This window comes from Paenibacillus sp. P4_A9 (genome assembly GCF_056402415.1).
This window is the reverse complement of the sequence record NZ_JBFUHL010000025.1, coordinates 1-57,671: the sequence shown is the minus strand read 5'-3', so window position 1 is coordinate 57,671 and position 57,671 is coordinate 1. Positions and strand designations below refer to the sequence as shown.

The following is a 57,671-nucleotide window of genomic DNA, read 5'->3' as shown; positions in this document are numbered from 1 at the left end:
GAGTTATGCTGCTACTTACAATCAATAACAATAATCAATGATGAATGGCCATGCCATAACTAACCTAAATTAATCAACTAACTAACATCTAAAAGCAAAAAATGTGAAAATTTACAAAAGTAAACTTTCACTAACGAACTCTATCTTCCATTAACGAACTTTATTTTCCACTAACGAACTTTATTTTCCTTGATCACCTAGAAATAAAAAAGTGAATGTTCACAAAAGTAAACACTCACTAACGAATTCTATTTTCCACTAACGGACTTTATTTTCCACTAACGATCTTTATTTTCCTTGATCATGTTGATGATTTAGAAGTCATGCAAGCATGAACCCAGTAACCTTGTTCTTCCCACTCGTTTTACTGTGATACATGGCTTCATCTGCACGTTTCAGGAGTTCTTCTGCAGAAAGCCCTTTTGAATACTGAGCGAAGCCAATACTTGCGGTTGTAACGCATTCTTTTTCAATACGTTTTCGCACCCGCTCCGAGAATTCTTCTATAAGCAAAACCGCCTCATTCGACGTTACGAGCACAACCATCTCTTCTCCGCCGAACCGCCCAGCAATCCCACGTCCTTCTATCTCTTCCTTTAGAATGGATGCCACTATCTTGAGAGCATCATCTCCAGCCTTATGTCCTTGTGTATCGTTAACCATTTTGAAATTGTCGAGATCAAAAAAGATGATCGCTACATCTGAGGCCCGCTCCACATATTTTTGCACTGCACTCATAAAGTACTTTCTGTTAAATAGCCCTGTAAGGCCGTCGGTAATGGATGACTTGTAGGAGTTTTCCAAAACATCTGAAATCCGCGTCGTTACGAGAACAAGGACCATACTGCAGCCTAAAATAAAAAATGAATCATGTACAAGATCTGCGTAATGCAAGCTCATGCTTTTGGGAAGCAAATGCTCGATACCACCGTACAACTCAGAGATCGCAAATAAGATAAGCAGCAAGCGGAATCCTGAATTAGCCTCTGGTAACCATTTAGAAATTTGGAAAGCTACAAAAATCGCTGCGAAACCGCAAATGAACATAGTGATATATGAGGGTATGAAACTAATAATCAAGATCACAGGAAGAATACAAAGGAGAACTATCCTACCTCGTTTGACCAAATTTCGATTAAGCATAAACAGCGCGATTCCGCTCACATACCAGCCTATATTAAACAGGGCTTGAACTAGATGATGAAGTATATCAAGCAGTTTAGATGGCTGGAGCTCTGTTATCGAAATGGATATTTCCAGTAATACAGATATCAGTAATATCGCTGACCCAACTGTAAGAAACCTATAACCTCGCTTTTTTCGTAAGCGATCAAACAACTTGGTAATATAAAGCAGCACCGCAAGTAAAGGAACAACACAAATACTTAAATAAGGAATCATATCTTACTCTCCAGTCATAATGTGGTATGTTATGCTGACCGTTGAAACCAACTCTTAGGATCCGTTTTGTATGTATGACTATCACGATTATCAAGTTTGCCTATCCATATCCTGTTATTCTTTTCATCGATCTGGTAAAAGACGCGAATCCTACCAACCTTAATTTTTTTAATTTCAGCGCAGCACCAAAGTTGTTCGTACTTTCTACTTATTGGCCGTGGATTTAAACCTAACTCAACAATGGCCTCCTCTATAGCCCCTTGCTCTTGTTTAGAAAACTCGCTAAATTCCTTTTTTACTCGTTTAGAAATAAACTCTACTTTATACATATCGTTTTTTCTTCCTCTCATCATTAGATTATTTGACATTTAAAATATTCCTTACTTCTTGTCCACTTACTGTCGTTACGAAAAACTCGCAACCGTTATTGTAAATACCGTCGACTCCACGTTCTTTACGTATCTGGTAACACATGGGGTGTTCACCTAAGAACTGATACCCTGGCTCTACATAATCAATAAATCCTCCGTAACGCTCCACTTGCATCATCAGAACGATATACCAACCGGGTACTCTTCCCGGTTCAATTTCACCATACAGAATTCCACCCTGTGCCGCACCATTTTGAGTCAGCCACTTTTTGATCTGAAGTGATTCGTGGGAAAGCCGATTCCGGCTCTTACGATGTAAATAATAAGTTGCACAACTCGCAGAAATAAGCGTGCACCCTTGTTTCCTCAACAACTTCGAAAATTTCGAATTCGGACCAGTCAGGAATCCCGTTTCTTTCGGTTCGACCGTTTCCGATCGATCTCCGATTTTTATTTTAACTATATACTGGCTGCCAATCATGGAGTCTCTGACTTCGATTCGTTGGCCGGCAAAAATAAATACTTCTTCAAGGTTTTGAAACATTTTTTCTACCCCCAGGGATTTATGAATGGAAAAATGAACTTAAGACAACTGATCTGCACAACTGATAAGCAGAATCCAACGAACAATAAGCTAACCCAAGGTTGTTCTAGACTTGGCTTCTTTTTTCCGAAAAAAGCTTCAACATAAAATAAGATTAGCCCCAGAATACCTGCATTGAGTACTGAGAGCATTGTAGCCACGATGCCGGATGCAAGTCCTAAATAAGCAACCATCAGAATGTCCCCGCCGCCTACTTTATTCGTAATTAGTGCAAGAATGTAATACAAAAGCGCAGGCACTAAAGCAGCTAGATAGAACAACCACCCTTGTGGGTGAACATATATACGAGTGATAATCATCGCCAATATCGCCGGCATAGAGACAATGTTAAATACCTTTCTATATTTCCAGTCTGTAACAGCAGTTGAAGCCATTATGGGTACCATCTGCCCATATACCAGTAATTGTTGCCAATCCAAAGATCCCGCTCCTCCCTTATTGTCTCTCCATTATTTTCCAATGTAATTGTGTAACACCATAGTATCATTAGTATCCCAATAGTGCAATAATGTTTTATAACATTGTGCAATGTCATTTGGTTTTAAAAAGACAAAAGCCCCCTATGGTTGCGCTAAGGTATAAAACCTGTAGCTGCTTCCCATAGGGAGCTCAACTTGCCGCATTCGCGGAATAATAAAAGACTGAAGTGGTTCTGAATCACATTTTACCAGAGATAAAAATGAAAGTCTATGAACTGATGCAGAGCTACGACTCATAGTAATGATCTTTTAACGGTACCTGGGAGGTAATACTGGCGTCACGTAATACCTGCTCAATCTGATAGCTCTACAGGATCCCTTTCCGAGTCGTTCAAATTCCATAGTCTATTGATGCTGAATTGTTCATCATAGTCTATCCAGCGCTTTCTCAGCGCAATCAAATTTTTAATTTTTGGACCGCTCTTGGGTTCACTAGATGATAATTCCTTTTTCAAATGCCGAACCCACTCTTCAACATCGGATTCATTAAATACAAAGCGGTTTCCAAACGTTTTATGCGGTAACTTAAAGACATGAATTCCCCGATGTATATACTCTTTAGTCACGCCGAGGTAATACTTAAGTATCGTAGATGATATTTCGTCCTTTTGGAACCTGGCAGAATATGCGATATCTCGTTTTCGCTGGCCGTAAATTGTAGCGCCTTCATAAACCCACTCTCGAATTCTCAAAGCGTCGGTTTTGTTATACGTAATTTTGGCGATGTTCGGCAACCTTGATTTTTTATCGTACTCGATGGCATAGTGAATCGATTGCGGTTTGACGCCTAGATGCTCAAAAATACGCTTGTACACGCCCCATAGAAATTGATCATTACCTGTTATATTGAGTTCTAACTTCAAAGATTTTCGTTTGTTTTCGCTTGTTACCCAACTCCCATCTCCATCGATAATACCCCGGATGAGATGACGCTCAAACTCCGGACGAACAAGTGGATAATAGATCCGACCTGTTTTCGCCGGCATACAACCAAGGGCGCCCAAATCATTGACCAAGCACTGACTAGCTGCTTCTAAGGTTCGGTGCGGTTGATGCTTCGGGTTCTTAGGAACGACATGCATAATCTTATTTTTGTACTGGATGAGGTCTGCGATTTTCTCAATAATATCAAGGTCAGTTAGGCGCAGGCGCATACTGGCATAGCCAATCTCAGGCTGAAATCGAATATTACCGTCAGTGGCCATGACACCATAGACGTAAGCTGTCTTCTCATTACAAATGCCATTCATGAAGAAATAGTGATTGACACGATTACGTGCAATTTGCGTCATGTGCCGAGTGCGAAGATTTAGATGCCCGTATAGCCCTAACTCCTCTTTAGGAGCAATTATTAAGAGATCACTTGAGCGAAAATCTGAATCAGAAATATGTAAGGTGCTTGTAGCTTCTGCTACGCAAGACCTACTGCAATATCTGGCGTCATGGCCCCATCTGGGTCGTGTAAATGTTTTTTGGCAGTTTTCATTTTCACATCTATGCGTCACTGGAGGAATTGCTTCGGGGCGATAAACCTTTACCCCGACTTTTTTGAACGTACCCCATACACCCGTTGGACCGACGCCGCGCCTGCGGGCTATTTCAGCAACAGTAATTTGATTTTGCTGAAGATATTGCGACATTTGATCTGGCGTCATCTCGTAAGTCTTAATAAAGAAATTTAGGTTTCTCTGGTAGCGTTTCTCGCATGCCTCACCGCAAAATTTCTCTTCTTCGGTAACCAGCTTTTTTTCGCAATGTAAGCATTCCACGATAATCACCTTTTTTATCAGAGAATATACAGAGGTAGTTCTGATAGAATCGTATTTTGAAGATGCCTATTCAAACGAGCTGATCATATTATCTTGCATATCATACAATTCTGCTGGATCATCTTCATTATTGTTGTGAACGTTTGCCGTGGTCCATTTTAAGAAACCATCAGCCTCCTTAGCCTTTGTTCCACTGGTTATCGATACTGTAGATCCCTTTTTTAACAAATAACCATCAGGAAAATTAAAGACTTGATTTCCTTTGACACTGACAAGTTTCCATCCTGTCATGTTAATATCTTTAGAGTCATCGTTTCGAATTGTAACGATCTCAGCCGTATAATCCAACGACGTAATCGTAACTTTACCGTTCGTGCCGGTAACAATAGATCCGCTTTCATTATCGTAAGCCCATAATCCGATGTCTGCGCTGCGAGCGTTCGCTGCTAATGCCCCAAATAGATTTACCCAGCGTACATTGGGTTGATAGGTAAGTTGCGTCGCATGACCTTCAGCAGCGAGCAGGGCATTATACATCATCCCTGAATCCAGATATACGTATGCAAGCAGTCTGCCGTATTGATCACGTTCACCTATATCGGTTTCAATATAAACAGTTTTATTTTCAAGCTGCGCTTTCGAAAATGCAGAAGCGATTTTTCCATATTCAGTGTACTTAGTCGCGTCCGGATGCACACTTTCAGGTGAATCCACCCCAATAAGCCTGACCTTTTCTGGAGTACCTTCACGATCGATCGTCAGAGTATCGCCGTCAGATATGCCTATCACCTTAGCTGCGAACTTTTTTGCTGCACTGATAATAATAGTCTTTGAGTGAGATTCCCAGCCAACCGTGTTACCGAGGGCCTCAGATACAAAACGAAGTGGCACTAACGTGGATCCACTAACGATTTGACCTGGTACTGATAGTTTTAGTTGCTCCTGATTCCTCTTTGCGGTTAATGAGCCAATCTGATACACAATGGTTATGTCACCCTTTACAGCTGTAACCGTTCGAGTATCAGCATTCCATGCAACTTGGGCACCTTGTTCCTCGAATATTTTTCGAAGAGGAACTAATGTAGTTCCATCAACAATTGTGGGTGGAACTTCAAACTCAAGCTTACCGCCGTCCAAAAATACAGTTGGTGGTGTTTCCGCTGCATATGATTGTCCAGTAGAAATGGTAGAGAATAGTAGTAGGATTAAACCGAGCTTTTTCAACATTAAAAACACTCCTGCCCCGTAATAGAAAATTAAGAGATATTTGATAAAGATTATACCCAATTTCATATTACCATGTATTAGAAACCCCAGTGCTGTAAAATTACGGTAATCCAATCAATTTAGTACTATGCTGACCCAAAATATGAGAGCATCCATTGAATCATTATCTATTTCAACCTCAAATAATATGCCTGGTCGATAAATGGTTTTATTTGATCCAAATTCTTAACCCATTCTAATCGTATGTATACTTCACCAGGTGTTGGTGATTTAGTTATAAATCGTCTTTGGAGCATTTGATCGATCTGCTCCTGCATTTGTACAGCATCCTGTTTGTGTTTTCTCCCACCGAGATGAAGGGCTACACATACATCCCTTGATTTAGTCGTTGAAAGGAATTTAAACGAACATCCCTTATTTATATAAGCTATACAGTCTGTTCTCTCTGTTCCCTCTAGCTCATGAGCATCCGCTACCTCGTCTTTGTAATGAGATTCATAAAATAGATAGTGATGTAATTGTTTAGCTAAGCTACGCGCATCCATCGTTTTAAAGTGACTAAAGATGTGTTCGTTTGACTTATCAGGGAATCCTACGGAATTATAATCACAAAATCGAATAAATTGATCAATTAAAAATGCAGTCAGCTTGTCTTCCTTAAAGGCAATATATTGTTCCGCAAAAAAATTACGAATGTCGATCCATTTAATTATGACCGGTTCGCTCTCGAACAATTGGCCTGTAGCAAATGTATCCTTATGTCCCTCCAGTTGATTTCTATCCAATTGATCGATGCCAGTCTTTGTTTCAATTAAAATACTTAGTGCCGTCGACAGAATTGCTCCATCTGGCCGTGTTTTTGTTTTTTTAATGGAATTTGTATTTGAAATCTCATCAGTCTCAGCGATTCCGATAATAAATCCTTTAGACGTACAAGTATCTAACTGGCTCCCTACTTCATAAAGATAATCGTATTCCTCCACATTACATTCACCGTCGATAAACTGTGAAACAAAACGATAAGTTAATAAAGGGCTTGCATGCTCCAAAACATTTATTAAAGCCTTCCTTACATTATTTTCGACCTGCTTAGAAGGCAAGTTTTCAGTTGAATCTCGTTTACTTCTATAATAGTGAAAGATGTTATTATACATTTCAGTTGATACACTCCTCTTGCCAACATATTTAACTTACTAGCAGCCTACTCTTTTAGAATGTATTTTGTTCGAAAGAAATTAACATGCCATTCAAAGTAAGCCTTCGTCTTATCACGCCATGCTGTGCACTCTCTACCTTGTAACTTCAACAATCTACTTTGCATAGCTTCTAACCTTGCTGGACGAAGTAGAACTACCTCTCCTTGTTTAACTCCGATATATCCTTTTTCAAATAGATCGTCGCATCCCATCTTACACATTAATGCAGCAATGTTATCTTTATCAGCCCTTTCCTCTGGAAAACATTCGGATCTTTTTTTTATATGTGCAGCCCACAACATATCCTCTGGGTAAACTTCCCCACATATCACACATGGAGCTTCAGTACGGCCATTCAGAAGATCTCTTCTAAGGTTTATCTGCTCCTTACGATAGTTAGCCAAATGCTGACCATCAAAATCCCAATCTGCCGGCTCCTCAATTGGAGGCGGCGGCAAAAATTCCTGCTCTTCGAAATCGCCCAATCCTTCGAACCATCCCGCTTCAATCACTCTGATAAGAAGTAACTGTGACGGACGTTCTTGGTCATTATTTGTTATTGATATTTCAAGTGATGTCCAGAGTGCCGGTGCTTCCGATCTGACTCCATCCTTATTTACAGATACAGGTTTGATGATATTTTTATTCGCTTTTTTAGTCACCGTGTACCAAACACCACACCGAGAGTAAGCCAGGCTACCAGCTTTACCTACACCAATATAATGTTCTTCTCCTTCTATAAGACATTGAGATCTCAGTGAAAACCACTGGGGCTTTTGAAAACCGAATAGCTGTAGGATGGCCCATTCCTTTGGTCCGAAGTTCATCTTCCAGTTAAGATGTCCGCCATTATATTCTTTGTTGTGAAACATGCTCTGATCGATGTTCCAAACCTTACCGGACATTGGATGATACTCTATCCCTTCGGACATCCAAACACGCATCTGATTTTTAGAGGTACCAATATTTATGGTCGTTTGAGGACGTGAGTATACTCTATCTACGGTGCCTTTGGGCACCATGATATAAAAACACTTGCCTGCTGTATATCTCAATCCAGAGCGCACGCCGTATGCAATAAGTACAAAGTTACTGTCTGAATTATGGGATCTAAAAAATCTCTCAATCGAAGTGTAGTCTTCTTTTTTCTTAATCGTTGCGCTCTGATCATCCTTTACAAAGTCACGCGGAATAACGTAGATTGCCGTCATATGACCGCCTAAGGTTGAAACTATTGTTCTTTCAGTTCGATCAAGTATAGTTGCTCCTTGCTCCCTAATGAGCTTGTCAATATACAGCATTCCCTTATGTATCAAAAATGGACTAAACTCCTCCAATGCATCCCACCGCCTTCAACTGAATAGCTCGCTGCCTTACTGGAAGTATAACACGATTCTGGGTCTACGCTTTCGAAGATATGGAGTCACCGTGTTTCTCGAGCCAGGTCCTGTATTTTGTCCAATGGGCATCAATCCAGTGATTGCATATGATGTATCGCTGTCCATATAGGGTGACAACAGGTTTCACCAAGAAACGTCCTCGCCCGTTGTGGTCCGCTGCTTGTTCTGAAATTGATTGGTGGTCATTTAAAGGCTTTAAGAACGGGTAGTTGATTCCAAATGTATTCTTGCAGTATTTTTTATCTGTTAATTTCTCGGCCATTTCCGGAACAATGATATTATTTTCAATCAGGTTCACAAAACTCGTTCTTACAAATTCGCAAATGCCCATGTCTCTAGTCTTCATTCAAATCATCTCCCAATAGGTTTATTTCCTACCAGTATACAATAAAAAAATGTAATTCGCTTTAGCATTTTAAAGCGCTAAATACTTGTGTTTTACATATAGCGATTAAACACTTGCTGCAACCATAATTCAGGGTAGACACATTAAGTGTATCCTCAATGCGCTATTGAACCAATAGCATCCTGGTCGTTGATTCGTTTTGATTACATCTATAAGGTCAGGGTAAGCAGGGGGGATTCAGCTACCCCTACATGGAGTTAATCCTAGCACCTATAGAAATAACAAAGCCCTCCGAAGAGGGCAATATGGCGTTGTAATATTCTATGCTTCTTTAATCAACGCTTCATAATCTGTATCTGATAGCCTTTCAAAATGTCCATCCAAGAAACTCGCCAGATCATTCGTGCGATCATAAAACTCATCAATATACGTGATAGTTTTTACATTCTTCAAACCAATGCCAAACTCCAAACACTCATTGCTACGCTGTGCACTGCGCTCGCCGCAAACTACTGCCAATAAGTCACCAACAGTAAAGGCATCTACGTTTTTCTTAACCCGATCCACGCAAACGACCTCGGCTAAATCATGACTTTTGTCTTTCTTGTTGTATTGCCGAAGCTCAGATTTCAAGCACTCTATACTTTTAAATTGGACTAATGATTCTTGATACCCCATTCCTAACACGCTCCTTTGTCGTCATAATAAAAATGAAAGTGGCTTCCTGGAAAATTCCCAGCCGCCACTTTCTCTTCGTTATAATTCTTCAGCCATATCTTTCACAATCTCTACAAACGGCAACGGCATCTCGTCGTACTCACCAGTCTTCTCATCCTTCAACGATGCTGATTCAAAGACATAAGTGATCGCAGTCTCCGCAGTAAGCACACCTTCTACAATGAATCCCAAATACAAAAACTTGTAGGGCTTACCTATTTTCATCGTATGGATACTCATAGGGATATTCATCACCTCCAAGTGCCATCATATGGGGTTTTAACTCCATTCTTAAGAGTTCATCTAATCCGTTCGCAGCTCCATTCTGCTGAACAGGATTCCAGGATGCATAGTAGAGCTCTATTCCTTTCGGAAGAAAGATCTCCTTTGCCTCCTCAATACATTGGATAACTGTTTTACCAACGTCCGCTACTTTTACCTGAGCATCTGCATCAAAAGCGATGATAACCCGCTTCGGATTAAGTTGAAGAGTCGGTTCAAACAGTTGTCGATAACTCCGAACACCAGCAGCCTGAAGATGAATACCATTCGTTAAATCTGAGGCAATGTCACCTTTAAGCGGTCCTTCTCCCCACCAAACCTCCTTAACATCACATACGTTACTCACTAAATCCCCGGATTCCCATTTCTCAAGCACAGCAGAGGGAACAGCAACATGATACGGAGCGGGTCTCGGATGACCGATACTGGCTCCTTGTAAAATTCCCCTCTCAGCATCTTTACTGGTGGAAAGCCAGACATACTTGGCTCCAGGTTCGAGTACAGCGGTTCCACGATCCAGCGAGACTGGAAAGCTGTCCCTCACACCTTTCCAGACAACGGCTTCACTTACTTTGTCGATGATATCCACTTCCCCGTTATTAAGACGCGCCGTATAGCCAGGAGGTAGCTTAATCATCCTTGGGTCATCAACTCTAAGTTGAAAGCCGCATATCTGGTTCCATAGGTTACGGAAAGGGATAAGGAATCCATTCCTCGCCACAAGTGTCCAATACCGCATATGGTCTTTTTGCATAAGGACAAAGCCGGGAATTCCGTCAGGGTCCTCCTTCAAAGAATTAATGAGTTCCTTTGTTAGCATATACCGACTACGAAAATTATCGGTTACCGTCCGATATCCGCGAACTTGAATTTCCTTTGGAGTAAAGCCACGCTCCTGCAGTAGGTGCTCTCTATGCTTATCCCCTAAATCCAAAAACTCTAGCATCCGCCGATAATAAACATTAAGCCATTCATCTTCGCGTTTCGCGTCTTCTTGTTCGTCTTTCACAACAATTCGTGCTTGCGATACTCGCCGATCTCCATCAGATTCAAGGAAAGTCCCATCCTGAAACTTCAATGTAATCCCGGCAATACCACAGACTCGTATACAGGATTCCACGAATTTCTCTCGGTCTTTTAGCGAAATCTCATCATACATACGATATGCGTAATAAGAAAGCACATCGTTTCCGCCGACACCCTGACGAGTAAAATCCATCCATCTGCTCTGAGAAGGATTAATTCCGACAGAAGGTGTACGTTCCCCACCATTTCTGTAAGTCATGTACCATTTCCCTACACGTCTAATATCGTCTCCCATAGCAGTGGCGAATTCCCGCAGATCGAGTGCTCGAATTTCATTTACCGTTTCTTCCGAGATTCTCTTTTTAAGTAAACTCGGTAGATCAATGAGTTGTTCGGTCATACCCTTTTCCTCCTTCTTTCATAATTGAAAACGCAAAAAAAAAGACCCGATGAGCAGATTCATGCGCAAGAACTTAGCACATAAATTCAACCCATAGGGTCTTCGACTTCACACAAACGCCCATCACTAAAGGGGCAAAAAATTCTTACTGTTATTGTATCACGAAATATCGGTCGATGACAACGGACTTTATACCGTCAGCAGCAGTTGCTCACTTATTTGTTCTTGAGTCGCTATATACGCCCGATCGTAGAAGAAAACTACCTCAGAGGCACCAAAAATAGGCTCCTTCGTCAATTCATTTACGAAGGTCTCAGTCAAATATGGCTGATAATAAATAGGTGTTTTGCCGTTCCGATCCAGCTCGAAATCGTAGGCATCAAGCGTACCCACGACATACGCATGAACCGAGCGGACCCGCTTCTCCAATACTTTTCTTCTTCCACTCTCTGAGACAAAAAATCGAGCATCAGTCAGACGAACAGTATCGCAGTACCCTGCCACCAATCCAGTCTTCTCACAACGAATGACGATAGAATCCTTATGCAGATTCCGATATACGTGAACCTTGCTTCCGATCTCTATTTTCCGATCCTTGTACCACTCCATAGAAATAATCCCTCCCTTTTACGCCATCTGGTTTGAGCGACAATGGGGGTAGCCCCAAACGCTCAAGTGCCATATCTCGTCCATAAAAATGCCAAAAGTTCAAATAAACAGCCCCAACAATCTGAGTATCTAACCGTTTCTCATCTTTGGCCTTTTGGAAGCCTTCACGTGACCACCATTGTCCTTCGCGATCTGCCTGAAATTTTTCCCCATATAATTTTTTCACTCTAAATTCAGACTTGTCCTTATCTTTGAGGTCCCATAGATGGGACTGGTACCAGCGACCTTCATGAATATAGACCGCTGTGAAATAGTGACAATAGTCTTTCTCATAAGTCTCCGAGTAAACAAGGAGTGCATCTACAGGGACTTTTAATCCCACGTTCACCTTTGTCCTCAAGTCCCGAGCATATCTCGGTCGGTAAACAACAGGCTTTTGAGGAACGTAGTAAATATCCTTAAACACGACCCCATTAATGGGAAGGCTGTACGTCTCCACAAGAAGCTCAAGTATTTGCGTAATAAACTCATCGTGTGGAATAAGGCCCTTTTTCCGGGCATCGTACACCTCTGAACCAGTCGCGTAGAGTCTACGAACGGCTGCTTCCCCTCGAATATCGCCTCCATAGCCAGCCTCGCTTCTTCGCGTTGTTGTTAGCGACTGCAGCTCGTTATAATATTCATACGCTTCATTGTCTAAGTCAGACTGATACGTCAGCAGGTTCATTTGAATAAACATACGGAGATTCCCCTTTCTTTGTAAAAAAAATATGAGGATGTACAGAGTACACCCTCATATTCTTACGTCATATTTAAGCCGGTTCCACGAGCAACTCCGCTACAGGGCATGAAGCAAATCCTGATCGGATATTAACTCCTGTCCGTTTTACAATCCCTGCTGCCTCTAGTGCATCTAGAATACCTTCATTTTCTGCGTAGTTTTTGATCACTACATGGCGCTCAGAAGGAAGCACTACACCGGGCACGCAAATGGTTGCAGTTGCAAAGGGTGTGTTGTCCGCCGCATCAAAGAGTTTGATTTCAACTCCTCCTTTTACGTTGCGTGAGATCACAACCTTGCACTCAAACCCAAGAAATTGGACATTTTTCATATGTCCTGCGCTGACATAAGACATAATCTTATCTTTTACCGCATTAAAATGCGCTACTATTTCACTTGCACCCCTTTGAAGCAATTCTGATTCAGTCTTTACCCCGTATAATTGGCAAAGGAATTGAATAGCCTCTTGAGCATGGCTTAAAGTAGGTTTTTCTCCGGATTCAACCAGAAAAAAGTAACGATTTAATGAGAAAAATGAGTCAGCTTCAGATAATCCGTTCTTTACCATTTCACCGGTAGCAGCCTTATTGTTATTCATATAAGTAATCTCCTTATACAGCCCCATTAAGTGGTGGGCTGTGCATAATAGCTCCCACTCTGAGCTGGAATATAATAACCTCTTACATATGTCCCATCTCTTTGAGACTCGTGTGGCCAGTAGATCCGATAATGACGTGATCAAGCAGCTCGATTCCAATTACGTTGCCCGCTTCTACCAATCGACTCGTTAACTGGATGTCCTCCGGTGAAGGCGAACTATCACCGCTGGGATGGTTATGAGAAGCGATTATTGAAGCTGCTCCTCTTCGAATTGCTGCCTTAAAGACCTCGCGCGGATGTACAATCGCAGCGTTCAAAGAACCTACAGAGATTGTCTCGCGACCAATCACCCTATTTTTGGTGTTTAGGTAAAGTACAACAAAGTGTTCTTTATCTAAATTTCTGAGATCTTCTATAACGAGGGTAACATCCTTTGGCGAACGAATAACAACAGCGTCCTCTTGTCGAACCCGAGTTAATCGCTTAGATAACTCAAAGACCGACATAAGGTAGAACGATTGTTTTTCATCCAGGTCAAATAGGACAGACAATTCAAATTCAGATAGCGTCGAAAGATACGGAAGACCTTTTTCCAGGATCTGATCGATTACCAACGACACGCAGCGATCACGCACCAATGGTTCTAAAACCACCGTCAATAGGTCCTTATCAGATAGACATTTGGAATCGCATGTGCGATAGAATACGTCACGGACTTCTCTTACTGCGCTTTTATTTAATGTAATAAACGACATAGTTATGCACCCATACCAATTGCAAGAGGGGGAATCCCCTCGCTGCACAAATGGCAGAGGGGCTCCCTCCCTACATATAATTGATAATAGTCGACTACTTTTCCTATGCTGGCTATTAGCTCATTTAAAATCGCAATATTGATAATATGCGATAACGCGTTACGCCTTTGTAATATCCGAACAGATTACCCGTAAAATGAGGAATTTTCCCTGTTCTAAAGCATCAGGGCAAACTTCGTAAATTCCCACTCCCATACTGATAACCATGATCCACTTGCCTCCTTAGTTTCCATAGACTAAAACTCGGTGGCCATGCTGCGCGCTTCATTCCGATCGAAAGTCTCAAATAGACAAACCGCAGTATCGGGTTCAATTAGAAATCTCCCGGCCCGGATATCTTTTATAAGACTCGCTTGTCGAACATTGCTGCAGCAGAACTTTATCATCGTTGCCTCGCCTGTCAGCCGAGCTTCAAATACCCTATAGATGGGACGTCCCTCCACTTGCTCGAAAGAAGCAAACGGAAGAAGAGATTCTTCCGTTTGTCCGCAACTAGGGCAATGAATTTTGGCAATCACCTTTACATCCACATATTTAGATTGAGCACGTCCGCAGCGCATACAAGATAACTTAATGTTATCAATGATCCCCATCATGTCATCACACATCACGTGAGCGAAGTGGAACAACGACAGCCCGCCTACTGGAGGTTTCGCCATCTTTTAAAGCTGGGGCCAAAATGTAGGGCTTCAGTGGATCCAACCATCTAAAGTGGATTTGTTCATATGCGTCCATCGATTTGAGCGTATCCTTCATTACTTCAGCATCGACGCATCCCTTCATATCACCGGTTCCATCAGTAACGAATATGGATTCTTGTCCGTTACCGAGCTCACCTTTAGCTGTAATATGAAACTCGCCGTCTACGAGTTTGAAGTTGACACCTCTTTGTTCCTTGCCTGTCACGGACATTGCTCGTTTGAATGCATCTTCGAGCTCCTTGCGGTTAACCGTGCATTCCGAGGCAAACGACCTGGGCAGTTGCGCTTCGAGATCGATAACGGCGCCTGAGATCAGTTTGCTCACAATCATGACTCCGATGCCGGCTACCGTAATTAGACTCGGTCCAACAGAAACACGAACAGGCCCATCTGTCTTATCGAAAATATCCAAGATCAGCTTCGCAGTCTTTTGAGAGACTATCCCTTCGAAAGGGGGCACTTCAACCGCTAGTAGCTGTAGCGAAGCTAGTTTCAAATTGGTGGTCTGTAGCAGGACACCACTGTCAGTACCTTTTAACTGCACACCGCAGATTTGAGGTCTCGAATCATCCTTAGAAACCGCATAGAGGGTTTCTTTGATGACTGAGCAGAATTCTGTGGAGCGGGTACTGAACGAAACCGCATCTGTTTCTGTCTGGATATTCGGATACATACTGACATCTTGCGTTGCCAACTGATACTTTGCTTTGCCTGCTTTAATGGTCATTCGCTCTTCTTCAAGCTCTAACCTAAAATCACCGGCGGGAAGATTACTGCAGATTTTAGAAAATGTTTCAGCGGGTATCAACACACTGATATCTCTATCTGCCTCAATTACGCTATTATCTACACCTTCTAGAGATGCAGTAGCTTTCACAATGCTTATTGTTCCGTCGCCGCCGACTAGCGTCAAAGCATTACCTGGGACGTTTTCCATTCCCCCGCTGCCATCAGTCTTTCTTCTGGGTACAGACTTCTTGATTTCCATCTTGATCATCTGTAGCACCGCAATAGCATCTGAAGAGGCAGTTGCTTTGGCGACGTCGTCGATCATGGACAAGAATTGCTTCCTATCTTTGATTTTGACGATAACCGCATTTTGTTCAGTACGGGTTTGCACTGATCCTTCTTCCTCTTGTTGTAACAAAAGATCCGTCATATTACTCATCTCATCGCCCCTAATTGCTAATGCGATAGGGGCTTCACCTCCTGAAAATAAAATACACACCCAAGCATCGATCGAGATTCGAAAGGAATCCAGAATGAAAACGATGCAAATAGGTGTGAGCCTTTTAATTGATACGGGTCGCTACATCCGCCAATAGAGTAGAAACAAAAAAGCCCTATGTGGGGTAGGAATCATTAGAAAGGGCATATTACTACCTTTTCTCATAAATTCCGCCACATAGGGCATTAAACTTGCGACAAGGAAAAACTACTACTCTGATGAAAATATTACCACATGAATCCTATAAGAACAAGATTCAAATTAATCCTTGTATATTACTATAACCTTTATATTAATACATCCTTTATAAAGAACTAAATAATAAAGACCTATATGGGAGACTGAAACGCCAATCCCAGCAAGGGGTTTCAGTCTTTCATGTTGCTTAAAGCATAGTATTTATTATCATTTTTCACATTTAAAATGTTTTATCCATAGTCAAAAAATAGGCATATTTGCTTTTTTCATATAAAGTTAGGCAGCTTGCTAAACTGTGGATGAATAGAAAGCACTGGGCCTACTTATCAAAATCGACTTTTCAATATATCCCTATTATCCTCACTATCAAGTAAATTCACAAAAAGCTATTCGAAAAAAACATTTAAAGATGCATAGCACAATATGGAAATATGAAAGATTATCCACTCTATCACCTTTCATAACATAATCCACATTATTTTAATCGAAAAAAGCAATTATTAAGAACAATGGGCCGCGCCTCTTTTGTTCAAAAATTGTCTGAGTTCCTTGGTTTTCAATATGCTGAAGGTATATAGAGACTGTTGATCTAGAGGATTCCTTGAATGAAATGACTCGAAATCCTTAGGCAGGCAGCGCAAATACCCCTATCCTTTTACAGGTCAGGGGTTAAGCAGATTGAGCAGCAGCCAAGGCTAATATTTCGTTTTCAAGGCGGAAGTTAACGTCTACAGCTGGCGCAAGAGTAAGCGTAGGCAGTTTTTCAACATCCTCGAGGAAATCATCAACTAAATGCCTCACTGCTTTTTGATAAGTGAGAGACTCCGATTGATAATTACTCCGTATTAATGTGTATCGAAGGCCGTATTCCTGCTCCATTCGGAAGTAATCTTCCGGATCCTTGTACGATCGTTTAGCTTGTTTGCGAATGACTTCAATTCCAGGTAGCCATGTCAACCGATCATCATAGAGATAGCGGTGTTGTTTGGATGATGGTGGTGCCATGAATCGCTCTCTCAATTTTGGAGCAAGTCGTTCGAATAAGAACTTTGCTTGCTCTTCAGAGAGATGGCCAAGGGCGGTCGTAAATTCGTTATGCCGGCTTTCCTTCTCGGCTTCTTCCCAGCTCGGCGAAATGAGCCTATACAGGCCGTGCTGGTTTGCTAGCGCTAAAAGGCGAGCTTTAGTGCGATCACGAACAGCATCGTAAACTAGAGGCACTAATTGGTGTGGATAGGCCTCCTTCATGATAAAGCGCTCGTGAATTGATTTCACAACGAACTTAACAACGCCAACGCTAACTTTACGTAATACTCTGACAACCTTATTAAATTCAGACCCCTGTTTGTATGCGACAAGATCGCCGAGACCAACTTTTTCAAGTTCTCTTTGCAGGAGATTTGCTTTTCGTTTGTATGCTGTCCGTGGTTGTATGGGATCATGGCAATCTTCATCAAGGGGATGCACGTGAAGAGATGGATTCACCAAAATGAATACCTTACTGAAATTCTTACCTTCTTTGAGATAAAAAGCTTTACTGAACAACGGCGCCTTATCAAATAGCTTCTCCTCTGCCAGGCGAGTAATTGCATGTCTGACATAGGAAGTATTTGTGTGAAGGAACCGCTGCAGGTCTTGGTATTGGACATGCTCACTCTTCGTTGGTACGAAGCAGCGGAATGTGGACTCTATCTTATCTGGATTTACGCCTTGCTGAATGTATAAGGACAAGAATAGCTTTTGTTCTCTGAGTGATAGTCTTGTAAATGCTTTTGAGAAGATAAACGGATGAGCCTTCATGTGATTACCAATGCGATCCGTTTCTTCATTGCGGTAATAGTTTAGTTCCATGCTATAAGTTTGAAAGCTTTGATCGTGATCAACACGAAGAAGCCCCAGTGTTCTAAACTTGGCCATAGATGCGTAGAATTGAGATAAGCATACTGGTTCTTCAAAATACTCGTTAATCTTATCATAAACATTGGAGAGTGCTGTCAGATCATGAAAACGTCCAGCTGTGTTGCAGCACTTCTGCAGGATGATAGCTAATTGTACATCGGATTGAGTAAGGTGATGAAGGTGATATTCACGGGTATTTTCTCCGCCAACACGGTAAGTGAGCCCTGAATCATATTGGAGTTCAATATCAAATAGACTCTGCATAAAGGTTACTGAGAGCCGTACTGGAGTTGTTTGAATTCCTTGTTCAAGACTGCGCTTATTCGCAAGAAAAAAACTCATGAAAATACACCTCCTTCCCCTTAAATCTATTGAATAGTAAGGCTTTTCCTTGGTATAATAAAAACAAGCAATAAGAAAGCAGACCCTCGAATTTTTCAAATTTTTGAAAAATGAGAGTAAAGCTGTTTTGTTATACAGACCCAAGGTCAGCCAACCAGGTCTAGAAAATCGAATTCTATCGAGGCCGTTCGCCAAAACGACTCGAACACACAAAGCTTCCAATTGCCATTGGGAGCTTTTTTCATTCCTCATTATCCGAAGAATGATTCATAAGATAATTGGTGAGATCTACCAACATTCTTATATTTTCGACATTAACAGACTGATTTGTTTTTGACAATGGGAGTAGAGTGTCCGTTAAATCACGGAGTAAAGTGACTGGTAACGGAGTATAGTGTCTGTTTCACGGAGTATAGTGTCTGTTTCACGGAGTATAGTGTCTGTTTCACGGAGTAAAGTGACTGTTTCACGGAGTAAAGTGTCCGGTATTTAGCTCACTCCTAGTAAAAATATATTAAAAATATTTTTCAGAATGATAGAAAAATGAAATCTAAAAACGTCAAAGTGGCCACGATCTATCATAACGGAGTTAAGTGTCTGGTAATGTACGGAGTAAAGTGTCTGGTAATAGACGGAGTAAAGTGTCTGGCAATACATTACTGTAAGGATGTATCCAACTAGAACTTACTTTATCCCCCCAATAATCCCGACAAAGTAAAGAACATAAACATCGTCCTTATTAAAGACGTTGTTTATGTTCTTTGCCGACATTTTTAAATTCTCTTGAAATAGGTGCCAAAAACCTGCTGACCAGCATTTCACTGCGAATCTTGGCCAGACGGTTTTATTTGTATGTTCTTTCTTCTTATTACGGCACTGAAACGAATAACTGGCCGTCCTCATTTCTCGGATAAATGCCTAACTGGCCCCACAACTTGATGACGATATTGGCAAGATCCTCGAATACATGGATATCACTCCAACTGCTATAGGAATCATGGAGGTGATGAAGTACCGGCGAAAGCTCCTCCCATACGCCATCCAAGTAGTGGTACTCTGTGATGATATTAAGGAACTCTTGTGGTGGCTCATAATTTAAACCATGACAATACCCAATAAAATAGGCAGAGACTTTAAGGAACAAGGAAGTTGTCAATTGGATTTCCCCAAATAGCTTACCCACATCATCTTCTATCCGATATAGGAATATCGCTTCTTTACACTCCTCCTCAGTTTTCGGGAGAAGCTGAAATACGCTGTCAATGTACATATCATGATCAGATGGTTTAGAGCCGGCAGATAGCCTAGTTGCGATATACTCGCTCCAAATCATGTCAGCATGTGCATAGGCCACTTGGCGTGTTCGGTCTGGAGTACCGAAGAAGATCTCCTCTGGATTGGTAACTCCGAAAGCTACATATTTCTTGTAATCATCATGAACGTGACAAAATTCATGATGCATCAGATGTACGGCATTCTGACTCTTCACTTCATCGAAAAGTGTGATGATGACTCGTGGATCGAAAAAAATGGTGGAGCGACGAATACCGTCCTCGATATACGTGAGGACCTTGCCCATTGCAACCCCGAAACCATTATTCGTATAACCCTCACTTAATCCACGTTCTTTTTGAAACTGGATCAATTCTCCCCCAAAATCTTCAGGTATGATAATGTACTGCAAAGATATTAGGCTTAGATTACTAAGCTGGTCAATTAGTCGACCAATGGTCTGCTTTACAATATCGTTCAGATTATTATCGATTAATTCTTTGTTATTGATAACGATCTCCAAGTACTCGTCACTCCTCATATGGACGGACTAGCCCAAGTTGGTTTTCCTATTAGGAAGATTATACCATGTTTTCCGGATCCACTCTTTAATATCTTGTACAGCACTTGGAGTGCTATCTATACAAAGAGGCTGCGCCTGCAGTTGATTTCATTCATTGAAAATTGCATTATATCGTTGTATCTATAAACGAGTACAATGCGGAGTCAACGGGAATGGTTTTAAGTTCATGATTGTCATGCATTAATATCCCATAAAATAAAAAGCCGCGATTTAGCGGCAATTTAATGAGATCAAATTGTATGGTATCGGGCGCGAACGGAGTAAAGTGTCTGGTAATATACGGAGTAAAGTGTCTGGTAATATACGGAGTAAAGTGTCCGGTAATATACGGAGTAAAGTGTCCGGTTAATATACGGAGTAAAGTGTCTGGTAATATACGGAGTAAAGTGTCTGGTAATATACGGAGTAAAGTGTCCGATAATGTACGGAGTAAAGTGTCTGGTAATTGGTTGGCATTAGTCAGTCAAAGGATATTTTGTTTGCTGCAGAGAACTGTATCGACGGACGGAGTAGAGTGTCCGCCCGTCGTTCTGCGGTCCTTAGACCAACTGCTTAATATTATGTGAAATGATCCACTCGCTAGGAGTAAAGTCAATCCACTTCTTTCTATTCCCTTGTTTACGAACTGTATATTCGCTAATAATATCCTGTTCTTTCAACCGATCCAAGCCCGCTTCAATTTGGCGAGTGATACGAGAACGGTTGTTAGCTTCCTCTGCTATCTCCTCTTCCCCTGAAATGCTTAATTGTTCAATTAAAACGTCCATATCAAGGGAACGGCTTTGCTGATCTTCCGATAATTGATCTAACAAAAATAAATAAATGAGACGGGCATATGATGTAGGAAGCTCGTTATAGATGACTCCGCTGAGAAAAACATAGTTTCCTGACGCCAAATTTTGATAAATAACATCGCCAAATGTAACAATGGCCTCTCTTTGCTTACCAGTTTTGTCTTCTTCCTGTGAGCGGGCATACCAAACAATATTATCGACTGGATTGTACATGACCTCAGCTGAATAAAATCCGCTTGTAGGATCCAAATAGGCTTTTAAATATAGCGTTGTCTGCAATAGATTATTCAAGCTATCATAGATAAGCTTATACTCCCCACCAGAAGGCTTACTGTTCATAGCATGAGCAAGTTCGCTGAACTGAAAACGAATATTTTTTGGACGGTCTGGGTTACTTAACCACAATTTGAAAAGTCCTAGAAGAACCTTACCGTCGTAGCTTTGTAAGGTGTTTCCCAACAAATTTTGGAACACATTCTTGCGTATTGTTTGTCGCTCTATCTGAAGCGCAAGTTCCTTTTTATCATTTAACTTCTTCATCTTTTCAAGCGTAGTTTTTTGAGGAGAATTTGCCGTGATCGCCCCTGCTTGGATGAGGGTTCTCTCGAAGATATGCGACCTGGAGAATTGACGATTGTACTCACGTTTCTCATTGATAGCTTGGTCAATAGATCGAGTCACGACCTCGAAGATACCTCTTTGCAATAAGTCTGCTTCGGGAATGGACTTACCCTCATTTTGAAGTTTAAAAAACTTGTTGAGAATATGTACTTCTTGTTTTCGATACTTATCTTCAAGAGATTTCAATTCGTGAATATTTAGTGTTTTAAATCTGCTGATAATCTTTGCATAATTATCCTGCAGTAAATCATCAATATGTTCCTTAGCGATAGATTGCTTTTCCAGTGACCGGATTTGATTAGCCAAAGGTGTAACTAAGTCAGTTATAATTTCTTCTATCTTGCTGGTAGATGACATCATCATCTTCCCTTCCATTGCTTTGGTAGGCTTCATCACCACAGAAACCATCTTCCCTCTTATTGTAGTATGTTTGCGATTGAACGTCTATGGAAACACGAAGTAAATCAAAAAAGGCCCATGAACTCTTTATCATAAACGTGGACATAGAAATCCCGTTTAGATATAAGAGCCCATAGGGCCTTTGACTTGAACAACGAAAAGATAATCTGCTGGTAGTTTAGCATGAATTAGCTAGATTATCAAGCAACCTGATCCGAATCATCACTTTTCAGGTAGATTATTTAAATATTCAATTGCCTCTTGTAACGTCTCCACGGGTACAACTTCAATTTCAGTCAAACATCTTTCAATTTCCTTCGTACGTATTTATCAGGATCCTTATAGTACATATCAATTACGATTTCATGCACGATATTATGAATGCCAGACTTGAAAACCAATCCGCAGTCCATGAATGGCTGTAATTTAGGGCTGTTTCCCCCTAGCGGTAAACAATCCCGTTTAATTGTGCCAGCCGGAAGATTATGAATCTTTTCTAGGTCGCTGCCCATTTTATACTTAGAACCAAGCTCTCTGCATTTTGGGCAAACATTTATATCTCCAACAGATCTAGGATATTCTTCATCATAACCGTAATCACAAAATGAACATCGATACTTAAATGTTTTTGTAGTTTGAAGTGAAAATATCATTTGTTCGGTCTTATTAATTTTTGCATCTATCGTATGGACGAGTGACCTTAAATCAAAATCGATTGGATTAAGGTCCTGCATAAATATTTTTGTTTGCTTTAATTGCTCCAAAGACAATGTATAGTTTTCCAAAATGCCCATATCTTCTCACTCCACTAATCCGATTATATTGGTATTGTACTATTTACGGATTAAAGATACAAATAATAAAATCTAACTTAATCCATTTTCGTATTACGAATAATTTTCGGGGATTAAAAGGGCGTGGAACATCTCTTTAAAACATTCATTTTTCTCCAATTTAAAAAGAGAGGGAAGCCTGGAAGGCCGATAACTGTTGATCGAATAAGGCTTTTTAAGATATTCACGGTATAAAATTACGGGAACCTTCTAAAAATGTTCCACAGGATAACATTATGACCATAATCGTAGGGGGGTTATTCAATGGAGTATAGAAAATATCATCATAATGAAAAATGAAAAACGGAATCTGCGACTTCGGATCCCGTTTTTCATTTTTCATTAAACTATCAGTATCACTGGTTAACGAGTTAGTTCAATAGGAGCCCTCTCAATTCTATAAGAGTCCTTTGCCCTTACGATTTCGTAATATGTAATGGATAGATGAGCAGTTCTATTCATTACTGTTTGTTTTGTTTCCATTGGACAAAAAAAGCCGAACGTAATGGAAAGAATACTTTCATCATCATATGGAATAAATGAATTTGCTTCAGTTAATATTCTCCATTCTTTTTCATATGACCAAATATTTGGTTTTGTCAAAAACGGTTTAGTAATTGCTTTGGATATCATATCTGGAGTACCAGCTAAATCGTGGTATGTAATGATCGGTACCTCTTCTACGTATTTGACTTGCATACTTTGATTAAATGGATCCTTTGTACTATCGAACTCTAAGCACATTCCTTTATGGTTATCTGTATAATGAGCCCAAAGCAACTCATTTCTTGCATCTTCAGTAAAGCAAGCTGCTCCTACTTCATTCCTGTGCTCAGTAAAAAAATAATCACGGGCATACTTTAAGATTTCTTGTTTCGTAGATTTCATCTCTATAAATTTCTGGTGTTGGTTACCATAAATTAGTTTCAAAAAATGAATAAGGTGCTCATCCGGAAATTCAAATCGAAATATAAACTCATACGGATCGTTGAACATGTTAGGGGACTGCGCATACAATCGGTTATGTTCAAGGTTAGTTAAACTTCTCTCATTAATCGCCGTATATTTATATAATTTCATATCTTTTTAACCCACCTAATTCACTAATTGGTATTTACTTCGTTAAACTATTCGGTATTTTATATAAATATCCTTCACCTTCACGGGATAACGTAAAACTATCCGTTGAGCGAATAAGAAAACGAATTAATCTACTATTACAATATAATGGCGGCAAGGAAATGCTTCAAATTTAGAACTTACGGCAAAAAAATGCTTCTATTTATGGCAAAGAAATACTTCAAGTCACAGAATCATAAAATGACCACATTGAGATATCTATCTCGGTCCGGAGAAAATAAAAAGACTACCAAATGGCAGCCTTTTCGAACATGTATATAGTTTTAGATACAATACATTTTAGGATAATATTGGATCTACTCAGATGCGCAAAGCCACCAAGTCGGCTTGCATTCTGCATGTCATTTCAGCGTCATTTCACAAAAAGGACTCCAAAACGTCAGAGTTAAGGGTAGATCAACATATTATTTATATTTTTTGAGCAACGAATTAACATACGCCTTACAAAGCCGAGTCTGAACCATGTATGGAATGATCGTCATTTTAACGACGAATGCAATGTTCTCATCATATTTCCCTTCTTGGGAAAACATGCTGCCGTCAACATATAAGAATCCAAAGACGGAGAGTACGGTCCAGTAAAAAAATTCAGTCCAATCCAGCGCAGTCTGATAGTTGCTGAACACTTGATTGTTTTCTACTTTTTCTTTACTTAATTCCTCCGCTTTTTCTGCGCTCGTATTTGTTTTATTGACCCAGTACGTATAATGCCTCGGTAATATGAACAAAAGTACGGTTGTTAACGGAATGCCTGCAAGGAAGTATACGGCAAGATGGGGGATATCCGTTAATGTGCCAGCGTGACCCATGACAATGATTACAATGAGCAACGCTGCTATGAAGAGTAGCGGAGCAAAAAACAGATCGACAAACGCCCTAAACATGCTCTCCACGCGAGCACGCAGGGATACAATCACTATTGCGGACACGATTAAGTAAGTATAGGACATAATTTTCAGCGGCGTTGTGATCCCGTCGTGGCAATACACGTAGATACATGACAATAGGGCTAAGATTAAATAAGCACGAAGAAACCACTTTGAAGGGACAACTCGCGTAGCCACCCGTTGCAACAACATCACAAACTTTCTGACCAGATAATATGAGAAAATCATAAAAAGCCCCCTTAACTTTAAATATCTTACGACATGGCAAGATCTATATATTTATCAATTTCCCTAGAAAAGCTGTCCCTTCCTTTGCATGTAATAATGACAAAGTTCTCTGGGTTTTTACTCTGAATATATTTTTGTACTCGGTGCTGTGTGTAAGTCCGAATGTAAAATATGAGATCAGCACGCCGGACTGGACCTGTGAGGAGATGAATATTTGTCTCATCATCAGTTGCAGGAAAAAATTCGCCAAATCCACCTCTCTTAGCGATCTCCTCTTCGTACATCTGTTTTTGATCACGGTGGCCAACCACAAGCACGTGTTTACCTGCAAGAGGCTTCGGCATTTCGGCAAGTAAGGATTTATACTCCGCAGTTACCCGCTCCTGCTCGGATAACAGTCGATGCAGCATCTCATTATCCTCCTCAAGCTCCTTAATGCGCCGTAGAGCCTCTTCTAACTGCTCCTCTGCCGTCTGATTGACCCGCTCCAGTTGTTGCTGTAACTCCTCCGTTTGTAGGCGCTCGAGCTCATAACGCTCCTCGTAGTCTTTCGCTTTTTGAAGAGCTTTAAGATGAGAGGTCATTCCCTCCGCCTTGCCACCGTTTTGAATAATACGGCTGCCAAAGACGAAATAGTATCCATTCAAGATCTCTGTCTCATAGACTGCCCAATCCAAAGGGGTGAACGAATTCATAAGAAGGGAAGCGTCATCTTTACGATTAAGTATGACACAGGATTCATAGACGGCTATCTTATTAACTGCCTGGGCATATAGCTTATGTTCAGGATCTGTTTTCCCTTGCCGCCGGAGAACTTCGTAGAATTCGAGCTTCTGTTCATTGCCCAAGTTTTCTAAGAACCCCTTAAGGCTACCAAACGCCCCTGTGAGACGGTCCACCACCCTTTTACTTGCACCAGCTGCTAAGTGAAGCAGATAGTCCCGAATTACTGGCTTCGTGACGCGAAATAGTATCTTCTCCATGAGAGTATTCTTCCAATCGGCCTTCTTAAGCAACTTGTCATGGATGACTATACCCGCTCCGCGGACAATATCACTGAAAAGTTTCTTATTATCCAAACTGATTAAGTAGCCGGCTATGCATGAACAAAGGAGCGGGTCAAATTCACCACTCTCTCGAAGGGCATAAGCAACGAATTTCTGCCGTTGAATAGTACGCTCCTCATCCTCGTTAATCAGAGCTCTAAGGGATATTCCCATAGCGGATACGGACTCAAGGGTAGTAAAGTAATGTGCCACTCCTTGGTCTACCTGTTTATAGTGCTCAGGAATCATTGGGCTCTCCTTAAACTTTTTCAATATCGTTGACGTCAATCATCATGAAAGTCTCACGTGAGAAATTGGTTTCATTAACGAGTCGCTGCGATTGTAACCGCAAAGATTTTTCATACAGGTTGCGGACATAACGCCCATTCCCGAACTGAGAATCATGACGTACTTCATCAAAGATATCTCTCATCTTGGAAATGGCTAACTCAGTTAGTTCGTAATCGGATTCTATGTACATACGAGACGCGATCTCCTGCAGTTCATCCGAATTATAGTCTGGAAATTCAATGACGTTTGGAAAGCGGGATTTCAAACCAGGATTCGTTTGTAAAAAATCATCCATCTCTCTACTATAGCCGGCTAAGATGACAACAATGCGATCACGATTATCATCGATTTCCTTAACTAAAGTATCAATGGCCTCCTTACCAAATCCACCCTTTGAGTCAGCATCTGACGCAAGAGCGTATGCTTCATCAATAAATAAGACACCATCCAATGCATTTTGGACAGCTTCACGCGTTTGTATGGTTGTTTGCCCTACGTAACCAGCCACCAATTTAGAGCGATCCACCTCAGTAAGCTTCACCTGCGGGAGATATCCGACACTGTGCAAGACCTCAGCAACAATTCGAGCAAAAGTTGTCTTACCCGTACCTGGGTTCCCCTTAAAAATCATGTGTACCGTTTGCGTACTCTGTGTGGCAAGACCTAACTCTTTCCTCTTCTTTTGGACGGTAAGAAAGGAATATAGACTACGAATAAAGGTTTTCACTGTCTCCAGACCGATAATACGATCCATTTTTTCGAAAATCGTGTTTGGATCTTGAGAAGCGGGTAGACTGGCCCCTAATTCATGAGTTAATTCTTTAGTGCTCGCCACTTGTAGGGTCGTTTCGTTGTTTTCTTCCGGAAATGCTTGGGAATATATTTGCGTATATATCCGAGTTAAAATGCGATGTAAGTAAAGACCGAAATCCACATCTATTGAATAAAATTCATGTTCGTTATTCGTCATAGAAAGAAGATCTTCCATGTACACACGTAATATCTCTATCAATGCAGCCGATTTATTGAATGACAATTCTTTAACGATTCGATTAGATTCTTCGAAAAAATCTTCTTCCGTTTCGTTCCTTTTTAATAGATACTCTCCTGCATTTATAAGACGAATAAAACAGCGTAAAATTTCGGGATCATTTTCAATGCTGGCTACTGCACGGAAATACTGAATTCTGCTTATATTAAAGAACACATTATAGTTTATCTGGTTTTTTACTGAAGGATCTTCCAGTTCGAATAATGCATAGAATCGATATGCATTTAAAATATCTTCTGGACTGCATATAGTATTTAGGGCGCAGTAGCGATCTTCTATAACTTGCCAGTCGTAAGATTCTACTCCTTGAATTATTTCCTGCAGATTTTCTAGATTTGTTATGGCGTCCATCTTCAGATTTTGTGTGATTCTCTCAATTATATCTGAAGTAATCGCTTGGCAGTTAGCCCCATCTTCTTCCTCTAATAGCCTTGTAATATCGCTAATATAATTGTCTGTGGTCATAGGTTACTAAGCCGTCCCTTCGTCGATCTCGACTTCCTTCTCGTCATGTGTAAACCAAGCACCCATACGCTGCCATAAGCTTCCTTTCTTCCTGGCACGGAGCTTCTTCATGACCTCTTCACCGAGGATCAGGTCTGCTAGTTCATCCATGACCTCTTTCATGGCAGTACGCTTTTCTTCTCGAATAAAGCCAGCTTTCCAGAAGGAGTCCCCTTCCATATACAACTCAAAAAGTTCAGTCATGGCTGGTACATGGGTAAGGTTATTTACGTTGTAAATAGCTTTGATTTCCCCAGAGTGCAATCGTTCCAAACGGGGTGTACTCTTATTCATGACAACATGAAGCTTATCAGAATAACGGTGAAGGTGCTCTTTAAATTTCGCATGCTCTCTTTCTGTCCGGACTACATCATAACCACCTACTGCAATAATGTGATCCGCACTGCGGAGCATTATTTGTACACTTGGATCATCATAAGACGTGCTGACATCACAGAATAATACGGATAGGTTACGGCTGTATGCGAGCAAGTGTGCGGTATCGGCTTCTTTCCAACCATCCAACTCGTCTTTCGGTCCGCGAATGATATATTTGACCCCTTCATGTGAGAACACTTCCGACCAAGCTGGCAACTCTTCACTTCGCAGTACGGTTTCATGCCAACTTTCCCAAACGGGCAAATCAATCGGCTGCTTTTGTTTTTGCTTCACGATCGCTTCTTTACGGCTTATAAAACCTTTATTACCATCAAATAGTCCCCAAGCGTTGATAATCTCAAACCAAGCAGAAGGGGCGATCGGTGACTCTAAAACACCGCAATCGACCTGCAGTTCTGCAACATACTCGGCAAGCATGCGTGTTAAAAGGGATGAACCCGCTCCATCGAATAATGAAAGGACTACAACACTTCGTGAAGGTACTCTTACCTGTTCAATAACAACCTGCTTCTCGATTATTCGTTTTTCAACGATCTTGATTTCGGTTTTTATTTCGGTCTTAACTTCACTTTTCGGTTCATCTGGCGCCGGGGATAGCTTTTTCTCCTGCTGCGGGATATGTGCTTGTTCTAAAATTTCCTCGGGAGAAGCATTATCTCGTTTTCGTTTGCGTAGTTGCTCAGTTGCTTTCTCCTGCTGCTTACGAAACCGTTCTGTTGAGTCAAACTTCGGAGGATTAAGGAGTTGTTCTTCCCAATCAGATGATAGCTTTCCTTCGTTAAAGATATCTGTTACGCCTTGAAGTGCAAGCTTCGCAAGAAATAAGTCTTCTTCCGGCCGCTTACACACAAACACAATGCGCATATACATGTCTACTCGGCGCAGCTCCTCGACGATATCGAGCCACTCCTCATCTGTTTCCTTGTCGCCAACTAAATCTTCGCCAACAATAACCATATTGGCAGCAAGTTCAATAACCCGATCTACCAGTTTCTTCCTCACCATAGCGACGCCTGCGACGCGGCCTACACCGGTTTCTTCAACTGCTTCTTTAATAATTTCATTCATACCTTCCGTACCAAAACCTACAACGATTATCTGATCTCTCGCCATCCTTACACCTCCATCGAATAAGAAAAACCGCCGAGTTGAATCTCGGCGGCAGCCTTACAGTATATCCATGTTAAGCCGCTGCAGATCAACTTCCCCTTCTCTTTTTCCTTTCTTTGCTACAAAGAAGGACTTCGGAAACTCATCTAAGCATTCATCGGGTAAAAAAACTTGAACAAAAGCGCCCGACAACATATCAATCGATCCAACGAGGGCCTCAATTGCTTCAAGGGACCCTACACTCCATACAACCATCGCGGCACCAGGTTTAACCATAGGCAGTTTACCATCATTGTCCAGCACCATTTTTTCGTACATCTCTTGTTTTTTCTGCATGAGACGGAGCGGGTTAGATTTTTGAGCCAACCGTTCCACATACATAGTGAGAGGCCCTTTTTCGGACTGTACAAAGAACTGACTAAAAGGGCGAATGGGGTCACCTTTGGACCAGTTGGGGGCATAAACCACGCTGGCATACTTCCCACGTTCCTCTAGGATCATACGGAGCTCGTTGATCGCACATATAGAAAGCGAGTAACTTTTGTACTTATGAAGCTGCCATGGCTCTAAGAGTTGCATGCCATGCATCATCGAATAAAACAGAAATGCTCCCTGTCCTAGCATCCATACGTGTTCTTTATCTGGTACACCGTGGCGATTGAACCAGTATCCATCGAACCAATCAAGTTTTTGAAGTGTCCTTAGTCGAGATCCTATATGATGAGCCTTTTCAAATGAGTTTGCAGCCAAACGCCTGATCTGGCGCTCAGTTAAGCATATCCAATCTTGAAAGAACTTCGTCAATATGAGGTCCGGTGGACCAATTTGGCCACTCGTTACTCGATTTACGATGGTTTGAAAGTGAAGGACGGACGGCTTCTCACTCCGTTGCGCGGAAAACTGTAACGTTGGATCATCTAGAGGCGGCAGGTTGCCATCCTTCGCCTTCCAAAGATCAGAATACTCCAACGCCGAGGAGATGGCCGCTCCGATATTGCTATTCAAATCAGAAACCACTGCCGAACGCGCCTGCAGTTTGCAGCGTAGGGTCAATTCGGTAAATCCGCGCTCTTCCGACCCGTTTAACTTTATCTAACGATGTAATTTGTGCTTGTACTCGGAGTCCTAGAGGCAGACCATATTTGAATTGTTGACTTAGCGGATACTGAAGATTGCCAAGGATCACAATACCCGTTGATGCCAGTTCAATCAAATAGGTGTTGGGTCCGTTTGGTGTTTTGGCTACAACTTTAGCAAGGATATGATCCGCTACCGAATGGTATTGCTCGATATGGTCCCATTTTTGTGCACGGTATTCTTTTTGAATTTCTTTTCGGGACAATCGAAGACGATACTCAAAATCGCTATCTGCGCCTTCGTCTCCACTTTTGTTAATTTTTTCAATGGCTGTTACTTTTAGTTCTACTTCTCCACCAATCATAACCACTTCTCTTAGATCTGTGATGCTGTTTAAGTCCCACTCTCCAGGAGGCACCAGGCAAGGGACGCCTTGTACTTCAACAAACACAAGTTTTGAATCATTTCGAACGCCTGTTACTGTACCACGTACAATATCCCCTTCCTTGACGTTCTTAAGGAATGTATTTTGAACAATTGGAATTGCTTGAACACGGGAAACGACAACTACACCTGTCTCGCGGTCAATATCCGTAACAATGAATGGTACTGGTGTACCCATAAAGCCAGTAAAACTCGAAACCTTTCTAGTCGTAAATTGTTCACGCGAGCAATATACGGGAACCCCATTGAAGTTGATGACAATGACGCTGTCTTTTACTCCCTTGAGTGTAACTGGCTTAACATCGGCCACAGTCCCCATTTGCACGTATTTGCGAATCATAGATTCACGAAGTATTTCTAACATAGCATCGTTATTCATCGACATGGAAAGTAGACTCCTTTATCCTTTAAGATTATTTATTTTTTTTGGCTTGCTGCTCTAACATTTTCATAAATTGAGAATTCGGTGGAGGTTCAGCTACTCTGTATTTTTCCATAGGTGAGGGAACCGGTTTACTTGGCGGATTACCTCGCCTAGCTGAATTTATTTCCTCATCACGTTGAGGGTTGGCTACTGTCTGGGTGGGTTGATTGTTTGATGGAGCAGCCTCTTTCTCAGTTTCTTGAGTTGATGGAACTATCGGATCAACAGGCGCAATCTCTATCCTTTCAATTGGAGCTGGGGGAATAGAAATTTCCTTTTCCTGTATAGCCTCTTCCTTGATTGGAGACGGCGAGCCGAATAGAAAATCACTGGCTTGAATGACTGGCTCTGCAGATTGAGTTGGCGAATTGTGAGTTTTAGGTTCAACTACAGGAGTCGGATTAGGTGTAACCAATTGCACTGTATTTTCCACAACAGCAACTTCTGCCTTTTGAGATGACTGCTTGTCCATTCCGCTTTGCGTGGGAAGCTCAGGATCAGGTACTATGATTGGTCCCTGCTCTACGGCCCTAGCTTGCTGTTGTCCACTAACGAGCTCGATTTCAGCGAAACGTCTCCGTGTAAGATCCTCTCTAGGAACTTCCTTAAAAGACGGTTGACCGATGTATTCAGGCTTACGAACAACTTCCTGTGGCTCCGCGGTGGCTGCTGCTTCGGAAATAATCGGCGAGGCAACATTTTGATTTGAAGAGGTAGTAGCGTTGTTCACACTCGCACTTTGACCTGGTAGATTAATTCCTTTTTCTGCGTCAACCGTAGATTCGGAACTATCATCGATCCAGTCCATATCGAAGTGTTCATCCTCTTTACTAGTCATATGCCAATGTTCCATAAAGGAATTAAGCGCGTTAGGTTTTAAGGCCTTACTCCACTTGTCCGCCTGACCAAAGTCTACGAAGTCACCCATTGCTTTAATGGCCTTCTGCGTACTTCCTTCAACAACTAATCGAATATAGGAATATTTAAACTTGTTGTACATGATACTATCGGCCGTTACAAGTTCTATCTCTTTACGAGTCGTTGTTTCTGCAATGGAATAGTTCGGGCTTGTCATATTCTCTGGTGTGATGCTTTCCCTTAGCGAAAACTCATCTACAACCGTTGTCCCGAAAATCTCTGACAGTTTTTCAGCGTCATATTTCCCTACACCACCATATACAATGTAGTTACGAATGGTACCCATCATTCCATCCACAAAACCTCGACCAAGTTCAATGTCGAACTGGGAGAGTGTTTGCGCGGCAACAGTCGGGGCATATTTATATTTACGACCCTGGCTTGTCAGTTTCAGGAACTTGGCATTCATATATTCAAGGAATTCATCCGCGTATGAGGAGATTAAAGGTCTAGTCTTCTCATCGCCTTTTCTTCTAAAGACCGCATTCTGTACAGACATGTAGACAAGCTTCCCAAAAGGTGAACTCACATCACCAAGTTCTCCGTTTGCCGTATTACAAAGCAAGATACCACCGCGCGCCATGAGCCTGTCCAGATCTACACGATTTTCGCCAAGAAGGACGCGTGCACAATATGGATTCTGCAGTAAGTCAGCAATTAGATTCCGAGTGGTGCGGGTAAACTCAAATTGTTTGTCTGCATATTTGATCTTACCTTTGTGAGGTCCGTCGTTATATCTACTTAAGACACCATCACGAGACTTCTCTGGTTCAATCCCGTCATTTCGGAACCATTGAGCAGTACGACGAGCAAGCATCCAAAAAATCTGCCGATCCCGAGACATTTTTGCAATTACTGCCGGTTCAGGAAGACGTCGTTCTAATTCTTCTACTAAATCCGCTGTATACCGTGGATCTTGGTACATCTGGTCAAGATCGAGAAGTGTACATTCGTTCTTCTTGATGAATTTCAGTAAGTACACATAAGCTTTAAGAACTGTACGGCATGATTGGCGGAAAAAGTCATCACTGGATGTGCTCATACTGTCCAGTACGGCTGTTAATGTCTCTGCTACCTGAGATAGCGGACCAACCATACAATTGAAACCAGGTGTATCTGGATTCGATGGATCAAGATAAACAACAAACTCTTCGGGAATCCCATGCTCGAGTGTAAGTTTATACGCACTATCGCAAAGGTCTTTTGCCGGTTCAACGATAATACTCCCGATAAGATGATAACCCCAAGCCTTCTGGAAATCCGGCGTGCCGTATCCATACTTTTTCACGTAATCCGGAAAAGCATTAATGGCTTTCTGTAAGTGGCCTAGATCTTGGCGGAATGCTTTGATGATTTTCAAACTCGTTTTACCAGAACCTGGTGGTCCAATTAGCATCGTTCCAAGCTGCCTTGAATCACCCGTGAGAACGACTGGCGTTTTATTGTCCGCCTCTAGCGCAAGCACGATATCAGGCATGACGTTAGCACGATCATCTCCAAATCGACCAATCCATTTCCATTGGAACTTGTAATTCTCGAAATAGTCCTGTACAACTGGATCGGCGCGATATTCTCCGATGATCTTTATCCAATAACGTATAATTGCGTATGATGGCAGTAATATAAGGAACCAGCCCATCATTTTGAGTCCACCTGGGTGGAGATATTCTCGGTATTCTGGTGTTTTCACCCAACCGTCGATTTTCCATACGACATCGTACCCGATTGGCTTTACATAAGCAGCTGCCACAAGCATTGCCAGTATGGTGAACGTCCCCCATGTATAGAAGAATGTAATTGATCTTCTCCTTACCGAGGTATTTGTAAATTTCACGCGAGTACTAAATAACCAAGTGCAATTACAAAGGATACCTGTAAAAATCAAAAGCCCTAATGGTACTGAAAGTGGTGGACGGTAAAATGGCATGAGAGGTGAAAAAACAAATAACATTTTCCCCATTTCCTCGTGTGTCAAATTTCCATGACCAATGATAAATCCCATCCACATTCCCATTGTCGACATTAAGATCAACCAAATGATGATGAAGCTGATCCAGAGTGCAACGACAGGTAATCGTTTGGTTAGAACGGCCAAGACGGTACCTCCCCCCACTTCACACCGGTTCGTCGATCATAGGTGCGTTGATGTGCGATACGTTTATCCTGCAGGATATCCTCAATCGTGAGGCTAAGTACATCCATGTTTGCGATATGCGCATCCGTATCAATATCACTTCTATCCGGATACACCAGCACACATGTCAAATCAGAGATTTTGCTTCCAATTAGATGATTGACCTTAACTTGTGGATTGACCCAGTGAGGTAAGGCAAAGTATAAGGCAATAATCTTACCCGCTCCTCGATCGATCAACCCCACATCAGGGATCCCTGAGTTGATTGTGTATGTTTCCCAGTCCCGCTTCGACATCATCGTATAGGAAGGAAACAACTTATTCCAAGTATCATCGGGTACATGAAAGTATGCTTTCATCTCCCCTTCTGCTGTTATGTATTTCTCCGTTGTAGGACTAAGCGTACTTTCCCATCCAACTAACAATTGTAAGGAATCAGAAAGCAACTCGTCCTTGATTGACTTCTCCGCTGCTTCAGCGATCGTTCGAAGTCTGATTTTGTTTTGTCTGCTTTTTCTTTTTGCCTGGTCGCGTTTGTCTTCGTCTACTTTCACCTTCCCCATGGAACCCTCAGCAACAACGAAGGCTATCCCCTTTGGAAGGACAGGTAGCACAGATTGAATTTTCTTGAACTTTCCTTCCAGCTGCGTTGAACTCATGGTGCCTGTATCCGACTCTACGGATAATAATGGCTGGTAGAATTCTTTTACGATGCGGTTGTCTTCCTCGTTACGAGTGTTGACAGGTACATTCAAGATATCCTTTCCTAAGTTCCCGCTCCTGACAAGGTCGTTGTAATACTCATTTGGTTTGAAGATAACCCAGTCTGGTCGATAAGGAACCTCGGACTTCTCCCCGTCCTTTTCCACAGGAGATGGATCCAAGTAGAGGAATCGGCGCCACTCAGAACTAGGTAAGTAGACTTCCTTATTCCAGAAGGAGCCCAAGATTCCACAAAGGAAAGCTTGTAGAACATAATGATGGACATCTTGGTCACGCACTAAGAGGTCTTTGTAAAGGTAATGCTGCTTGGGCAACTTATCCGTACTGGAGACTTCTTCATCATAGAGAGAGATATCCATTACTGCTCGCGCATATAACCGAATTCCAAATGACGACAAGGAGTAATGAATTGGGAAATCGCCTTTTTTCTTCGCTAATGTGAATATGTATTCCCTCTCAAATATCCGGTAGTTGTTCAACTTGTTTAACAGATATTCAAAGGACTTCTCATTCTTACCTCTGAAGAACAAGCTTCGGATCTGACTGCTAGTTAGACGACGATGTACGTAAAGTGAATGGAGAACCATAGCAGTTTCCGCATTTTTTAGAATGAGATGGATAAGATCTGCTTCTGTCCTATCTATAGGTTTGCCACGGCGAACAACCGCGTTGTTTCGTTTCTTTTGTTTCTTCCCGCTCCCTTTATCTTCGGATTCACCATCTTCCGTTATGGAAACCACTTCTTCATTAACATGGGTGCCTGAATTCGTTTCCTCAGTATCGATTGCTAGTTCCGCAGTTCTCTTAAGAATGGCTGTTACCTTGGTGGACTCTTCGAATACCTGAGTACTCTTAGTTCGAGCGGATTTCTTATCATTACCAGTAGATGTCTCCTGTTGTATCGGTTGACCTAAATCACCCGCTCCTGCTTCAGTAATGTCCAAGGAGTGCTGAATATCCGGAGAAGATGACTTTCTTGATACAGAAGGATCTAACTCAGCAATAGATAAGCTCTCTTCTTCTTCTATTCCGTCAGCATATTGAACTGAAGGTATCTCTTCATTCTCTAGATGGCTTCCCGCCACGGTATGGCACCCCCTTTTCTACCAAAATTAGACATATTTCATAGTTCTAAGATACCATATTCTAGGATGCGTAGGTAGCTTTTTTTGGTAAATATTTCATCTTGTTTGCAACCAAGAATACTAGGGACTCAAATGAAGTGAATCTGTGTACAACCTGGCGCATAGTTAGTCGCCCGCTCCACGTGTTCATATACAGATGAACTCAAGGCTTATAATTTGTGGATAAATCGAAGTAAAAACCCTTATTTCATAAGGGTTTGTGGATAAATTATGATGGATATTATAAGCGATTATTTATCATTAATTGATTAAGAAATAGAATCTTAACTATTAACCTAAGGTTTTAACCTGATGGTTAAACCTTAATAAGGAACCCAAAACATTCAAGGGTCTGTTGAAGCGTATTCTATTCGGGAGGAATGGGTATGTAGTCCTAATACTTATCTGAACCTGGTTGTTACCTCTTCGTTGAGGATCAACATTATATAGTACGTATCATCAACATCCGAATCTAAGTAACAATCCGAAAACTAAAATAAACTATCAATAGTTTAAACTATTGATAGTTTATTAATCGTTAATATAAATTCCTACAATATTTATTTCTTCGATGACGCTACTTTTGGCGCCCCTACCCTTGCTGAACTTTTCAGCATAGCGGATACGAGTTTTATGGCTTGTTCTTTTGTTAGTTCATTTGATGCCAATGTAGGCACCTCCCCCGTGACAAATCTTAATATCTATGATTGACCATTTCATCAGAGATTAAACATAAAAGGTTCATGTTCTAATAGAGTGGTCCTCCCCATATACTTGTCCTATAAGATGGAATAATGGACTTGTGGAATTATGACCGTTACCTAACAGACCTTTTTAATCACAATTAACGGAGGGGAAGAGGATTGAGTACTAGCCTAAATGCAATATTACGACCTAAGGATCCTATTAAAATGAAACCAGGAACAGATAAGAACGAACAGAGTAAGAGAGCATCTACGTCAGAATCTAAGCAAACAACGGCTGCTTCAAAAGTTGAATCCCCTTCCCCACTTAAACAACGCATTCGTAATGAACGAGCTGATAAAAAAAAGGATATTAAATTTCCCGTAACGCCTGCTCAACGCGAAGAATTGCGTAAAATAGCCAAGGAACTTCGGATAGAAAATAAAGATCCATCGAAAAAATACGAAACAATCTCTAACACTCATGTACTAAAGAAAGCTTTAGATCAATACAGAATCTTTCCAGAGCGGTTTCCTCCACTCGTCTATAGTGATACTGGCCAGTACATGCATGCGGAACCGTTTTTGAAGGATTTCGATGTTATTGAGGAATTAGCACGTAAGATGAATTTATCTATTCGCAAGACTGTGTATCGACTTATTATGAATTACATTTTTAGAGGGGAGGTTGATAGCGATGCGTATCGAGAGGGCCGGTGACGTAGTAGCAGAGAGAATAAGAAAAATAGGTGGAGTAACCTGGGGTGACCTATTTTCTAGGAATAAACGATTCGTAAAGATTGAAGTCCGAGCTGAGAAAGTCGACCTAGATCGAGCCGCAGTCTTTATTAGCGATTTGAACAAAATTACAAAAGGTGCTCTTGCGGAACTGTCGATCGACCATTTGATACACATTCTATATGATGACTTTTTAATGACCGTTCGTGAAAATATGACGGATGTTAAGATCGATGCGAATAGTATTACTCAAGAAGAAGTTGTAAACGGACTTCTTGAAAAGCGCAAAATTTACTTTCCGCGTTCGAAACGCGATGAAACTGGAGAGCACTCTATCGTTCGGAAAAGATGGCTCATGTACAATATACACTTAAACAAGGATGCAGCTCAGAGAGGCGATGTCTTCCTGAATGATGCAGCCTATGAATATTATGATTTCGAAATGTCCCTCGCTGAATTGATCTCCATACTATTTCTGGATTTTGTTGCTCAACTTCGTAAAGGGAATCAAAAAAAGCTAATCAATGCGCTGCTTGATCGTTTCTATTCTCATGATTTTGAATAGATCAAATCTCGTTAGGATCAAACCAGTAAAAAACTAACCCTTCTCCCCCGCGGCAGCGTTATTAATAAAAAATGAAGATCTGGACATAATTCTCTTATGTACCAGTCATTCCATATGTCTTATAGAGCTCATCCATGATATGTTCATCTTGGAGGCGCTGCCTATGCTTAACCAATTTATATCACCAATGTTACTGCAACCTGTGACGCCAGAACATATTAAAAAGGACTGGATGTCTAGTCTCAAATGGGACGGATTTAGGATCATAATCCATTATGATCATGGGAAAGTACGAGCTTTTACCCGCCATGGAACTGAGGTTACAATGAGGTTCCCAGAGCTTTCACAAATACAATTACCCGTGAAGTCAGCCATCCTTGATGGGGAATGCATTTGCTTTGATTTGAATCAACAGCAAGATACCCCTCAGAGTCCTCTGAACCCGCCAAAAATCTGGTGGGATGATGCCATGACCCGGTTTAATACGAAAAAAGAATCTGCAGTAAAACTAATTTCACAGACCTTGAAAGCACATTTCCCTTTATGGGATATTCTTTTCCTAGATAATATGTCTCTTTTAAAGAAAAGCTTTATGGAGCGTAGATCAATATTATCTTCGATTGTTCAAGCTTCGGAAGTATTATCAGTGACTCCTTTATTCGAGGATGGGGAATCATTGTTTGCAAAGGCACAAGAACTCGGATTAGAGGGTATAGTTCAATATAGGCCCACCGCTCAGTATTACCTTGATAAACGCCCGAATGATGTAATCGTTAAGATCAAGAACTATCAATACGTTGATTGCCAAATATGCTCGATCCGAAAAGGTGAATTTGGATGGGGATTGATGATTAACGGATCCTACGTGGGTGTTTTAGAATTTCCTCCTGTAGAGGCTGTGAGGCGGGAGTTTTATAGTTTATCAAAAAAACTCAATCGGAGTGAAAATGATAAATGGATACACCTAGATCCAGTTGTTACTTGCCGAGTAAAATTCCAATGTTTCACAAAGGAAGGTAAGTTGAGATCTCCTACTTTCGTACAATTTTCCACTTCTTAATTGGGTTGATTGTAAATGGGATTAAAGTTAAATCGTTATACTTCATCACTTCCTCTGAGGTCCCCTCTCCCCTGCTGGTTAGACTAGTCTACCCCTATCTGAAAAAGACCAACAATAAAACAAGGTGCAGTCAGAAGCGGGATATCACTTCGACTGCACCTTGCTATTGGTTGGTCTTTTTCAATGCCATTTTACTTAGCATAGCTCTCGCTTGTTTAAGTGCGTCCATTTCATCATTGTCGTTTTCTTGTTCCAGAGATTGTTGTGTTTCACTCTGTTGGTGTGTAACCTTTGGAACGGGTTCAACGACCGGGACAGCGGACGGAAATGAAGATGGCTCAACAGCATTCGTATCGGGTACTACCTTCGATTTTTCTATTAACACAGGAGTGACAGACGAAGGTTTATCGAGGTGATCCTGTAGGATTGTTGGTGCCGATCCGTGCATAAGCAAGTAATAGTCTTTAACTAATTTTTGCATAATCGGATTTTTTAAAAAATCGATTTCCGCATCATTGTAGTAGGTTGATAATCCAGTTTGCTTGCCTTTTCGTGCCATTAATCCATCACGAATTAAATCTTCGGTCATTTCATTTCGACTTTTATTCAGAGAGGTCATTATCGAATTAAAATCTTCTGTCCATTCCGCACCTGCCGAGGGTGTAAACGTACGCCCTTGACCTGCCTCATAGCCTGAGTTGCCTGCTTTCGGGTGTCTTCCCAACCTAACCCCCCCTCACATTCTATGGCGAGACTAGTTCTGCTGTTTGATATAATTTGCGATCAAGTATGAGCGTGAAGTGATATATGGAGATTCTTTCAAAAGTTCTGTCTCAGGCAGCATGTATCCCTTCGTATCTTTGAAGTAGTAGTACGCAAACAAGATTCCGCCGCCAACCAATGGGAACGTCTCGATCTTAGGAGCTTTTTCGGCCCAGAACATTTCGAGTTTATTGTAAACCGCATCGAAGTATTCCTTCATGCGCTTAAGTACTATCTCGGTTACATCGAGATTCTTCACGCGCTGCCAAGACACTTTGAAATAAGGATTATCGCCCTTAATAATAATAGCAACACCTGGAATGATTACGTCATTAAGGAATTCTTCACGATTAGTGTACATGACAGGTTCTTTACCGTTTTTAATAAATAATTCTTTAACATCGTCAAATTCTTTTAGTTCAAAGATGTCTTGGATCATGGCATCAATGTACTTGTTTGTTCCCAACTGAATATTTGTGCTCACATAACCATTTAACCCATCTACATCATAAAGAGCCAAATCGGTTGTTCCTGCACCCAGGTCACCTAGCGCAAATTCCTCGCCTACTTCATTTGCGCGTGGTCTAGCTACCAATTTGTTCTTACGGATATCAAATTTTAATCCAAAAGAACTCGTAACGCCCTCAACATGAACCTGTCCATCTTGAATATTTAAAGTGACTGTTTTTCCGGCATATTTGCCATCCATGAAAGAGATTGTATGGGTGCCGATATAACGCTGCAGCACATGAGCTGCATCAATTCTTTTATGCTCTTCAATTGGTAAACCACCTGAATAATCCATATCTGTTTCTGTCTTACCAACTTTAAGCGCTGCGATTGCAAGGCCTGTCAATGTCGTAACCGTATGTAGTTCGCTATTGTGCTTATCAGAAGATTCTGCGTCCGGTTGCAACATGCCTGGTTTGTTCCGCGCCCAATCTCCGACGAAATAGTATGTACTGTTAAGGGATTTTGAATGAATCCGAACTTGGAGTCTTTCAGTATCACCATATTCTTTTTGTTGGGTATTGCTGCTGAAGGGATCGCTCTTTTCACTAGCTGGTGCACAGACAGTTGAAATTGCAAAGCTCTCAATTGTTCCTTCTTCATTAATGTAGCTAACCTTAGTGCTGGTATTGCCCGGATCAATTCCTGTGATTAACTTTTTCACTACCATTTGAAGGCCTCCTATGAAATTGGATAAATTAAGCAACGAATGCCTTAATTATAGCACACAAAAAATAGTTTAACCATAGTTTAAACTAGCAATAAACTATTATAAACTATCAATAGTTTAAACTATTGATAGTTTATAAATTTAATAACTTCGTTATGGATTTTACACTTCTCAAACAGAAATTAAATATCCCGGCTATCCCTCCCCCATTGTGTGTGGGTGTTATTAATCATTATCTACAGGATAGATCGTGAGGTGAGCTCTCCCTCCCCTATCCTATTCTCTTCATGCTGCTGATAGTCGATCGGTGGGAACCTTCCAGAAGGCTAATAGAGATAACTGATGGGAGGCTTCCAGATTGCCCTTGTTGTCAACCGCTACCCATTTCAACTCACAGAATTGTGTTATAAAACGACTTTTACTAATGGCTTTAGCGATAAAGCGAAAGAATTAGTGTTGGGGATTTGCTCTATCCCCCCTATCCTATTGCTTCAAACACTTATAAATTTGCACTTATTGATCGCTTTTCGCATAAAATGGTAGGCTGCTGGTATCTGGTAACCTCTTAGAAGGGTTCTGAGTGGGAACTTACTGGTAAGTGAGAACCTTCTAGAAAGGCGAAACGGGTAGATTACTAGGAGGTGGAAACCTACTGGTAAGTCAATATTACCCTACTAACTTTAATTGGTAGTCTCCTAAAAATAAAACGGTAGATTACTAATCAATTTTTATAACCTACCATAACAAAATTAAGGGAGGTTATAATATGGCGGTAATCTACCTATCTAATTTGGTAACCTCTTTATTTCATTTAGTAACCTCTTAATAGTAGATTACTAGAAGTTGGTAGATGCTTATTATGTCATTCAAGAAGATTTACTTTCTAATCTACATTCACCCTATTGGAAAATGAAGTGACAGATGTTAAACTCATAGAAAGTGGTAATCTACCAGGAAGTCGATGGTAGACTTCCAAATCATGTAGGGTGGTAGTGTGAATTTTTACAGAGAAGTCACGAATGGGACAAAAGTTATTGAGCACTATTCTAGGGAACTCCGATTCAGATCGATAAGTCCCACGGAATAGGAGGACATAGATCGTTTTAGTTAAGATAATATACAATTAGGGGAAGTGATACCAAATGGATTTAGGAATGCATTGGACCATCGGTAGGGCTAAGGAGCATCTTGAGAAAGAGGAAGGGATATCGATCCCACCTCAGACCCTAAGAAACTGGTTTAACGAATTACACGATTCTAAAGTTCATACTCTGAAACGGAACCAGAGGGGCGAACGTGTGCTTGATGAAAATGATATCGCTATAGCAAAATATATTCATGCAGCAAGAGAAAAAAGCTTATCTGTTAAAGCGTTAGTTCCATTTATCCAGCAAACTTTTCCAGTACAATATGTAAACGAAGATGACGAGCAGAAACTTTCTGTATATCTGGACCAAGAAGTCATCGTCGAACAGCTTGGCTTAATGGTAGAGCAACTTGGTTTAAAGATGGAAGAGAAGTTAATTCGGGTAAAGGAAGAGATGGAAGCCAAACAGAAATTATTGCTTCCCGCTCCCAATATTGTAAGTGCTGAACAACGAAGCTCAGCTGTAGATGTTAGGCTAGCTGAGTTAAGTATGAGAAAGCGTCTTAGAGATCAAGCAGATAAGGAATGGACTAAGAACCCGGTTAAAAAGTGGTTTCGGGAAGATAAAGAACAAAAAGCAAAGTTCATTGAAGAATACGTTGAGACTAAATTGGTAGAAGAATTAATTAATTATAAAAATGAAATTCAAACGACAATTACTCAAGCAAATGAACAAATCATAAAGGAATAAGCTTTCAAAAAAGACCTGGTACTTGGTTGATTTGCCTAGTCTTTTTTTAATGCAAATAAATGCTCGTAATTTATGTTATGTAAACAAATTAGAATTTTGATTAGAGTGGGGTAGTAGTAAGGGAAGGGGAGAGGGTACGATGACAGATGCTACAAATCCTATAAGACCTTTTGCTTGCCGCTCATAATAAATCCCGCGAACGTCGATGAGGAAAGCGAAAAGCTATATGTGGAGTCATCTTCGTAGCTTTCAACAACGATTCCTTTATATGAACTTGTGCTAATTCCGCTAAGAATTCCTTAGGATTATCTGACAAGGCATCTGAAGAAGCATTGCCTTGAATCATTACATTCCAAATACCCTTAATGATCTGTTTATTTAATCGTGTAGTTACTTGCTCCTGCCACTTCAAGAGATGCTTTTGAGCAACACTACCTGATGCATCCAGACGCAACACCGTATAACAAGATGACTGCCCAGCTGGACTTGCTACAGTTAGCGTCATGATCGCGCCAGGTTCAACCTCGGATTTCACGGAATAAATCCCTTGCTGCGAAGGAAGTGCCTCGTTATTCGAATAAGTAAATCCCAGTTCTCTTGATAAGCTCTCGCCCGCGGCGATAATTTTGCTATTTTCACTCTCACATTTTCCGAAATAACTGGTGAATTTAAAAGTAACCTTAGGATCAGATTGCATAAAAGGCTTCACCACGTTTATCAGCAGTTGTGCATCTTGCTCGGTCTGTGCGTCAACATGACGGATCCATCCGAAAAAAAGTCCAACGATTGCTAAACACAGGATGGCTTGGGTCCAACGTTTCCGCATGAAAAAGCACCTCTTTACTAGAATCTATTACTCTAGTAAAAGGATGCCCTAATCTATCAAATGCTAAGTAAAACCTGGACATACAAAATATAAACGAATCAATTTTTGTTTCGTTTATAGCAAATCATCCAAGCATGTAAATGCTGAAGATGGAGGTCTAGAGCAGATCGTTTAAAGAATAGGTACACTTGCTTTGTTGCCACAAGTTGAATAAATAATCGCTTCTGAAGTAAATAAATCGACTCGATCGAATAGATTTAATGAGATTGATCATTGTCAATCTGTTATGACTTAGTGCTTTCAGTAATGAGGGAAGCAACTTGCGGTCTGTACCAATGAAATATACTAAGATGGATTTCTTATTATACAAAATACTGATGCTCAATTAATATCATCTCCTAAGAAGTTTCCTAGTTGCTCTATAAAAAACACAACTTCGTAAGGTTATCACGGAGGCGATGAAAAGTTACTCGAATTTCAGGGTCGAAATATGGTTTTTATATATTGTTGGGGAGAGTGAACATGAAGTTTATCCTTGATACAGCTGGAGATCATAATTTTTGGGAGCCTGTCTCTAAGCTGGCTTCTTTTTTGCATTGCAATCGATGAGTGATCCCACACAAAGGGAGGCAGGCAATTTACCGTGGATCAAACCGAGAACCCTTTTATTAAAAGATCGACTATCCAGGATTGGAGATACAGACCCTGTGGTAATGTTATCCAATGAGTTTTTTATTATATCGTTGATGTAAAATAGAATAGAGGGCTGATGTTATGACTGCTTTTCTATTCGTAAACTCTAGTAAGAACTCTAGTATAGAATGATAGAATTCCGGGAATGCTATTTTCTATGGAGGTGTATTACTATGGCACTTATAAAGAAAAAAGCAATCAACCAATATCATTTTCTTATGTACGTAAAAACAGGAGATAAAAAATACCTAAAGAAAATTAATAAAGATTAGATTCATTTTCCATCAGCTTTCAGTAATCATTAGCCGCCAATATAGGCGGTTTTTATTTGCTTTAATGGCAATTAAATAAAAAGAGGACACTTGAAAAAAACCTAGTTTATGTCTAGGCAGCTTTAACTTTACAACCGGTTGTCCCACAGAAGGTGCATGTTAAAAGAGTATTCATCTCACCAACAGGCATTAATGCGTTTGAGATCGAAACCTCATGGTTGGGTGATCAGTGGTTGATTTATCCGGAATTGAAAGGAAAGGAAGAGGACGGCAAGTATCCGTTTACTTCAGCACTTAGTCCTGATTATGGCGATCTGATGAAAGTTAATAGGATAGAAGTCTTAAAACTGGCTAATCGAACCTTTATTCAGGCCAGTTTAGTGATTCAAGAGGGATCTTGGAATGTTGGTAGGATAAACTATGGAACGGAAGAGCGATTGGTACATGGTGAATTGTTTTTTCGGAATATAGAAGGAGACACGATTACTCGGATTCCTTACTCATCTTGGATGCGGGCTGGGAAATTTGTTACCACCTTGTTGATTTGGCCGCCACGATGATGATTTTGTCTGATGACTGACAAGAACATGCCGAACAAATTCCATGATAACAAGCAAAAGAATAAGGGGAAATAATGGTGTATGACAGAGGCTTTTTGTTCGCTATTTAATTCGGGTACGCGGGAGATGTTTTTTACAGCTTAAACGAGGAAGGTTGATCGTCCGCTTTTAGAAACAACCCTTGCTATCGTCATCTGCAGAAGAGAATGTTGATGGTGTTGATGGTGGAACAATTGCAAATATTACTTCGGCATTAGGCAGGCCTGTGGTCTGTCTCTCGTCGAAGACATGAATCAATCATGATATCACGAAGTGGTAGGTCTAAGTTCCATTTCTGACCATTCATTGTTGGAAATGTTTGATTGCATGGCAATGATTTATCGAGAAAAGCAAATCTAATAATCTATCATATTGAGTATAGCCCTTCTGAATATTAGAAAGGGCTATTTCTGTTCACAACTATTGTCCTGTATTTGAAACGTTTGGATCTCCTTAGCGACTTTGATTAATAAGCTTATTACTTGCATCGATATGCCTCTTTTCGGCTTCCGAGACAACTTCCTGTTCGGCTATACACTGATATAGCGCTTTTTCTGAGGTATGCCTGATATTTGGTTATCCATTATGTTACTTTTTATTGGTAGCTAGAAACGAACGAATCCTAATTACCTTTCTATCAAATTGATATAAACAAAATTATTTCATATTAATCGGATTTGAAATAATGTTGATATAATGGTGTTAATCGCTTAAAATAGCTATATGGTCTATAGTTATTATTCAAATTCCGAAATCATAATTCCAACATGGAATAAAGGTGTTGTAATTGAGAAATTTTCAACGTCATCTTGCAAAGGGGATATAGGGATGAAAAAGAAAAGTGAATTACTATGGTCTATATTTATAACTTTTCTTAAAATCGGACCGGTTACGTTCGGCGGGGGCTACGCGATGATACCGGTCATCGAAAGAGAAGTGGTGGAGAAGCGCAAATGGCTGCAAACTAAGGATATTGCGGATATTTTTGCGGTTGCGGAATCGATTCCGGGCGCGATTGCCATTAATTCAGCCACTTTCATCGGTTACCGGATTGCGGGAATCAGAGGCGCGCTCGCTGCTATGTTCGGGATTTTGCTGCCGACCTTTTGTATTATTGTTCTTTTGTCAATCTTTTTCCTTCAAATGAAGGATCACCCCAAAATGGAAGCCGCATTCGTAGCGATTCGGGCGACAATCGTGGCATTAATCGCATACGCAGCCATAAAAATCGGGAAAACCGCCGTAGTGGATAAGACCTCGGTTGGCTTAATTGCCTTGACGGTAATTCTTATGTATTTTGGACATTCGTTAATCCATCCCGTGCTCCTTATCTTAGGCGGAGCGATAGCCGGCATTGTCATTGTCCTAATAAGACAAAAGCTTGGCTGGAAAACACATTTGAAGCAAGAGGAGCAAGTACTTGATTACATGATCTAAAGGGGATGCCGCCATGTTGCTGCTTGAATTGTTTATCACGTTCTTTATGATCGGCTTTGTATCCTTTGGCGGCGGATATGCTATGATCCCTCTTATTCAAGAAGATGTCGTTAATCGTCATGGGTGGCTGGATATGCAACAGTTTACGGATATCATTGCGGTTGCGGGGATGTCTCCAGGACCGATTGCCACGAATATTGCTATCTTTATCGGCATGCAGGAGGCTGGTTTGCCCGGGGCTGTCATAGCTGCCGTCGGCATGGTATTACCTTCTCTTCTCATTATCGTTGGAGTTGGCATGGTGTACTTTCGGATTTACCAGAACAAGTGGCTGCAGTCCTCATTCTATGGCTTGCGTTCCATCATTACGGGGCTAATCATCTATGCTGCTATTATGTTCGCCGTCAATAACGGTCTGGTCTCCTCGCTGTCCTGGTTTACAGTAAGCCAACTGTTGATTTTCATCGGATCGCTCGCAGCACTGCTGATCTTCCGTAAACACCCTGTAAACATTATTATAGTATCAGGACTTGTCGGCATAGCCGTCTACAGCTAGATGTACACTTCGCCATTGGGGGGCAGGGAGTTGGACTACTACCATCATGCTGCGCAGCAGCCAGGGAAGCTTCTCAAGCAAGAGATCAACAGATACATTTGCAGGTCAAGAAGACGAAAGCCGTTAATATGCCGACTTGGGTCGACATGATAACGGTTCCAAAGGGAACGTTCACGATAGGAACCGATGCTCAAGACGGATTTCCTGCGGACGGAGAAGGGCCAACGCGTCAGGTAACGGTCGATGAGTTTCAAATAACGCCTTATTCAGTTACAAACGTAGATTTCCAGCTTTTCGTCGAAGCCACTGGGTATGTGACAGAAGCGGAGCGTTTTGGCTGGTCGTACGTTTTTCATTTACTAGCATCTGAAGAAACTAAAAAACGGGTCGCGAATGTGCCGCAGGCTGTGCCGTGGTGGCTGGTCGTCTCCTGAGGGTCCCGACTCGAGTATCGCCGATCGATTCGATCACCCAGTCGTTCATGTATCCTGGAACGATGCCGACGCTTATTGCCGCTGGGCGGGGGTGCGTTTGCCGACAGAGGCGGAGTGGGAGTATGCGGCGCGCGGAGGGTTGGAGCGAAAAACATATCCTTGGGGCGACTTATTGAAGCCTGACAACGAGCATCGATGCAATATTTGGCAAGGAAAGTTTCCGATTAAGAATAATTCAAGCGACGGCTACCTGGGAACTGCCCCAGTAAATGCCTATAAGCCGAACCGTTATGGCCTTTACAATATGTTAGGTAATGTGTGGGAGTGGTGCCAGGACTGGTTCAGTCCCGCTTATCATCGACAAACCTCAGGGACAAATCCGCTATTTAAGCAGTCGACGGGCAAGCGGTCGATGCGAGGGGCTCGACTTCTGCGACCATGTTCACTATAAGGAAGAAATAAGGAAACTGCAGGCTGCTTTTATTTCGGGGTATTGGAAGCTAAGTTCAGCTAAAGTAAGGCGCAAGTAAACATTGCTCCTCCAAAGATGAATGATGTTTATTTGGTATCATCTATTAGGGTAGAAAGAAATTGGAGGATGGAACATGAAACAACCCCATATTATTTTAATCACGACGGACCAGATGCGAGCTGATGTGCTAGGTGTAGCAGGAAATGATGTGATTCAAACGCCTCATTTGGATATGTTAGCAAGAAGAGGAACCCGATTTGAACAAGCGTATTCTGCCACTCCTGTATGTATTCCTGCGCGTGCAACCATCATGACAGGACTGGAAGGACATAGTCTCGGATTGACATACTATAAAGAAGGGTTCGAGTTGCCTGTTGAAGAAACGTTGCCACGTCATTTAGGGCAGGCTGGATATGAAACTCGAGTCGTGGGTAAGATGCACACCTATCCCGAACGTCGCCACTATGGTTTCGACAGCATGCTTCTGTGTGAGGAAGGGCGGAGGTTTGGTCAGGGAGAAGGCAAGAATTATGGTTACGATGATTATGAGCAGTGGTTGACAGAGCAGGGTTACTCAGGTCAAGCGTTTGCTCATGGTATCGCGGCGAATGAATATGCCATGTCGCCATGGCATCTGCCAGATCAGTTGCACCAACGGAATGGATTGCCCAAGAGTCATGCAAAGCAATTAAGAGGCGTGACTGGACGAGACCCCTCTTTCTATGGGCATCGTTCACTGCTCCACATCCGCCAATCACACCGCTGATGCGAGACTTGTGTTTGTATGAGCCAGAGGAAATGCCGAAGCAGCATATAGGAGATTGGGCAGGTCGGCACTCCGTCTATCACGAGCGAAATGTCGCCAAGCACGGGGGTGAATTACGTACGGACAAACAGAGGAGACAGGCGATACGCGGCTATTATGCCTCCATAACACAAGTGGACAGAGCGATCAACCGTATTCTCGGAACACTGCGGGAAGAGGGGCTCTCAGATCATACTTGGATCCTGTTCACCTCGGACCACGGCGATAATATGGGGGATCATCGACTTTGGTTTAAATCCAACTTCACACAGGGGGCTTGCCGTATCCCATTCATTGTAACACCGCCAATCCTAGGTGATTTAGATGAACAAGTGACTGAGGGCTGGACCCCTGGACAAGTGAGTGATGCCCCAATTGGTTTGCAAGATGTATTGCCCACAATCCTAGACATCGCTGGTGTGCCAATTCCAGCAACTATTGACGGCAGGAGCTTGCTTCCGTTAGTACGGGAGCCTGTTAGTGAACCTGTGCGGGACGTTATACTTGGCGAATTCGGCAGGACTGGGGAGCGGTCGCTCATGCTGACGGATGGCAAATGGAAATATATATGGTTCGAAGAAGATGGTGTGGAACTGCTCTTTCATATAGCCGAGGATGCGAATGAACTTTATGATCTATGCGCAAACCATCCTCAACAATTACTTACTTGGAGACAGAAATTAGTTCAAATACTAGCACAACGTCAAGAGGATCCTGCCATACACGAAGGGGAATTGACAGCATCTTTTCCCGGAAAATCGTTAACAACCATGCAAAAGGCTCGTATGGTAAGCGATAGCAACCCTCGTGGGCAGCATTAGCAGCAGTACCCTTTTGATAAGGAGAAGATCTATTAGAAATGACCCAAATCAGCATACAGAAATCAATGATGAATATCCGTACAACATATGGAGTAAGGATAACAATTATGTGTATAAACCTAAAGGCGGGGCTGTAACGGATCGACGATCGGTTATCGTCTTTATCATGGTGGCGCTGGAAGGCAGAATCTCAAACCAGCTTTGAGGCAGTGTTTGTATTTTGTACCTCGAGGAATCGTAGCCATATTGGTGGCGTAAAGGCTGGATGGACCCGTCTTTGCAACTGAAGACGCGATTGATGCTTTCAATTATGTATTTGATACGCAAGTGAGCTAGGGATTGATACGCAGGAATTGACGAACAATAGAGTAGGCGGGATCCGTCTGCTCTTTTTTGTTCGTTTTTTTATGACCAAATGGGGGGTATTCGATATGATGGACAATGTTTCTTTTATTCGTAACATCTCGACTTCAGAGAGAGGCGTAGTTTGAAAGCGCGAACATGATAGGGGTCGTCGACTGTATGCTACAAGATAGACCCAATCATAGAAGCTAGGCTCAATTAGGGAACTTATTAGTTGAAGCCAAGAAGTTGAATTCACGATCGGGGATATTAGTTTCTACGGCAACCATTTCACATCTAGGGTGCCTACTAAAAGCGCTTACATAAATGTAGAATGATCTTGTAAACGTATAAAATATTGATTCTGGAGGGGGTTGTAAGAATGAAAATTAAACAAACAGCGAGTCGGATGATCGTTCTGATGTTGACGACTCAAGTCATTCTTGCGGGATGCTCAAATGGTAGCCCGACGTCGACGGACGCGGCTGGAGACAAAGGGACGACAGAACAGAAGCCAGTCACGTTAAAGCTATTCTCGTCGAATGGTCAGTTTAACAAGGGGTTCTTCGGATACAAAGAAGTTGAGGCATTCATGAAAGCGAATCCAAACATTAAGGTTGAGGTCACTTACGCGAATGGTAAACAGTGGGTGGATACGTTTCAGGCGTTAGCTGCTACGAATGAGCTGCCGGATGTCTTCCAACCGCAAACCTTTACTTTCTCTGAATTGTTGCAAAATAAATGGATTCAGCCACTAGATGGGTTAGTCCCAGCTGATTTCAAGAGTAGGTTTGGTGAAGGGACATTTCTGCAAGGAACGAATATGAACGAGGGCAAAATTTACACGTTCCCACGCATTGTCTCCAAGAAAGGGCGAGAGCTTGTCTATAACAAAGATGTTATGAAAAAGGCAGGGCTTGACCCAGAGAAACCACCGAAAACGTGGGATGAGCTTTATCAAATGTCCAAGCAGATCAAAGAAAAAACAGGCATTGCTGGTTTGGTTATGCCGTTGAAAGAGTCGGATGGTTTCATAGATATGCTGGCTATGGCGACTCCGTATCAACCCACGTTGGATCAAGGTTTCGACTTGAAGGAAGGGCGATATGCGTATGATTCGCCAGCAATTATTAAAACATTCGAATTTATTAACAAGATGAATAAGGAAGGATTGCTCCATCCGAATTCGACGACGCTGGGATTGACAGACGCCCAAGGGGTGTTCGCCAATAAACAAGCGGCATTTACGATCAATCAACATTGGATTGTTCGAGTTCTCGAGTTTGAATTAGATAAGGTAAAAGATTTCGGGATCGCGGATGTACCAGCGCCTGAAGCGGGAATGAAGTTCACACAGCTTGGAAGCAGCGCGGATCAGAATGCTTATATTTCTTCAACAACGAAGCATCCGAAGGAAGCAGCTATGCTGATCGATTGGCTGAGCTCCAAAGACTATTACACGCGCCAAATGAAGGAAGACTATTTAATTGCACCTATTCCGGACGTAACGAAAGTTGCGGCGAACTTCCCTAAGCCTGAGTTGAAGGATTTGGCAGACTCGTACACCCGTACGGTGATTGAGAAACCAGTTCCAGAGAAGAAGAGTGAAGTTACCGAAGTAAGGAAACTAGAGGCTGCGAGCGCGAAGCCTAAACCAGCTTGGTGGGAAGTGATGCAAGCTGCGCTCTTGGGTAAAGGGGACGTCAAGGTTGAATTACAGAAGTATTCCGCAGGTATGAATAAACGTCTTGATGATGCTATCAAACAAGCTCAGGACAAGGGGCTGAAGGTATCGAAAGAAGATTTCGCATCTCCACAGTTTGATGGGTTGAAAGATTTTAAAAACTAAGGACATAAAACGTCTGTCTTCCTTGTCAAACATAGGAGACAGACGTTTTATGTAGATTGTGTCTACAGGAGTGCCGATTAAGGCACATGACTATTTTCCTTTTCAGGTTGATAAATATGAAATTTTCAAGAGATATATGGGAGGTTATGCAAATGTCTTTACCCGATCAGCTAGGTCAATCATCCACTGAAAGTGTGAACGAAATTTGGAGCAAAGATGCACGTTTCTACGAATATACAACCGCGGCAGATCCAATTGGAGATGGTACGATTAGTCCAATCCCCCTTAAAGAGTTCGGGCCAGGCTTATACCAAACGGGCGAAACACGTATGATTACACTAGATCTCTCCAAAGAATTGGGCACGGAGTATCCTGCAACAAGCCCATCCCTTCTTGCGCACTTCATTCGCATCGTTGCAGGGGATTTTATCGATACGCAGCCAAATGCAACTAGCGAACTATACTTTATTATTTCCGGTGCGGGCTCTACAGTAGTTAACGGCGAAATGATAGAATGGAAGAAAGGTGACTTCTTAACGCTTCCGTCTGGTTCAATCAGTCGTCACTTCGCACAAGAGGATACGACAATTTATTACATCCTAGATACGCCACTGCTTGATTATCTTGGGGTACAAGCGTCCAAAGCACGGTTTAAACCACTGCTATTTACCGCTGAAGCGATCCATTCTAAATTGGAAGAAGTCTTAAATGCACCGGATGCTCATTTGAAAAACCGCATCTCCATTTTACTAAATAATAAAGTATTTGATCAAACCCTAACCATTACCCATGTGCTATGGGCGATGTCCGGTATCGTACCCGTGGGTTCGAACCAAGCTCCGCATAGCCATAAGTCTGTAGCACTCGACTTTGTTGTTTATGCATCTCCAGGCACTTATACGTTAGTTGGCGATAAAGTGGACCCGATCAGCAAGCAGATCATCGATCCTATCCGGGTTGACTGGGTATCAGGTAAGGCTTTTGTGACGCCTCCAGGTTTGTGGCATTCCCATCACAACGAATCCAACGAGGCAGCTTTCATTATTCCGATCCAGGATGCAGGACTACAAACCTATCTTCGTACATTAGATATCCAATTCTTACACTACGATTAAGAGGGATGAGAGTCGTTAAGTTTTGTGAACGTAACCTTCAATCAACTGGTACCGATGAAGTCATAAAGCTGCTGCAACGCGAATACCAAGATGAAGTTGAGGTTCGCGTTGTTGACTGCTTCAGGCGGTGCTTGCGGTGCCGGGAACTTCCATTTTGCCGTATTCAGTTAACCACACTGGAGGCGGACGATGTTGCGGACTTAGTTGAACAAATAAAGAGAATAATATCATAAGATAATCGCAGAATAAGATGATTGCCTTAAAACTTTATGTGCTTGTTATGAAGGGGGGGGATTTGTATTTATACAATTCTGATTGCTGAAGATGAACATTTAATTCGATCACACATCGTACATCTCATACATAATTACTTGCAGGAATTTGTTGAAGTAGTGGAGGCTTCTTCTGGTGAGGAAGCTATGCTTTACTTGGATAGAGAAGAGCCAGATATTTTACTGACAGATATTCGAATGCCGGGAGCGAACGGTCTTGAATTAATTCGATACGCGAAAGAATATTACCCTGATCTCCCGTGTATTGTGCTTACTGGCTTTCAGGAATTTGAATTAGTTCGGGAGGCATTACAGCTTGGGAGCCTTGGATATCTATTAAAGCCGGTTACATCCAATGAACTTATTGAAATTTTACATAGAGCTGTGAAAACTCGGAAAAAAAGTAAGACATACGCTGCTTTGTTTCCCCAATTTGAGTTGGAACCTTACTTTGTAAAGGCATTGGAAGGGGATGATGAAGACAACCTCAGCTTTGCGGACAAAGCCAAGCAATATATATCCTTCGCTTCTGAACAAGAGCCTAAAGCGATAATTGCTGTGGATGATCATGTGTCTAGGCAGCGGCTATTAGAAGCAGTGTCTAGCAAGAAGGGGATTGTATTTGGTACGCGATATTTGGCTTATGCCGTCATCTTAATTTTACCGACGGGCTGGACTAACGATAGGCTGCGCGAGGAAGTTCAGAAGCTGTCGCTGCTAATGGTGGAGAATCATGAGAAACCTCCAGCGATTGGGATAAGTAGTTTTTTTTATAAGTGGGAAGATTCTCTTGATAGATATCAAGAGGCTTTTCGGCATTATGCGCCGAGATTTTATTGGAAGGGTCAATGGATTGCCGGTCCAGCCGACGCCCAACGCTATGAGATGAACAGGAATGTCCTCACGACTGAAACGCAATTAAGGATAGATAAGATGGAAGCAGCCTTTCAATCTAACGCCTTTACGGAAGTAGAGCAACATATTGAGGAATGGTTGGATATCGTGGTGAAAGATGCATGGTTTATAACGGATGTGCATAACTTCTGTGCCCGCCTGCTTCGCAGACTATTAAATGTTTATTCGAACGATCAGCTTGAATTAATGGGGCTGCAAAGTTGGAATGCTATGCAGTGGGTTACCAAACGGAGGACGGTCGACGCATTACGAAATGATGTAGTGGAATTCCTAAAGGGAATTGTTCGTCACACCCAGCATTACTCAGGAAATATACAATCGGTCGTGGCCAAAGTTCAGGGGATTATTAATCGGGACTATGGAAATCCGGAGTTATCGATTCTGAGATTAGCTGAAGAACTTTACATTAGCCCCTCCCACCTATCAACTGTGTTCAAGAAGAAAACGGGCAAGCACTTTAGTCAGTATGTAACAGACATACGTATGGAAAAAGCTCGGCAACTTCTTCACGAAGACCGTCTAAAGTCATATGAAGTAGCAGTAGCTATTGGCTACAATAATGAGAAAGCGTTCTCCAGAGCGTTTCGTCGTCAGTTTGGTGTATCTCCACAAAATTATAAGAAACAAAGTGGGCTTCGTTAATGAAATTAAAAATATCCCTTCGATTTAAATTACTTGCCGTGTTTGTGCTGCTAATCACGATGACTGGAGGCATCATTGGTGTAGCCACGTTTATCAATTGGGAACGTTCGGCTGAACAAGATGCCATACGGTTGTCTCAACAAGTGCTATACAGTAAGAAAAATTACACGGAGCAGTATTTGGATGAACGAATACGTTCTACTTTGCAGATTTGGTTCCAAAAGGATGTCGAGGCATTTATCCAAGCTGGATTGGAACCCGATCCCCAGATCATTAATCAAGCAGCACGTGTATTAGAGAATGAGATGCATCTAAAACAGGATTTGTCAGCTATCTTCCTTTATTCAGAGAATGGCAGAGTCGTCTATCATTCATCGGAGACTACATTAAATTATTCGATCAATACAGGTTCACTATTGCCAAAAACAAAAAAGACACAACCACTAATTTTATCGCCCCACCTGCAAGATTATTTCATTCAAGGTCAAAGAGTAATCTCAATTATTCGTGGTGTGACAGAGGGCGGACAGCAAATCCCGCATCATTACATCATGATGGATATTCACATGGACGTGTTTCAAAAATTAGTAGACGCAACCCTTTGGAACAAAGGGTATGTGTTTATTGTCGATGGGGAAGGCAAATTTGTGTATCATCCGAATCCTGATTTTATTGGACACCCCTTTTCGTTACATAATGAAGAGAGAATAGAGCAGTCTTACTTTTTTAGTAAGTATGAAGGCAAGCAGATGCTGTTCACTGCATTGAAAGGCGATATTTCTGGATGGACATACTACGGTGCGGTCTCTGAAGAAAATTTGCGAAGCGATATTATCAAAAATCGGAACTTGACGTTAGCTGTGATTAGCCTGCTGATCATAGTTGCTACAGTTGTTACCTTTTACACAGCATCTAGAATTACTCGTCCATTAATCGAGTTAAAGCAGATGATGGCTAAGGTGGAAACGGGGAATTTCACCGTGTCGATTCCTGTACGCAGTAACGATGAAATTGGCTTCCTTACGTCAAGCTTTAATCGTATGACAATGCGTTTAGAAGAAATGACACGCGAAGTGTACCTGTCTCGTATTAACGAAACGGAAGCGGCTCTAAAGCGATTGCAAGCGCAAATCAATCCTCATTTTCTTTACAATACATTAGAAGCCATTCATGCTTTGGCAGCATTGGAAGGCATTAAACCGATTCAGAAAATTGTCAGATCATTGGCTACTTTGTTCCGCTACAACATTAGTCAAGAGGAGAGACTTGTCACTGTGAACGAGGAAATTCACTATCTAAAGGTTTATCTAGATATCCAGCAAGTTAGGTTTCAAGATAAGTTTCAAATGAATATCACAGTGGATCCGGCGATTCAGTCTATGCAGGTATTGAAATTTATATTGCAGCCATTGGTTGAGAATTCGTTCACTCATGGTCTGGAACCGAAATCAGGACAAGGTGGATGCTGGATTTCGGTATTGGATGAGGAATCCAGCGTGCGGATTCGCATCTCCGACAACGGCGTAGGAATGAGTGCTGCTCAATTGGAAACGGTCCAAAAGGCGTTAAGCAACTCGGAGTCAGTTAGGAACCGTTATCAGGGGAGGAGTATCGGCTTAGTCAATGTCCATCAACGATTGAAGCTTCATTACGGTGATTTGTACACGATGAAAATCGAATCCACGCCGAATGAGGGGACATTAATTGAAATTGTCATTCCTAAAGAAAATGATCTGGGATGATCGTTTCTACAGCAACTATTTCACATGTAGGATGCCTACTAAAAGCGCTTACAAGAAGGTAAAATTACCTTGTAAACATATAAAATGTTGACTCAAAGGGGGTTTAAAGAATGAAGATTAAACAAACAGCGAGCCGGATGATCGTTCTGATGTTGACGACTCAAGTCATTCTTGCGGGTTGCTCAGATGGTAGCCCGACGTCAACGGACGCGGCTGGAAACAAGGGGACAGAAAAGAAGTCAGTCACGTTGAAGCTATTCTCGTCGAGTGGTCAGTTTAACAAGGGGTTCTTCGGGTACAAAGAAGTTGAGGCATTCATGAAAGCGAATCCAAACATTAAAGTTGAGGTCACATACGCGAATGGTAAACAGTGGGTGGATACGTTTCAGGCGTTAGCTGCAACGAATGAGCTGCCAGATGTCTTCCAACCGACAACTTTTACTTTCTCCGAATTGTTGCAAAATAAATGGATTCAGCCACTAGACGGGCTAGTCCCAGCTGATTTCAAAAGTAGGTTTGGTGAAGGGACATTTCTGCAAGGAACGAATATGAATGATGGCAAAATATACACGTTCCCACGCATTGTCGCCAAGAAAGGACGAGAGCTTGTCTATAACAAAGATGTTATGAAAAAGGCAGGGCTTGACCCAGAGAAACCAC

49 protein-coding genes and 1 pseudogene are annotated in these 57,671 nt (G+C 41.7%); 16 read left to right on the top strand and 34 right to left on the bottom strand.

Annotation, left to right across the window (positions count from 1 at the left end):
* Positions 1-321: 321 nt before the first annotated feature.
* The 31 genes from AC1DVJ_RS16985 to AC1DVJ_RS16835 form a co-directional block, all read right to left on the bottom strand.
* Entirely contained in the window at positions 322-1,401 is a 1,080-nt protein-coding gene (locus AC1DVJ_RS16985; RefSeq protein WP_477592422.1) for a GGDEF domain-containing protein, read from the bottom strand.
* Positions 1,402-1,430: 29 nt separating this feature from the next.
* Positions 1,431-1,730 carry a type II toxin-antitoxin system RelE family toxin gene (locus AC1DVJ_RS16980; protein ID WP_477592421.1) on the bottom strand — a complete coding sequence of 100 codons (300 nt, stop codon included), beginning with the start codon at positions 1,728-1,730 and terminating at the stop codon, positions 1,431-1,433.
* Between the two features lie 28 nt (positions 1,731-1,758).
* The gene (locus AC1DVJ_RS16975) at positions 1,759-2,316 is read right to left on the bottom strand and encodes a hypothetical protein (RefSeq protein ID WP_477592420.1); all 558 of its coding nucleotides are present in this window, start codon (positions 2,314-2,316) and stop codon (positions 1,759-1,761) included.
* Between the two features lie 5 nt (positions 2,317-2,321).
* Positions 2,322-2,795, bottom strand: a complete 474-nt coding sequence (locus tag AC1DVJ_RS16970; protein ID WP_477592419.1) for a prepilin peptidase — start codon at positions 2,793-2,795, stop codon at positions 2,322-2,324.
* A 353-nt stretch (positions 2,796-3,148) separates the two neighbouring features.
* Positions 3,149-4,633, bottom strand: a complete 1,485-nt coding sequence (locus tag AC1DVJ_RS16965) for a MerR family transcriptional regulator (protein WP_477592418.1) — start codon at positions 4,631-4,633, stop codon at positions 3,149-3,151.
* A gap of 57 nt (positions 4,634-4,690) precedes the next feature.
* Complete coding sequence (locus AC1DVJ_RS16960; protein WP_477592417.1) at positions 4,691-5,851, bottom strand: stalk domain-containing protein; 1,161 nt, start codon at positions 5,849-5,851, stop codon at positions 4,691-4,693.
* A gap of 167 nt (positions 5,852-6,018) precedes the next feature.
* Positions 6,019-7,005, bottom strand: coding sequence for a hypothetical protein (locus tag AC1DVJ_RS16955; protein ID WP_477592416.1), 987 nt, complete (start codon positions 7,003-7,005; stop codon positions 6,019-6,021).
* Between the two features lie 47 nt (positions 7,006-7,052).
* Entirely contained in the window at positions 7,053-8,384 is a 1,332-nt protein-coding gene (locus AC1DVJ_RS16950; protein ID WP_477592415.1) for a hypothetical protein, read from the bottom strand.
* Between the two features lie 64 nt (positions 8,385-8,448).
* Entirely contained in the window at positions 8,449-8,793 is a 345-nt protein-coding gene (locus AC1DVJ_RS16945) for a hypothetical protein (protein ID WP_477592414.1), read from the bottom strand.
* Between the two features lie 321 nt (positions 8,794-9,114).
* Positions 9,115-9,471, bottom strand: coding sequence for a hypothetical protein (locus tag AC1DVJ_RS16940; protein ID WP_477592413.1), 357 nt, complete (start codon positions 9,469-9,471; stop codon positions 9,115-9,117).
* Positions 9,472-9,549: 78 nt separating this feature from the next.
* Positions 9,550-9,735, bottom strand: coding sequence for a hypothetical protein (locus tag AC1DVJ_RS16935; protein ID WP_477592412.1), 186 nt, complete (start codon positions 9,733-9,735; stop codon positions 9,550-9,552).
* Positions 9,722-11,218, bottom strand: coding sequence for a hypothetical protein (locus tag AC1DVJ_RS16930; protein WP_477592411.1), 1,497 nt, complete (start codon positions 11,216-11,218; stop codon positions 9,722-9,724). The genes AC1DVJ_RS16935 and AC1DVJ_RS16930 overlap by 14 nt, the downstream gene beginning before the upstream one ends.
* Before the next feature lie 189 nt (positions 11,219-11,407).
* A complete protein-coding gene (locus tag AC1DVJ_RS16925; protein ID WP_477592410.1) occupies positions 11,408-11,827 on the bottom strand; it encodes a hypothetical protein in 420 nt (139 codons plus the stop codon).
* Complete coding sequence (locus AC1DVJ_RS16920; protein ID WP_477592409.1) at positions 11,760-12,566, bottom strand: hypothetical protein; 807 nt, start codon at positions 12,564-12,566, stop codon at positions 11,760-11,762. Before AC1DVJ_RS16920 ends, AC1DVJ_RS16925 begins: the two co-directional genes overlap by 68 nt.
* Positions 12,567-12,639: 73 nt before the next feature.
* Positions 12,640-13,206, bottom strand: coding sequence for a hypothetical protein (locus AC1DVJ_RS16915; RefSeq protein ID WP_477592408.1), 567 nt, complete (start codon positions 13,204-13,206; stop codon positions 12,640-12,642).
* An 82-nt stretch (positions 13,207-13,288) separates the two neighbouring features.
* Positions 13,289-13,963, bottom strand: a complete 675-nt coding sequence (gene radC, locus AC1DVJ_RS16910; protein WP_477592407.1) for a RadC family protein — start codon at positions 13,961-13,963, stop codon at positions 13,289-13,291.
* A gap of 296 nt (positions 13,964-14,259) precedes the next feature.
* Complete coding sequence (locus AC1DVJ_RS16905) at positions 14,260-14,652, bottom strand: hypothetical protein (protein ID WP_477592406.1); 393 nt, start codon at positions 14,650-14,652, stop codon at positions 14,260-14,262.
* Positions 14,624-15,892, bottom strand: a complete 1,269-nt coding sequence (locus AC1DVJ_RS16900) for a DNA polymerase III subunit beta (protein ID WP_477592405.1) — start codon at positions 15,890-15,892, stop codon at positions 14,624-14,626. Before AC1DVJ_RS16900 ends, AC1DVJ_RS16905 begins: the two co-directional genes overlap by 29 nt.
* A 927-nt stretch (positions 15,893-16,819) precedes the next feature.
* On the bottom strand, positions 16,820-18,391 hold the full coding sequence (locus AC1DVJ_RS16895; RefSeq protein WP_477592404.1) for a hypothetical protein: 1,572 nt from the start codon (positions 18,389-18,391) through the stop codon (positions 16,820-16,822).
* Positions 18,392-19,259: 868 nt separating this feature from the next.
* On the bottom strand, positions 19,260-20,186 hold the full coding sequence (locus AC1DVJ_RS16890; protein WP_477592403.1) for a hypothetical protein: 927 nt from the start codon (positions 20,184-20,186) through the stop codon (positions 19,260-19,262).
* Between the two features lie 599 nt (positions 20,187-20,785).
* Positions 20,786-22,054 (bottom strand): hypothetical protein, encoded by a 1,269-nt coding sequence (locus AC1DVJ_RS16885; protein WP_477592402.1) that lies wholly within the window; start codon positions 22,052-22,054, stop codon positions 20,786-20,788.
* A 302-nt stretch (positions 22,055-22,356) separates the two neighbouring features.
* Entirely contained in the window at positions 22,357-22,854 is a 498-nt protein-coding gene (locus AC1DVJ_RS16880; RefSeq protein WP_477592401.1) for a hypothetical protein, read from the bottom strand.
* Between the two features lie 402 nt (positions 22,855-23,256).
* Positions 23,257-23,973 (bottom strand): DUF2971 domain-containing protein, encoded by a 717-nt coding sequence (locus tag AC1DVJ_RS16875; protein ID WP_477592400.1) that lies wholly within the window; start codon positions 23,971-23,973, stop codon positions 23,257-23,259.
* Between the two features lie 464 nt (positions 23,974-24,437).
* The gene (locus tag AC1DVJ_RS16870) at positions 24,438-25,148 is read right to left on the bottom strand and encodes a hypothetical protein (RefSeq protein ID WP_477592399.1); all 711 of its coding nucleotides are present in this window, start codon (positions 25,146-25,148) and stop codon (positions 24,438-24,440) included.
* A 26-nt stretch (positions 25,149-25,174) separates the two neighbouring features.
* Positions 25,175-26,443 carry a hypothetical protein gene (locus AC1DVJ_RS16865; protein WP_477592398.1) on the bottom strand — a complete coding sequence of 423 codons (1,269 nt, stop codon included), beginning with the start codon at positions 26,441-26,443 and terminating at the stop codon, positions 25,175-25,177.
* A 10-nt stretch (positions 26,444-26,453) separates the two neighbouring features.
* Positions 26,454-28,001 (bottom strand): AAA family ATPase, encoded by a 1,548-nt coding sequence (locus AC1DVJ_RS16860; protein ID WP_477592397.1) that lies wholly within the window; start codon positions 27,999-28,001, stop codon positions 26,454-26,456.
* A gap of 6 nt (positions 28,002-28,007) precedes the next feature.
* Positions 28,008-29,552, bottom strand: coding sequence for a hypothetical protein (locus tag AC1DVJ_RS16855; RefSeq protein WP_477592396.1), 1,545 nt, complete (start codon positions 29,550-29,552; stop codon positions 28,008-28,010).
* Between the two features lie 54 nt (positions 29,553-29,606).
* The gene (locus AC1DVJ_RS16850) at positions 29,607-30,518 is read right to left on the bottom strand and encodes a hypothetical protein (protein ID WP_477592395.1); all 912 of its coding nucleotides are present in this window, start codon (positions 30,516-30,518) and stop codon (positions 29,607-29,609) included.
* A 37-nt stretch (positions 30,519-30,555) separates the two neighbouring features.
* Positions 30,556-31,455, bottom strand: coding sequence for a S1 RNA-binding domain-containing protein (locus AC1DVJ_RS16845; protein WP_477592394.1), 900 nt, complete (start codon positions 31,453-31,455; stop codon positions 30,556-30,558).
* A 28-nt stretch (positions 31,456-31,483) separates the two neighbouring features.
* Positions 31,484-34,507, bottom strand: a complete 3,024-nt coding sequence (locus tag AC1DVJ_RS16840; RefSeq protein WP_477592393.1) for a TraM recognition domain-containing protein — start codon at positions 34,505-34,507, stop codon at positions 31,484-31,486.
* Entirely contained in the window at positions 34,495-36,354 is a 1,860-nt protein-coding gene (locus AC1DVJ_RS16835; protein ID WP_477592392.1) for a hypothetical protein, read from the bottom strand. The genes AC1DVJ_RS16840 and AC1DVJ_RS16835 overlap by 13 nt, the downstream gene beginning before the upstream one ends.
* A gap of 950 nt (positions 36,355-37,304) precedes the next feature.
* On the opposite strand from AC1DVJ_RS16835, the gene AC1DVJ_RS16830 reads away from it, so the two are divergent.
* From AC1DVJ_RS16830 to AC1DVJ_RS16820, 3 genes are all read left to right on the top strand, one after another.
* Positions 37,305-37,796, top strand: a complete 492-nt coding sequence (locus AC1DVJ_RS16830; protein ID WP_477592391.1) for a hypothetical protein — start codon at positions 37,305-37,307, stop codon at positions 37,794-37,796.
* Complete coding sequence (locus AC1DVJ_RS16825; protein WP_477592390.1) at positions 37,774-38,379, top strand: hypothetical protein; 606 nt, start codon at positions 37,774-37,776, stop codon at positions 38,377-38,379. The genes AC1DVJ_RS16830 and AC1DVJ_RS16825 overlap by 23 nt, the downstream gene beginning before the upstream one ends.
* A gap of 163 nt (positions 38,380-38,542) precedes the next feature.
* Entirely contained in the window at positions 38,543-39,439 is an 897-nt protein-coding gene (locus tag AC1DVJ_RS16820) for an ATP-dependent DNA ligase (protein ID WP_477592389.1), read from the top strand.
* A gap of 163 nt (positions 39,440-39,602) precedes the next feature.
* Here the strand turns inward: AC1DVJ_RS16820 and AC1DVJ_RS16815 are convergent, their stop codons facing one another.
* Positions 39,603-40,163, bottom strand: a complete 561-nt coding sequence (locus AC1DVJ_RS16815; protein WP_477592388.1) for a hypothetical protein — start codon at positions 40,161-40,163, stop codon at positions 39,603-39,605.
* 30 nt (positions 40,164-40,193) lie between these two features.
* Positions 40,194-41,381 (bottom strand): ParM/StbA family protein, encoded by a 1,188-nt coding sequence (locus AC1DVJ_RS16810; RefSeq protein ID WP_477592387.1) that lies wholly within the window; start codon positions 41,379-41,381, stop codon positions 40,194-40,196.
* A gap of 1,142 nt (positions 41,382-42,523) precedes the next feature.
* Here AC1DVJ_RS16810 and AC1DVJ_RS16805 point away from each other — a divergent pair.
* A complete protein-coding gene (locus AC1DVJ_RS16805) occupies positions 42,524-43,219 on the top strand; it encodes a hypothetical protein (protein ID WP_477592386.1) in 696 nt (231 codons plus the stop codon).
* 181 nt (positions 43,220-43,400) lie between these two features.
* Here AC1DVJ_RS16805 and AC1DVJ_RS16800 read toward each other — a convergent pair whose 3' ends face one another.
* The gene (locus AC1DVJ_RS16800; RefSeq protein WP_477592385.1) at positions 43,401-44,045 is read right to left on the bottom strand and encodes a hypothetical protein; all 645 of its coding nucleotides are present in this window, start codon (positions 44,043-44,045) and stop codon (positions 43,401-43,403) included.
* Between the two features lie 1,117 nt (positions 44,046-45,162).
* Between AC1DVJ_RS16800 and AC1DVJ_RS16795 the strand changes: the two genes are divergently transcribed.
* The 12 genes and pseudogenes from AC1DVJ_RS16795 to AC1DVJ_RS16740 form a co-directional block, all read left to right on the top strand.
* Complete coding sequence (locus AC1DVJ_RS16795; RefSeq protein WP_477592384.1) at positions 45,163-45,570, top strand: hypothetical protein; 408 nt, start codon at positions 45,163-45,165, stop codon at positions 45,568-45,570.
* Positions 45,571-46,437: 867 nt separating this feature from the next.
* Positions 46,438-47,046, top strand: coding sequence for a chromate transporter (locus AC1DVJ_RS16790; protein WP_477592383.1), 609 nt, complete (start codon positions 46,438-46,440; stop codon positions 47,044-47,046).
* Between the two features lie 13 nt (positions 47,047-47,059).
* Positions 47,060-47,602, top strand: coding sequence for a chromate transporter (locus AC1DVJ_RS16785; RefSeq protein ID WP_477592382.1), 543 nt, complete (start codon positions 47,060-47,062; stop codon positions 47,600-47,602).
* A gap of 128 nt (positions 47,603-47,730) precedes the next feature.
* Positions 47,731-48,469, top strand: a pseudogene (locus AC1DVJ_RS16780) (formylglycine-generating enzyme family protein); the annotation flags it as partial.
* 172 nt (positions 48,470-48,641) lie between these two features.
* Positions 48,642-49,274, top strand: coding sequence for a sulfatase-like hydrolase/transferase (locus tag AC1DVJ_RS16775; protein ID WP_477592381.1), 633 nt, complete (start codon positions 48,642-48,644; stop codon positions 49,272-49,274).
* The gene (locus tag AC1DVJ_RS16770; RefSeq protein ID WP_477592444.1) at positions 49,172-50,134 is read left to right on the top strand and encodes a sulfatase-like hydrolase/transferase; all 963 of its coding nucleotides are present in this window, start codon (positions 49,172-49,174) and stop codon (positions 50,132-50,134) included. Before AC1DVJ_RS16775 ends, AC1DVJ_RS16770 begins: the two co-directional genes overlap by 103 nt.
* Positions 50,135-50,858: 724 nt before the next feature.
* Positions 50,859-52,325, top strand: a complete 1,467-nt coding sequence (locus AC1DVJ_RS16765; RefSeq protein ID WP_477592380.1) for an ABC transporter substrate-binding protein — start codon at positions 50,859-50,861, stop codon at positions 52,323-52,325.
* A 152-nt stretch (positions 52,326-52,477) separates the two neighbouring features.
* Positions 52,478-53,440, top strand: a complete 963-nt coding sequence (locus AC1DVJ_RS16760; RefSeq protein WP_477592379.1) for a cupin — start codon at positions 52,478-52,480, stop codon at positions 53,438-53,440.
* Positions 53,441-53,445: 5 nt separating this feature from the next.
* Positions 53,446-53,673, top strand: a complete 228-nt coding sequence (locus AC1DVJ_RS16755; RefSeq protein WP_477592378.1) for a DUF1450 domain-containing protein — start codon at positions 53,446-53,448, stop codon at positions 53,671-53,673.
* A 60-nt stretch (positions 53,674-53,733) separates the two neighbouring features.
* Complete coding sequence (locus AC1DVJ_RS16750; protein ID WP_477592443.1) at positions 53,734-55,269, top strand: response regulator transcription factor; 1,536 nt, start codon at positions 53,734-53,736, stop codon at positions 55,267-55,269.
* Positions 55,269-57,011, top strand: coding sequence for a cache domain-containing sensor histidine kinase (locus tag AC1DVJ_RS16745; protein WP_477592377.1), 1,743 nt, complete (start codon positions 55,269-55,271; stop codon positions 57,009-57,011). Before AC1DVJ_RS16750 ends, AC1DVJ_RS16745 begins: the two co-directional genes overlap by 1 nt.
* A gap of 110 nt (positions 57,012-57,121) precedes the next feature.
* Positions 57,122-57,671, top strand: a 550-nt coding sequence (locus AC1DVJ_RS16740) for an ABC transporter substrate-binding protein (RefSeq protein ID WP_477592376.1), incomplete at its 3' end; no start/stop codon positions are given.

Bases quoted from the DNA above. Each gene is read 5' to 3' on its own strand.
- AC1DVJ_RS16800 (WP_477592385.1), bottom strand. From the start codon at position 44,045: ATGCGGAAACGTTGGACCCAAGCCATCCTGTGTTTAGCAATCGTTGGA.
- AC1DVJ_RS16755 (WP_477592378.1), top strand. From the start codon at position 53,446: ATGAGAGTCGTTAAGTTTTGTGAACGTAACCTTCAATCAACTGGTACC.
- AC1DVJ_RS16935 (WP_477592412.1), bottom strand. From the start codon at position 9,735: ATGAAAATAGGTAAGCCCTACAAGTTTTTGTATTTGGGATTCATTGTA.
- AC1DVJ_RS16880 (WP_477592401.1), bottom strand. From the start codon at position 22,854: ATGGGCATTTTGGAAAACTATACATTGTCTTTGGAGCAATTAAAGCAA.
- AC1DVJ_RS16845 (WP_477592394.1), bottom strand. From the start codon at position 31,455: ATGTCGATGAATAACGATGCTATGTTAGAAATACTTCGTGAATCTATG.
- AC1DVJ_RS16980 (WP_477592421.1), bottom strand. From the start codon at position 1,730: ATGTATAAAGTAGAGTTTATTTCTAAACGAGTAAAAAAGGAATTTAGC.
- AC1DVJ_RS16865 (WP_477592398.1), bottom strand. From the start codon at position 26,443: ATGATTCCTGAGCACTATAAACAGGTAGACCAAGGAGTGGCACATTAC.
- AC1DVJ_RS16900 (WP_477592405.1), bottom strand. From the start codon at position 15,892: ATGAGTAATATGACGGATCTTTTGTTACAACAAGAGGAAGAAGGATCA.
- AC1DVJ_RS16895 (WP_477592404.1), bottom strand. From the start codon at position 18,391: ATGAGTTTTTTTCTTGCGAATAAGCGCAGTCTTGAACAAGGAATTCAA.
- AC1DVJ_RS16855 (WP_477592396.1), bottom strand. From the start codon at position 29,552: ATGGCGAGAGATCAGATAATCGTTGTAGGTTTTGGTACGGAAGGTATG.
- AC1DVJ_RS16985 (WP_477592422.1), bottom strand. From the start codon at position 1,401: ATGATTCCTTATTTAAGTATTTGTGTTGTTCCTTTACTTGCGGTGCTG.
- AC1DVJ_RS16825 (WP_477592390.1), top strand. From the start codon at position 37,774: ATGCGTATCGAGAGGGCCGGTGACGTAGTAGCAGAGAGAATAAGAAAA.
- AC1DVJ_RS16875 (WP_477592400.1), bottom strand. From the start codon at position 23,973: ATGAAATTATATAAATATACGGCGATTAATGAGAGAAGTTTAACTAAC.
- AC1DVJ_RS16930 (WP_477592411.1), bottom strand. From the start codon at position 11,218: ATGACCGAACAACTCATTGATCTACCGAGTTTACTTAAAAAGAGAATC.
- AC1DVJ_RS16790 (WP_477592383.1), top strand. From the start codon at position 46,438: ATGAAAAAGAAAAGTGAATTACTATGGTCTATATTTATAACTTTTCTT.
- AC1DVJ_RS16885 (WP_477592402.1), bottom strand. From the start codon at position 22,054: ATGAAGCCTACCAAAGCAATGGAAGGGAAGATGATGATGTCATCTACC.
- AC1DVJ_RS16805 (WP_477592386.1), top strand. From the start codon at position 42,524: ATGGATTTAGGAATGCATTGGACCATCGGTAGGGCTAAGGAGCATCTT.
- AC1DVJ_RS16870 (WP_477592399.1), bottom strand. From the start codon at position 25,148: ATGATTTTCTCATATTATCTGGTCAGAAAGTTTGTGATGTTGTTGCAA.
- AC1DVJ_RS16945 (WP_477592414.1), bottom strand. From the start codon at position 8,793: ATGAAGACTAGAGACATGGGCATTTGCGAATTTGTAAGAACGAGTTTT.
- AC1DVJ_RS16810 (WP_477592387.1), bottom strand. From the start codon at position 41,381: ATGGTAGTGAAAAAGTTAATCACAGGAATTGATCCGGGCAATACCAGC.
- AC1DVJ_RS16830 (WP_477592391.1), top strand. From the start codon at position 37,305: ATGAAACCAGGAACAGATAAGAACGAACAGAGTAAGAGAGCATCTACG.
- AC1DVJ_RS16915 (WP_477592408.1), bottom strand. From the start codon at position 13,206: ATGAATAACAATAAGGCTGCTACCGGTGAAATGGTAAAGAACGGATTA.
- AC1DVJ_RS16775 (WP_477592381.1), top strand. From the start codon at position 48,642: ATGAAACAACCCCATATTATTTTAATCACGACGGACCAGATGCGAGCT.
- AC1DVJ_RS16765 (WP_477592380.1), top strand. From the start codon at position 50,859: ATGAAAATTAAACAAACAGCGAGTCGGATGATCGTTCTGATGTTGACG.
- AC1DVJ_RS16925 (WP_477592410.1), bottom strand. From the start codon at position 11,827: ATGGAGTGGTACAAGGATCGGAAAATAGAGATCGGAAGCAAGGTTCAC.
- radC (WP_477592407.1), bottom strand. From the start codon at position 13,963: ATGTCGTTTATTACATTAAATAAAAGCGCAGTAAGAGAAGTCCGTGAC.
- AC1DVJ_RS16860 (WP_477592397.1), bottom strand. From the start codon at position 28,001: ATGACCACAGACAATTATATTAGCGATATTACAAGGCTATTAGAGGAA.
- AC1DVJ_RS16785 (WP_477592382.1), top strand. From the start codon at position 47,060: ATGTTGCTGCTTGAATTGTTTATCACGTTCTTTATGATCGGCTTTGTA.
- AC1DVJ_RS16975 (WP_477592420.1), bottom strand. From the start codon at position 2,316: ATGTTTCAAAACCTTGAAGAAGTATTTATTTTTGCCGGCCAACGAATC.
- AC1DVJ_RS16820 (WP_477592389.1), top strand. From the start codon at position 38,543: ATGCTTAACCAATTTATATCACCAATGTTACTGCAACCTGTGACGCCA.
- AC1DVJ_RS16745 (WP_477592377.1), top strand. From the start codon at position 55,269: ATGAAATTAAAAATATCCCTTCGATTTAAATTACTTGCCGTGTTTGTG.
- AC1DVJ_RS16940 (WP_477592413.1), bottom strand. From the start codon at position 9,471: ATGGGGTATCAAGAATCATTAGTCCAATTTAAAAGTATAGAGTGCTTG.
- AC1DVJ_RS16760 (WP_477592379.1), top strand. From the start codon at position 52,478: ATGTCTTTACCCGATCAGCTAGGTCAATCATCCACTGAAAGTGTGAAC.
- AC1DVJ_RS16960 (WP_477592417.1), bottom strand. From the start codon at position 5,851: ATGTTGAAAAAGCTCGGTTTAATCCTACTACTATTCTCTACCATTTCT.
- AC1DVJ_RS16920 (WP_477592409.1), bottom strand. From the start codon at position 12,566: ATGTTTATTCAAATGAACCTGCTGACGTATCAGTCTGACTTAGACAAT.
- AC1DVJ_RS16955 (WP_477592416.1), bottom strand. From the start codon at position 7,005: ATGTATAATAACATCTTTCACTATTATAGAAGTAAACGAGATTCAACT.